Source organism: Microcoleus sp. D3_18a_C4 (genome assembly GCF_036702415.1).
In the GTDB taxonomy this organism is placed as follows: Bacteria; Cyanobacteriota; Cyanobacteriia; order Cyanobacteriales; family Microcoleaceae; genus Microcoleus.
In genome coordinates this window covers 58,996-104,071 of sequence record NZ_JAUBTI010000016.1, presented here as the reverse complement: position 1 = coordinate 104,071, position 45,076 = coordinate 58,996, and the positions used below count along the sequence as shown (strand labels likewise).

Here is a 45,076-nt window from a genome sequence, read left to right as displayed (position 1 = left end):
GTCTGACCAATTCTTTTTTAAGAACTCTCCGAAAGCCTCTTGACAAAAGACTTACAGCCTTAACTTGTCACCAATGGGTATAAATGGTAATGGGTTTGGAATTTTCATTACCCATTACCCATTACCAGAAGGATTAAAGGGGTTTACGATACCGATTTGGTATGATTAGGTTTCTTGCACAAAAAGGGGAAAGTTCTATTAACTTTCCCCTTTTGCTATTGGGTAGAGACTTTTGACTAATGCCAGCTATCTTATTACAAAAATTTGCTCGTTGTATTTGTTATTAGAAAAAAATCTGGCGATCGCTTCGCATACAAAAGTTCTAGAATTCGGAAATGGCCAAAGTTTTCGGAGAGTGAGAGAAGATAGATATCTACAAAGGACAGCAGTTTCAGAATTTCCTTGTTCGCGAATCATTGAGGGCTGCTATAACCTTTTTCTGTTACGCTAAGCAGAGGAAAATAGCCCCCTTTGTCAATCTCAGAATAATATCCTTCACTAAAATAATTTCGGCTATTCTTTTTCCGAGATTGAGACAAGAGGGATAGTCTAAACTCAGTTGGCTTCTTCGCCCATATTACCTATCCCCATATACTTCATCATCGAACTTTTTGAGCTTTTCAATATCGTATGCTCGATCGGCTTGAGAGCGTGTCCTCAAGAACAGATCGGATAAATGCTCAACCCCTTTCGGGCGTGCTTCGGCGGGCGAACTACGTAAGACACCGGGCGCGGGCAAACTACGTAAGACATCGGGCGCGGACGAATCTTGAACTTCGGAACCTGACAAATCTGGGAGTTCAGGAAGGGGTCTATTCTTTGTGGGTTTTCGGTCTATATCTGGTGCATTGTGCGCTAAAGCACTACTAACATTGAATTGAGCTAGGAAAACACTCAAGACAACAACCAGGATGACTTTCACAAAAATTGGTTTCCACATAGCAATTGTGTATGCTTCTTCAGCAAAATTATATCTTACTATGCTAGCAGCTTGCTCATGCTATACTCTGGTAAAAATTTTTATAAATAAATATTCTACAGGCAAAACTGTTTATCAAATCAAGCATGGCTTACTATCAAATTACCTGATTCAACAACAAAAACGCCCAGCCTTCGCTAAAACCTTGGCGCAAGACGGGCGGGCGATCGCTGTGACAGTTGCGTAAGTCCTGACAATTTCATTTGGGTGTGGTCATAAATAGTTGGTTGAGACTGACACGGGGACGCGGGGGCGCAGAGAAATTGTCTATACATCACCAACTGGTTTTGACCGCACCGCTTTCATTTTTTACTTTATATCAGGGGGACGCTTCAAGGTACTCATATCTACATCTTGAACGTGCTGAGCAAACTTCCAACGGTGCCCCTCTGGATCTTCGCACTCATAAACACGATCGCCATAGAAGTGGGTAACGGGTTCGTAGACGAACTTGGCTCCTGCTTTGCGAGCACGCTCAGCGTGGGCATCGACATTATCCACATAAATGTAGAGTCGTTGGCTGATCAGTCCATTCAGGGTTCGCGGACTTTCCCAAGCCGCGTTCTCGGCGGCAAGACCTAGCATGACGAGGCTATTCTTATCCTCAACTTCCAGTTCACCATGGACAACTAGGCCGTTATCATCAGTCATTCTCACACGAATTACAAAGCCAAACGCTTCAACCAGCCAGTCAATAGCAGCACCCACGTCATCGTAGAACAGGTGTGGGGCAATGCGGGGCATATCTTCAGGGGGATTGGCAACCATTGAAAAACCTACTTATAGATTTGACTAACAAGACGCGATGGCGATCGTAAGACAGCCTGACAACTCTGTCAATCTTTGCTGTGCAACTCCTACAGGACCTTCTCCATCTTTTGGGTCAACCAGGATTGCTCTCGGCATCGTAACTGCTCGATCACCTCTACAGCCCAGATCCCTGAGTAGCTATCCCGCAGCATAGCAAAATTACCGACTAAGTTTCCCTCAGTGGGAATGCCAATCACGGCAATATCTTCGTTGGTAACCCCCTCTCTATTGACAACAAATTGGGTCTGCTCAGTCATATCGATCGCGCCCGAGTAATACCCTTGCTGATTTTGGACCATCGACTTATTTTCGTAAAGCCCGATCGTGCCACGTTGGAAAAGATTCTGGTAGAGAGGAGTTACATCTCGAGAGATATCTATATCTGGATACCGAGCATCAATCAGAGTATCAACTTGCACCACAGCTTTAGGAATTTCATCACACAGAAGTTCAAAACACTCATTGACCTCATCGAGCCGTAGGCGAGGGCTACGTGCCACTGAACAATCCAAAAATCCAGCCTTTAGGAGAGCCAGGAGCTTTTCAATATTAAGAATGGGAGGGCCAAAGGAAACTCGTTTGAACCTGGGGAAGTAGTACTCTACTAACTTTTTGTGTGACTCTGGGGTGAGCCCCCCAAACTGTAGAACTAAACCCAACGTTTTGCGGACTTCATACCAAATATCGATAGCAGCCCGGATACCGCACTGCGTGGGGCCTCGGTAAGCGCGGGCAATTTCTTGCTCCATGTAGCGTCCGATAAAGTGGGTTAACTCTTCTCCAGTCGCAAAACGACGGTCACCAATTGGCTCCAGCACCTGCCAATAGTCAAATCGAGCCTGCTCTGGATGGGCCAACAGGTAGGCATCAATGACCTGGCGTACCGCCTCCGCATCATTCCCGCAAGCTACCAGTCGGTCTCGATCCTCATCAGTCTTCATCTCCACTCGGTAGTAGCAAAGCTGCATCTCCAACTCCACAAGAGGCCATAGATCCCTCTCCAGGTCAAGTTTGCCCCCAGGTGCCTGCAGCCTCAGGTTAGCCAACGCATTGTCAGTCAAAAAAGTGAGCGGTGGTAAATCAATCACCCTATCAACTTTAGGCACCATCGGCAGACCACTACGACAAAAGGGGAAGATCGATCGGGGTTCTTTGCCACAGGCTATGTAAGACAGTGTCCCGTCCGTTGAGCGCTCAAAACGACCACCGCGACCTTCAGTTAATTCAAGAACCGCATCGATAAACGTCAATCCCATGCCCTTCATAGCGACTTTGGCACCTGCTGAAACCCGGCCCATAACCTCTACTACGGGATACACAAACGGGATGAATGTTGCGCTCTTATGCTGTTGAGTAAAGTCGTGATAGCGCTTTTCCTCATAGCCCGCTGTGAGGGAAGAATGACCAGTAGCAAGCAGGATCTTGTCAACTTTAATAGTTTCCGTATATCCCTTCTGGGCCACAAACTCTAGTTCATATCCCTGTTGTTGGGGTCGAATATCAACCACCTCTGCCACATGACAGAAAACTGTTACATTCAAGGGAAGCTGTTTGAGGAGATGACGAAATCCCTCCATGAGATAGCGGCCTATAACGCTCCTGGAGAGATACTCTTCCCCCGTCAACGGCTGAGGTGGCTGAACCGTCTCATGGTACCAGTCCACAAAGTTGGTTCCTCTCCCGGCTACGATCGGTGGATCGGGTGCATCCCACAAATCAATCACCGCAGCGTTAATGTTGGCCTTGATGTATTCAGGCTGATCCGGATCGTAAATAGGGCTAGCCCCAAAATGAGGGGAACGATTAAAAACATGAATATGAAGAGGAGTGTTCAAAGGGCGAGCATTGAACTGGGCCAAGAGCCTTTCAAAGCAATAGAACCCCTTAGGTCCGAGTCCCACAATGGCTACTGTATGAACCTGTTGCTCCTCAATCTCTCGGGTCGATTCTCCGCTGCTTGCAACTACTCTTCTCGACATTAGTCCAGACATGGGTTCGTTCTGATACATTTACGCGACACAATACAGAAAACTCCCGGACAATGCAGCGATAGCAACACCATCATTAATCCTCAGTTGTCTTCTTTTGAAGATTTTTTCCACTCGGAAAAGCTTCCCCAAAACCTTACAAATCCTGACTAGCCAGACAATAATTAGTTTGAGCGATTTCTTCCTGTTTCACACGAGCAGTAATCCCAAACAACTGTCCTGAGACAACTAGCTTAGGCGGATTTCCCTGGAGATACTGCAACCATGCTATATAGCGATCCTCGCATCATTTGTGAATTTCTTACTCCCGGACCGCGAGTTCGGGGAGGGCTGGGGTGGGGTAAAAAATTTACGACTCCTGCAAGGATTGCTATAGTTTTTTATTTTTATAAGTTATGTTATCAGAAATGTTGTGCTTTTTTTAGCCTCTGAATAAACTCACAACTCTAGTTATCCTCTAAAATGTTAACTATTGGCTAACCTTGGAGGCTCCACATAGTTGCTAGAGTTCTATCGTTCCTTTAACGAGATCAGAGTGTTTTTCTTGGTTTGGATCGGCCAATGTGTCTCCCTCATTGGCTCTCGCCTATCGGCGTTTGGTCTCAACCTCTGGATCTATCAACAAACAGGATCGGTCACCGAGTTTGGGTTGCTCATTCTGTGTAGCAGCGTGCCGGGCCTACTAATCTCTCCAGTGACGGGGGTCTTCGTTGACCGTTGGAGCCGACGTTGGACGATGATCGTTGCAGACTCCTGTGTAGGGCTATGTACCCTGACTGTTGCTTGGCTATTTGTTAGCGATCGTCTTTCAATCTGGACTCTTTATGGCATTACTGCCCTCAGTTCCTGCTTTGAGGCATTTCAATCTACGGCTTATCTGTCTGCGACAACATTGCTTGTTCCGAAAGACCAGTTGATCCGCGCCAGTGGCCTGACAAGATTGGGAGGCGCTGTCGCTAAAATCATTGCGCCTTTTGTCGCCGGGATCCTTCTGGAAGCGATCGACCTTGAAGGCATTATTCTAATTGACTTTGCCACTTTAGTTATTGCGCTTGTCCCCCTTGTTCTCCTGCGATTCCCTGAGATTGGCGATGATGGAGAACCCACTCAACCTCAACCCTTTTTCGAGGCAGTGGTCTATGGTTGGCAGTACTTAATCACGAGACCTGGACTTTTAGGACTGATGATTTTCTTAGCGACCACCAACATTGTCATCGGAGCCTTTAGTGTATTATCAACCCCTCTGATTTTGACGCTGACATCGCCAACGGGATTGGGAACTGTGCTCTCTATCAGTAGTTGTGGTCTAGTGGTTGGAAGCTTGTTGATGGGGATTTGGAAATCACAAGCACACCACATCAAAACCTTATTTGGATGTATGGTAGCTGCTGGGCTGTTTATCGTAGTGTCAGGATTACGCCCCTCCATCTATCTATTTACGATCGCTGATTTTTTCTTGTGTATGATGTTTCCCATTATCACAGGCTTGGTACAAGTGATTTTCCAGAAAAAAGTTGCACCTGAGGTCCAAGGTCGCGTGTTTAGTCTACAGGAGCCACTGGCTACTGCTGGTATAACCCTGGGGTATGCCATAGCTGGTCCTCTGGACGAGCTTGTTTTTGAACCCTTGATGACCTCAGATGGGTTGTTGGCAAACACCTTTGTTCAGATGATTGGGATCGGTCCAGGTCGTGGCATTGCTCTTTTAGATATAGTCATGGGGGGGTTGCTTGTCATCGCAACCCTCTGTGTTTATCAGTACCCTCGTCTGCAGCAACTAGAGGATGAGCTCCCCGATCAAACAAATGTCACCGTAGAGCTGTCTGCCTGATCGCAGAGACTTCAAGCTGACGGGGTTGTCACCCCGTCAGAACCTCAACCACTCGAGTCAATCCCTAATGAGCTACGTCCATCTGTCGTTTGTTGACCAAAGCCTCGGTATACCAAAGCAGTGCATTGATAAAATCATCGAGTTCTGCATTGAGCCTTACATCGCGCACATCTCCCTGCTCATCAAACATCTCGCGGACTTGACCAATGGGGAATGGCTCGGGGATCGGTAAGCCCCCCAAAGCCAGACTGAGGAGGCGTAATTGAGCGAGACAATTGATCCCACCAAATTGGCTTGCGGATACTGTACAGATGCCAACAGGTTTGTGTTTCCATGCCTGAGGCGGTATGTAATCCAGAGCATTTTTGAGAATACCGGGATAGCTGCCTTTATATTCCGGTGCCACAATCAACACCCCATCAGCCTGACTGAGCCTTTCGCAAAACTGTTGCAGATTGGAGGGAGGTTTTTCCATGTGAGGATCGTATCGCTCTTCCATGATCGGAAGTTGATAGGTCTCTAGGTCAATGAGCTCTGTTTTCAGTCGATCACGATCTTGCATGCGTGCAAGAATCCACTCGGCTACCTTGAGGCTCTGCCGCCCCTTTCTATAGGTACCGAGCAGGATGGGAATATAAGGTTTCATTAGTTGATCTCCAGTTTGTGTTATGGAAGTGATTGAGGCTGAATGGACTTACTCCCCAGGGGTGTTCGTCTCCGATTGATAATAATTCAAAAACGGTAACGCCTTCTCGTTGTATTCTGGTGAAACATATTCCATATATCTAGGGAAAATCAATGCCAACTATGGTTGAGCCGATGCGAGTTCTGATTTGTGGCGCTGGTAGTGGTTCCCATGCTCTAGCGGGAATTATTTCGATGCATCCGGGTGTGGAAGTTCGGGTTTTCATCGACAAGGCTGATAAAGTTTGTAGATGGCGAGAGCAGATGAACAGTCACGGATTGACGGTCACTGTTTGGAATGAAAACGACGATCGGGTTAACTTCGTAGCCAATCCGTTTCTGGTCACTGATAACCCAGAAGAGGCAGCCCGCCACTGTGACCTCATTATCTTGGCTCTTCCGGCTTTTCTACATTGGCAGTACCTGAACTTACTGGCCCGCTACATTGAGGAAAGAGCCATTATCGTCGGTCTCCCTGGCCAAAGTGGATTTGAATTTGATGTAAGGAAAGCATTAGGGCCAAAGGTCAATACCTGTGTGGTGATGAATTTTGAATCCCTACCCTGGATCTGCCGCCTAGTGGAGTTGGGTAAGGATGTGAATATTTTGGGTACCAAAAAACAACTGGCTGGTGCGCTACAGGGCGATGTCACTCAGGTGAGGATCGCAGATCCAGTTGGGTGTCTGCAAAGCCTTTTGGGAGATCTGCCAAAACTCGTTGTCTCAGGACACTTACTTGGGATGACGCTTATGTCACCGAACTATTGCCATCCTCCAATGATGTATGGGCGCTGGAAAAATTGGAATGGCAGTCCCCTTGAAGAACCGCCCCTGTTGTATCATGGGATTGATGAATCTACATCAGAACTGGTTGACAAGATCAGTGATGAGGTTCTGAAGATTAGCTACTCGATCGCAACAGAATTTCCCGATGTCGATCTTTCTCATGTGATTCCTTTGTACGAGTGGGATATCATCCATTACGGAAATTACATTAAAGATCGAACGAACTTAATGACAACCACTACGACCAACTCTAGATATGAAGGCATTACTCATCCAATGCTCCCAACGATAGATGGCAAGTATATGCCAAACTTCAATCAGCGTTTTCTCACAGAAGATGTGCCGTTTAATCTGGTTGTTATTCGTGGCATTGCCGAGCTAGCTGGCGTCCAAACCCCTTACATGGATACAGTCCTATCGTGGTGCCAGAATAAAATGGAAAAAGAGTATTTAGTGGGTTCTAGATTGGTGGGGAAAGACCTGGCGACTACCCGGTGTCCCCAGAGATACGGCTTTAAAACTCTGGCTGATATTCTAACGAACAATCTCTAGTAAAATAGACGAAACTAGAGATTCTCTCCTAGCTGTTTCATTACTCAAACTGCTCCGAGGCAATAGCTCGTCGATATTTTGAGGTAGTTGGGGAAATTTCTCCAATTGTCTTGTTGTTTGCCCAAGAGATATTAGACCTCTTGCAAAAGTCGTCCCTGGGGTACTATAAGGTCAAAAAGCCGTCGCTCCAAAAGTAGAGCCTACAGGTTTGGTAATTGCCTATGTCTTGAAATACGCTGGCTCTGGTGTTTAGCTGGCGTCTATCTCAATGCAAACAAAAATACCATAATGCGATCGCGTTGGGACTAAGGACATACTCTTTACAGTCCTAGGTTGGGTCAAACTGGGATGAGTTTCCAGTACATTTCTATGGAATTTCTAGCGGAATTAATAAAAATAAATAACAATAAGCTTCATTACTATTAACGAGGTCTAAAGGCTATGAAACTGATCGACTTTATTTTTTAGTTGATGTCGTCGCCCCTCAGACTTTTCCGACTTTTTTCTTAGTTAAAAATTCCCCAACAATCTGTTATTATGATGGACGGAAACCCAAGAGAGATCGCACAAGATGGCAAGCAATTTACCATTAAGAACGGCTGCAAGTGTAATTTCTGACAGAAAACTCCCTGTGGTTAACAGCTACAATGAATGGGATACTCTCCAAGAAGTAATTGTCGGTCGCGTTGAAGGCTCTGTAGTACCACAATTTGAAGCGAATGTTAAGGTGGATGCCCCACCCCGATACTGGAATTTTTTTCAAGAGTATGGGGGTCAACCTTTCCCTGAAGACCTAGTTGAGACAGCATCAAAGGAACTCAATGAGTTCTGCAAGATTTTAGAAGCCGAAGGTGTAACCGTGCGGCGACCCGATATAGTTGACTTTTCTAACTCGTATAAAACTCCAGATTTTGAAGCTTCGGGGTTGTATGCTGCCATGCCTCGCGATGTCCTGATTGTTATCGGCAATGAAATTATCGAGGCTCCAATGGCGTGGCGATCGCGTTTCTTTGAATATCGTGCATATCGTTCTTTAATGAAAGAGTACCTCAAACGAGGAGCCAAGTGGACAACAGCTCCGAAACCTTTAATGTCAGAGGAGCTCTACGATTTTGAATTCGCTGCCAAATCGCCAGAAGAGCAAGAAGCATTAGTTGAAATTGGGCAGTATGTGACAACAGAGTTTGAACCCTGCTTTGATGCTGCTGATATTGTGCGCTGTGGGCGCGACCTATTTGTGCAGCGCTCTCACGTCACTAACGAAATCGGGATTACTTGGCTTAAGCAGCACCTCGGCGACAAGTTTAGGGTTCATACACTCAAGTTCAAGGATTTCAATCCAATGCACATTGATGCCAGCTTTGTACCCCTAAAGCCTGGATTAGCGCTAGTTAACCCGGAAAGACCGTGTTATCAGAGCGAAATCTTCAAGAAAGCTGGCTGGGATCTGGTCGAAGCAGCCCAACCCACCACGCCAGACTCTTGGAAACTTCCCATTGCTAGCAAGTGGATCAGTATGAATCTTCTGTCCTTGGATACAAAACGGATTGTTGTGGAAAAGCAGGAAGAACCGATGCAGAAACTCCTGAAAGATTTGGGCTTTAAAGTAATTCCTGTTGATTTCCGACACTTTTACACCTTTGGAGGTTCATTCCACTGTGCAACCTGTGATGTTCGACGAGATGGAAAACTTGAAGAGTACGGATTTTCTGAGCCTTGTGACGAGAACTCACTGAATAGACATCTCCAATAACTGCCAAACCTTTTCTCCGCTTGGTTTCTTGTCCGAAGCTGGCTTCGAGCTTCGGACAAGAAACTAACAGTTAAATAAGGGTTTGAAGACTATATTAATCATAAATAGCAATTTTTATGACATTATTATTACTATTTTTTTCCGGTTTCTATCGATTTTATTGACATATAACCATTGCACCAATCCGCCATCTTATTAATCCACATACGACCATAATTACTGCTTCGTAATTGCCAGATTTTAAGCGAAATCTCTCTGCTACTCTATAAATCTTCACAACTTAATCATAGGCTTTAGTATTATTCTTTTTCTAGCCTTTTGTTTGTTGGCTTTTTTTTGAACATCTGTAATATTTATACTTGAAGTTTTTTTGTGAGGAGTATCAATTAATAGTTACCCTACATAAGGTTTGTCCCCTTGAAATTTTTGCTCTAAATTCCATTCTTTTCGTCGGGAACTCAAAATTTTTATGTCCGCAGTTGGGCCAGTTTCTCCAACTACTACATCAACAATTTATTTCCAGTTCGGCATTACAACTATTTGCTTTTTTAAGGTATGTTTTTTTCTGACCTGAATAGTATTTTTTCTGCTCTTTATAGTAGAGTCTGTAGCTCTTTCTCTTGGCTGTTCCTAGCTATTTACAATTCACTCAAATTCACTCAATATTTCAAGAAGCCATTGCCATTCGGAATCATTTTTTTTTACCTGTTCTAACCACAGTTCTCTAAAAAATTTTATCATTTGTGAAAGATATAATTAGCTGCTGACTCGCTGATTCCAAATTAAACTCCTAACATTTGAAATGTGGGAAGATGGTGTAAATATACCAAAATTAGGATAATTGGATCGGCAATATCTAATTTCGGTGGGCGACCACCTCCGCATTTGATGATGCGAATTTTAGAATTATCTTGAACTTTTTTCTGCTGGTTATACAGATTTTCTGCGTGAGTAATTAGCCCTATAAGTTTGTCAGAGTTTAGACCCAATAGCCGAGTAGTTTCTGAGGGATGTCTTTCTATGTGTTCGCGAAGTTGACTCATTTTTTTTACATAAATGTCCATTAGACTCATACCAATTCACTATGAAGGTACACTAAAATATAGGGTAAAAGTAGAGGAAATCCAATATGGCGAACAAACTTCAGGTACAAATCCAGGAAACCGTTGAGGAACTAGAGCATCGACTCGAACGGAGTGCGACCGCCGTAAATAAAGAAAAATTACTGGTATTATACTGGCTGGCCACCAAAAAAATCCCAAAAAGAGCAGAATTAGCCACGATGTTGAAACGAGACTCTTCAACAATATATCGTTGGTTAAGAGCTTACAAACAAGGTGGAATTAATGAATTACTTAGCATAAAAAAAGCTCCCGGAAAGACTCCACATATTCCACCCTCAGTCCGAGAAAAATTAATCAAAAAATTGCCAGAACCACAGGGAGAAACAAGTTAGGGCAAATTACAGACCGGGCTCGAAAAAGAATGCGGAATCAAAGTGAGCTATAAAGTGGTACATGACCTAGTTCATTATAAATTGAAAGCTGACCTGAAAGTCCCAAGACCCCAAAGTGACAAAGCGAACGAAGAGGTGCAGGCAAGCTTCAAAAAAAAACTATGTGAACTCATCAAAGTAATGATTAAATATTTCGGAAACTCCAAGCCTGTAAGGATATGGTGTCAGGACGAGAGTAGATTTGGATTGATTACTATGCCCGGCAGAATGATTACATTAAAGGGGGTAAAACCCATTGGCAAAAAGCAATGGAAACGAGGAAAGTTTTATATTTATGGAGTCGTAGAGCCAGCAACAGGTGAACAATATTATCAAGAATTTGCTCAGGTCAATTACAACTGTTTTCAAGAGTTTTTAAAGGAATTTGGTCAAAAATACTCAGAGAGTTTTCATCTAATTATCATGTATAATGGTAGCTTCCATAAAGCTCTATTATTAGACGGGGCTGACCATGTAATGCCAATATATTTACCTGCCTATAGTCCTGAATTAAATCCGATTGAAAGATTGTGGGAGCCTACAAAAAAAGACCTCAAGTGGGAAAAATATTCGAGTTTAGATAAACTCAAAGAACAGGTAAATACAATTATCCAATCTCTCACGAATGAAGAAGTTTTATCTCTCTGTGGTTGGGACTATATCCTTGAAGCTATATTAAGTGCAACTTCATAGTAAATTGGTATCAGATGATAATTTATAAATTTGAAATTTTCTGGCGGTGTCATTTGTGCCGAGAGAGTAGTGAAATCGCGGATGTCAGAAAACAAAACCGACATTTCCAACTCCACCGCTTTTGGCAATTTAATATCAACAATACTGTCACATCCCAAAAAAGCTAAAAACTCATTGGAAAGCGACAAGTCGCCTCCGCAATTTCTAATTCTGCCTCAGGGTGAAAGTTCTAAACTGCAATTGACCTCAAAGAGCTCCTCAATGAACTTTTAGCGTTCTGTCTCAGCTTTTTGGCGTTCCGTGATATCTTGAAGAGTGTTGATAGCATAAACAATATTTCCTTGTCGATCGTAGATGGGAGTAGGGAAGATTTCTAGGGGAATAATCTTGTCGCCTTGATGAACTTCTGCATCGTCAGCCGTAGCACTTTCCCCCTTGAACGGGCGCAGGATGGGCAAATTTTCCGTAGGATACTTTTGATTTGTGCCTGCTTGATATACTTAATAAACCTGTGACAATTGCTTGGAACTCGTATAGCAATCGTTGCAGGATTCGTAAATTTTTTACCCCACCCCAACCCTCCCCGAACCCGCTCGGGAGTATGAAATTCACAAATGATTTAGGATTGCTATGGTTGTAAGCTCAAGCTTTAGTAAATGCTGAGTATTTCCTACAACTAACTATTTTCGGCAAGGACTAAAGGACAGCCGGTGAAAGACAGATACACCGCAACGTTCCAAAGCTAACTTATGTTTAGCAGTACCATATCCTTTGTTATTTGTCAAGTCGTATTCAGGATACTTAACAGCCAAACGTACTATTAATTCATCGCGCCAAACTTTCGCCACAATACTAGCAGCAGCAATCTGAATCGATCGCGCATCACCCTTAATCATCGTCTCTTGCTCGATCGCCAAATTGGGAATCCTTTGATTCCCATCAACCAAACACAAATCCGGCGTCACCTTCAACTTCAAAATCGCCCGTTTCATCGCCAACAAAGAAGCCTGCAAAATATTGAGGCGATCGATCTCCCGCACCGAAGCCGCACCAATTTGACAGTCAACAGCCACAGCCCGGATTTTCACAGCTAAGCGACTCCGGGCTGCGGCACTCAACTGCTTGCTATCTCGCACCCCGCAACTTGCTAATTCATCGAGAACTTCGTCGGGCAAAATGCAGGCGGCAGCCACCACCGGCCCGAACAAAGCGCCTCGTCCGACTTCATCCACACCCGCAATTAGTAGAGTGTTCGAGCCAGAGGGGGAAAGGGGAAGATGGAAAGATGGGAAGAGAGTAAAAATTTCTACTTCTTCCTTCTTTCCTCTTCCCTCTGACTTCTTCCTTCTTCCCTCTGACTTCATATCACTCATCCACAACGGCTGACGAGCGGCGGCGGCGGCGACGGTTGATAGCCGGCTCCTCGGGTTCGCTGGGTTCGCTGGGTTGGCTGGGTTCGATCGGCTCATTGAGTTCGATCGGCTCATTGAGTTCGATCGTCGGCTCATAGGATTCGATCGGCTCATAGGATTCGATCGGCTCATAGGATTCGATCGGCTCATAGGATTCGATCGGCTCATAGGATTCGATCGGCTCATAGGATTCGCCCATCACATCGCTGGGTTCCTCCATCGGATCAAAACCATCAGTTTGGTCGATCGAACTCTCGCCGTAAATTTGAGCCTCATCATCCTCAGAAAATACAGGCTCAACTACCGACCTTTCTGGATAATAATCCCGTTCCTGTGCATTTTGTGCAGGCGCCGTCGGTTCAAATTCAAATTCGAGCTGCTCGAAAGGCGGCTTGTTCGGGGCCGCTCCGGGGAGAGTCACCGAAACGATCGCATTCTTAGGATTTTTCACGCTGCGATCCGTAAGCACCAAAGGAGAAACCCCCATCAGGGCATAAACATCCTGCTCCTCCGCCGTCATTTCCACCGAAATCACCTCTGGAGGCTCCACCATCGGCTTCATCAACTCAGACTTAGCGGGACGCACGCGATCGAAATCCTCGCGCCTGCCCACAGTCGCCATATTCACCAGCCCGAAGCCCTCCGACGCGGCCCGGATACCGGGGGGTGCGAGATACTCAGAGCGCGTATCCGCGACGGGCGCGCTCGAAGTATTCGGCAGCCGCAACTTGCTGCGTACAGGTTCCTCCTCCGCCGGGAGAGCAAAAGGCTCTTCGCCAATCCGGCGGCGGCGGCGCCGTCTAGTTCCGTTCCCCAAATCCTGATAGCTGGGATGGTTGAGCAAGTCCAAAGGCGAGGCGTTACTGCCGGTCTCAAAATCCAAACTTTCGCTCTGACTCGGAGGTTCCCAAGCAGCCCGAGCAGGTTCGGGGGGGCGTTCTTCCCGCACTGGTGCAGGAGTTGCAGCCGCCACAGGCGTCAAGCTGCGGCGTTCCAATCCTTCGGGCAAATTCAACAAAACGCGGTTCGATGTAGCAACAGTGCGATCGGCCGATTCCCGCACCGCTGCGGCGAAGTCTTCTTCCCCTGGCAAGCGCACCAGATGACCCAACCCGCTGCAAGTAGGACAACTGTGGCCGAACAACTCGTAAATATTTTGACCTTGGCGCTTGCGAGTGAGTTCTACCAGTCCCAATTCCGACAGTTGAGCGATTTGCGGTCGAGCTTTGTCAGCTTTGAGAGCTTTATTGAAATGTTCCAGCACCTGCAACTGATCGCGGCGGGATTCCATGTCAATAAAGTCAACAATAATCACCCCGGCAATATTGCGTAACCGCAGTTGTCTAGCAATTTCCGTGGCTGCTTCGCAATTTGTCCAGAGTACCGTTTCCCTAGCCGTCGCCGATCGAGTAAACGAGCCAGAGTTGACATCTATCACCGTCAGCGCCTCAGTCGGCTCGATAATCACATAACCACCCGAAGGCAAATCAACCCTTGGTCTGAGGGCTTCTCGAATCGCAGCGTTAACCCGGAAAAATTCTAAAATCGAGGCGCGCTCTCGGTGGTGGTCGATCAAAACTCCCGCAGGAAGTTTACCACCGTTCCAGCTCATCAACTGCTGCTTCACCCGCTTAATTCCATTTTGCGAGTCCACCACAATCCGATTCACGTCACCGCTGAACATATCTCGCAGCACCCGCTGGATAAAATCGTCATCCCGGTTGAGCAGTGCCGGCGCCCGCGAAGTACCGCCTTCAAGTTGAACGGCTTCCCACTGTTTTTGCAGGACTTCCAAATCTTCCATGATCGCTTCTTCAGTCATCCCTTCAGCTTCGGTGCGTACCAGCAGCCCCATCCCGGCCGGTTTCACCAAAATAGCCAGGGCTCTGAGGCGGTTGCGCTCGGCTTCCGACTTAATCCGCCGCGAGAGATTGACTCCCCTGCCGTAGGGCATCAGTACCAAATAGCGGCCTGGCAGGGTAATGTTGCCTGTCAGCCGGGGGCCTTTGCTGCCCGTCGGTTCTTTCATTACCTGTACCACCACTTTCTGCTGGGGGGTCAGGAGTTCTGTAATTGCTCCTGCCGAGCGTTTAAGGCGCAGCGGGCCGAGGTCTGTGACGTGCATAAACCCGTTACGTTCTGGATCGCCAATATTGACGAACGCCGCATCTATCCCAGGGAGTACATTTTCAACAATTCCCAAGTAAATGTCACTGACTTGGTGGCTGCCTGTGGCTACCACAAGTTCTTGGATTTGATCTTCTGAAAAGACGGCAGCAATGCGATGCTGCTCTGCTATAACTATCTGCTTTGTCATTCAATTTCCTCAAAAAACTGGCAGCAAGTTAGAGACACTTACGCACTCATAGTGCCTCTGACTTAGACTGTAATTAGTAGTAGCTTGAAGAGTTATTAGCTGTGAGTTGGTGCAGGGTGGAAGGAAAGTTAACTGTTGACCGTTCACTGTTAACTGTTGACTATTCACTGTTAACTGTTACAGATAAAGTAGTTAAACCCGCCCGTACAGAGTTATGAGTTATGCTCAGCAGATAAATCTGAGAGATAGAAATAAGGAGGCTTTTATCGAGTTAGCAATATTGAGATTTGAGTTGAGAATTGCGACATCAATACTCAAAATTCAACACTTACAACTCTTCCTTTGAACGAGCGCGAATAAATTCATTGACACCGTACCAATTTCTTAACACACAACTTAACACTACGAACTGATAACTCCGCTTGCGTGGTGGTAGAGGGCTGGTTTTGAGCGAAAGTAGGTAGGAGTGAAAGCGTAAGGACTTTTGTTGAATTCTTGCGCGATCGCACTCAACATACCCCAGCTTGGCATTCGACTGCAACCTCCGCCCCTGCCAACCCTAAAACCTCGTCAGTCGATTTTAGATTTTAGATTTTAGATTTTAGATTTACTCCACAGATGAATCTGGGAGATTGAAATTTAGTCTAAAATCTAAAATTTGGATTCTGCACGAATTAAGTCGGGGGCTTATTTCCGTTTTTTGACGGGTCAGTCGATTTTAGATTTTAGATTTTAGATTTTAGATTTTAGATCTACTCCACAGATGAATCTGGGAGATTGAAATTTAGTCTAAAATCTAAAATTTGGATTCTTCACGACTTAAGTCGGGGGCTTATCTCCGTTTTTTGACGGGTCAGTCGATTTTAGATTTTAGATTTTAGATTTTAGATTTTAGATCTACTCCACAGATGAATCTGGGAGATTGAAATTTAGTCTAAAATCTAAAATTTGGATTCTTCACGACTTAAGTCGGGGGCTTATCTCCGTTTTTTGACGGGTCAGTCGATTTTAGATTTTAGATTTTAGATTTTAGATTTACTCGACAGACGAATCTGGGAGCTGGAACTTTAATCTAAAATCTAAAATTTTTGGTTCTCCACGACTTAAGTCGGGGGCTTATCTCCGTTTTTTGACCCGTCAAAAACATCTATTGTTGAATATCCGCTCTGCGGTTTGAACCGTGAGATTTTTGAATAAGCCGACCACCGACAACCAGTCGATCGATCGAAATTAATCGCTAAATTTGGTTCAGGCCCCGCTCCGGCGGGTTTGGCGCTAGATTTAGCCCGTGAATGTACAACAAAAAGGCTTGAAGTCTTGAACAGAAGCAAATTGCACCCAGCCCGCGTTGCTGGTTGACGAGGGCGGCGAGCGACTAAAGCGCTCGAGCCGCCGCGGCTTCCATAACAAGCGATTATAGCGTGAAAGGACACATCCCGATCGAGAGCCGAAGGTGAAATATTCCACCACGGCTTCCCTATCTTAACCATAACCCAGGATTAGCTGACTACGCTCAACCTGTAGAAGCTGAATTTCCTGCTGGCTGACTTGTTCGAGCATGAAAACAATATGTTCTGGCTTTAGCAAGTTGCCATCGCTGCGACAACTGCCAGTAAAGCGCAAGACGGCTCTACCTTCGGATGTACCACTCCTAGCAGAGGTGCTGCTGTCTTGTTTCTGCTCTACAAGTTCTAGTTTGTGCAGTCGATCGCGCAAATTGACATTGTGCGTCTTTCCCGACTTAGTAGTATGCACCCGCCAAAAAGCCTCGGTTTCGGCGATCGTCTTGACCCAAGCTTCCCAGTTGGCATCAGGAGCCACAGAGACAGGAGCAGAATTTTCATGGTCTAATTCGCCATTTTCTGTCAACGAACCCCCTAAAGCCACAGTAATCACGTACTCCGCTGCTTCTAACAACTGGTTAGCAGAAGGAGCCTTAAGATCGATCGACTCAACCTTGTAAATCGGAATATTTTCCGGCAGCTTAGCGGCCAACTTTTCCCGAAAACTCTCAATATCGATCGGCTCAGTGAGCTCAAAGTCGGCAATTTCCCCAGTGCTGGTAACACCCAGAGGCAGAGCATTAGCCAGAGAAATCCGAGGGTTCGGGTGAAACCCGCCCGTAAAAGAAATCGGCAAATCGGCTCTGCGGACTACTCGATCGAACAATCGGATCAAATCCAAATGACCCACCAAAGCCATATCGCCCACCTTCCCAAACCAAACCCGAACACGCTGTTTCCGCTCCGTATTCGGCACGAACTCCCCAGCAAACTCAGGAATTGGCAGCGCATCCACAACCACATTGTGTCCGAAATCGGTGCCGCAAACCCCACAGCGCGAACACCCTTCAAAGGAACAGTCGGGAACAGTCGCTGCTTCCAAAGCCTTTTGCAAGTCAATTTTCAGCCAGTTTTTGTCGATTCCCGTATCTAAATGATCCCAAGGCAAAGGTTGATCCAGTAGGGGCGGTGTCCCCGTGCCCGCCCCCGCTGGTAGGGGCGGTGTCCCCGTGCCCGCCCCCGCTGGTAGGGGCGGTGTCCCCGTGCCCGCCCCCGCTGGTAGGGGCGGTGCCCCCGTGCCCGCGCCCGCTGGTAGGGGCGGTGTCCTCGTGCCCGCCCCCGCCGGTAGGGGCGGTGTCCCCGTGCCCGCCCCCGCTGGTAGGGGCGGTGTCCCCGTGCCCGCCCCCGCCGTTAAATTCATCCGTGTATCCGTGTCCGCATCCGTGTCGTGCTCCTCTTCCTTCTCAAAAAGATTCCACTCGCCGCTTTCGACTTGGCGGTATTTCCAGGTAAGGCCCGATTCATCTATCGCCTGAGTCCAAGCTTTGTAAGCCTGATCCAAGCTTTCCCACCACGCATCCATACCCGCGCCAAGTTCCCAAGCGCGGCGGACTACTGCAGCCAAACGTCGATCGCCCCGTCCGACAAAATCCTCCATTGCCGAAATCCGCACATCAGTGTAATTCACCTTGACGCCCCGCATCCCCCGAAACTCTCCCTTCAGGAGTTTTTGCTTGCGGGAAAACTCAGCAGTAGAAACCGAGTGCCACTGAAAAGGAGTGTGAGGCTTAGGCGTAAAATTAGAAATTGTCAAGTTAAAAGTCAGTCCCCGCCGGCCATCCAGCCTGCATTCCCTGTGCAGCCAGCGGACTGTTTCGGCGATGCCCACAACATCTTCATCGGTTTCTCCGGGCAAACCGATCATAAAATACAGCTTGATTTTATCCCAGCCGCGATCGACCGCAGTTTTGACACCCCGAAGCAATTCTTCGTTGGTCAAACCTTTGTTAACGATGTCGCGCATCCGCTGAGTACCAGCTTCCGGCGCAAAAGTCAAACCGCCTTGCCGCGTCCCGCCGAGAATGTCGGCAATATTATCGTCAAATCTGTCAACCCGCTGGCTGGGTAGAGACAGAGAAATATTTTTATCTTTCAGGCGATTTTTGATTTCCATCCCGACTGCTGGGAGTGCCAGATAGTCGGAACAACTCAGGGAAAGCAGGGAAAACTCGCTGTGCCCGGTGGCTTGCATCCCCTGTTCGATCGCCTCTACGACTTGCTGAGGTTCGACATCGCGCGCGGGGCGAGTCAGCATTCCCGGCTGACAGAAGCGACAGCCGCGGGTGCATCCCCGGCGGATTTCTACTGTCAGTCTGTCGTGTACTGTCTGGACGTAGGGAACCAGGCCGATCGAATAAGCTGGTATCGGAGTTGCGACGCGGCGCAGAATTCGTTCTGGAACTTGCGGGCGGTTGGGATGAACAGAACCGTCGGCCGCCATATCGTAGAATTGCGGGACGTAGACGCCTGGAATTTGCGCTAAATCCAGCAGCAATGCTTCTCGGCTCAAATTATTTGTTTTGCCTTCTGCCAAAATCAAGCCAATTTCTGGCAGCAACTCTTCTCCATCTCCCAAAGCGATGAAGTCAAAAAAGTCCGCGTAGGGTTCGGGGTTGGAAGTTGCCGTTTGCCCGCCAGCAAAAATCAGCGGCATTTGACCGTTTTGGCGATTTGTCGCTCTTTCTTGCCAAGTTAGTGGAATGCCGGCTAAATCCAGCATTTCCAGAATGTTTGTTGCTCCGAGTTCGTAGCTGAGGCTGAAGCCCAGAATATCAAATTCTGTGAGCGATCGCCTCGATTCTACGGCAAACAGCGGAGTTTTGGTCGTTAGCGCAGCCCTCGGAGAGGATCGCAGTTTTGCTGCCAAGTCGGCGGCGGGCAAATAAGCCCGATCGCACAACTGCCTCGGCAAAGCATTCAAAATGTTGTAAAGGATGATGTGCCCCAGATTGGAAGCACCAACTTCATACACTTCTGGGTAAGTGAGAACCCAGCGCACAGACGCCGCGTCCCAAGGCTTGTGCGTAGCCCCCAATTCGTTTCCCAGATAACGAGCAGGCTGATTAATCTCTGCTGTAAGTAATTCTTCGACTTTTACTGCCACGGCTCGACTCGCTAAATAGTTGCGACTCTTAAGCAGCCTACCTTAAAATCTGCCAACACGCCAACGACAGTCGTCTGTCTTTTCGGCCATTTAACCGAATTTGCTGTGTTTTGTTGCCTGTTCTCGTCGATGAGGAGGCTTTATCAGTGTTGTTTTACGCAGGAGTTTTCGGCCTCAAAGCTATCGACATTTTCAAATATCTCAAAAACTCGATCGAGTTGGCTGAGTTCCAGAATCATCTTAATCCCAGGGGATACCGAGCAAAGACTAAACCGGCGCCCAATTTTTTTCGCCTGCTTGAGGCCGGAAACCAATGTCATTAAACCGGCACTGTCAATAAATTTTACTTCGGCCAAATCTACGAGTACCGCTACCACTCCGGGGGCTGCAATTGCTGTCGTTAGTTGTACGTCGAATTCTCCGCAGGTGGCTGCATTCAGGTAGTCTAGGGGTCGAATCACCGTAATTGGTTTATGGGCAAGAAGTGTCTGCATATGTCAAACCTATGATTGCTACGTATTTTCAACTACTGCGCTGGACGGATGTAAGCCTAAACCTACTTGATTACTCTGAGCCTAACTTAATTTGAGGCAAACTGACCAGTTGTTGTCAGTAGTTTTACTGAATCTTTATTTATTGACTCTTTTTTATGAAGTTTTGCGTAAGATTTGGGGAGGAAACGTAAGCTACTATACTATTTTTTATTGATACCTGCAGGTTGAGTCTTGGTAACTATAAAAATTGCGATCGACTTTGCCCTAGCTGTTAGATAAAACTGAACAATGTAATTTAAATCACTTATGAGTTCTGATCTAGATCACCTGTTTGCTCGACAGTTTAGAGGAGAATAAAACTGTACGGAGTTCTCCGACTTACTATGCAAGCAACTCATGCTATTCGTCAACTTGTAGAAAAAGCCCTCTACATTAAGCAGTTGACGCCTGACATTGAAAACGAAATCAATTACGAGCTCACCCGTTTGGGGTACATCTCGGATATTGATTATGAGGCTTTAGAGTTATTAATGGATGAAATGGATGCCGGTCGGGTGCAATTGGTATCTAGCCGTCGATAGTGGGAATCGGGCGGCGAGTCCACATCCAAGAATCAAAAAATCCTTGCACGGCGGGCAATAGAGGAGTGTTATAAGCATTTACGCCGACCGAATATTTTTCTAATGAAGCATCTCGTTGCTGAACTTGATATTTGAGGAGATACTGTTAAGGGCGATCGTCCCTGCACCTCTGATCAAAAGCTAAAAACTTTGACTTAAATTAAATCTATAACTTTTGGGGTATGACAAATTAGGTTAATTGTAACTAAGAGTCATGCTTAATAAAGCAGCTAATTGCTGAACTTGATATTTGAGGAGAGACTGTTAAGGGCGATCGTCCATGAACCTCATACAATTTTAGATTTTAGATTTTAGATTTTAGATTTTACAAATAGTAATACTGATGATTATCGGGGTTTGGAACTTGTCTACAGTTGCATTCCTTTTAGAAACTGCTATCAGTATCAAAAACTACACACTGCCAGCTAAATTAAATTTATTACTTTTGGGGCTTGACAAATTAGCTCTAAGTCTAATTAATACTAAAAAAAGTTTTTCGGCAGGATTAGGACTAAGGGCAACTCTCACAAAGTAAAGCTTAAATTTTAAGTATGTAGTGCCAGTTGGCCTTAGTCCTAAGAATTATTATCCGATCGCTCGAATGCCAGAAAATTGATGTGTAGTTACAACATCCGTCATCCCGGAGTCAATCTAAAATCTAAAATCTAAAATCTAAAATCGTTCGATCGCGCCGCCAAACTTGCCACCACTGCCACCAACTCAGCAGGGTCGATCGGCTTGGGCACGTAAATTTGAAAACCTTGCTGCAGGGCCCGTACCCGTTCCTCTACCCTACCAACCGCCGTGAACGCCAACGCCGGAATTTCTCTGTCCGCCATCCGCGATCGCACTTGCCGCAGCAAAGCCTCTCCATCAGGGGTCTGCATCTCGATATCGATCGCCAACACATCTGGATTCAGCCTTTCAATCGCCTCCAAGGCTTCGATTCCCGACCTAGCGGTCTCCACCAAGGCCCCGCAATCTTCGAGCACTGTACAGGTAAAATCGAGGGAATCCGCGTCGATATCGACCACCAACACCCGCACTCCCGAAAGATTGCTGCTGACAAAAGACTCCTTTACAGCGGCTGGCGCCTGGCTTTGAGGAGCCCCAAACACCCCCGACCCGGAAACAGAAAATCCGCCGTCGCCACGCGGCTGTTTAATTGGCAATCTCACCAAAAAGCTCGCTCCCTGTCCCTTCCCAGCCGATGCCGCTTGCACCGTCCCCCCGTGCATTTCCACAAAATGACGCACTAGCGCCAAACCCAAACCCAATCCGTTGTACGATCGCCTTATAGAGCTGTCAGCTTGGCTGAACCGCTCGAAAACATGGGGCAAAAACTCTTCTGAAATCCCTTGTCCCGTGTCGCTGACCTCAATTTCCACACTAGCGGGCGACAAATTCTTACAGCAAGCGGATTCCTCACGGGCCATCGTCCCCTCCACCTTCCGCAGCGCCACCCTCACCTGTCCGCCATCGGGAGTAAACTTAATCGCATTCGACAGCAAATTCCACGCCACCTGTTGCAAGCGGCCGGCATCGCCACAAATCCGCCCCACAGTTGGGTCGAAATCCGTCACAATTTCAATATTTTTTGCCCCAATCGCGGCCGCGAGAGTCTTTATCGCAGCCTCAACAGTCGAAATCACATCCACCCACCGCAAATTCAGCGACAGTTTCCCGGTAATAATCTGCGACACGTCCAGCAAATCGTCGATCAGAGTTGCCAGCGAGCGCGTATTGCGGTCGATCGTTTCCAGAGCCCGAACAGTCGTTTTTTCGTCAAACTTGCGGTTTCGCAACAGTTGTGCCCATCCCAGCATCGCATTCAGCGGCGTCCGCAATTCGTGGGACAAAGTTCCTAGAAACTCGTCTTTAATCCGGTTCGCCCGCGCCAATTCCTCGGCTCGATCGTGCAGTTCTCTTTCCAACTGCTTGCCAACCGTCAAATCGAGAATAAAAGCCACAGATTCTTGTCGCTTTTGCGCCAGCAAAACATATCCGATCAGCACCGGAATCCGGCTGCCGTCTCTCCTCCAGAATTCCTTTTCGTAGGGAGTGCAAACTCCCGTTTCTTGTGCCTCTGCAATCCCCTTCTCGTCAAGAGACCGGTACTCCGGCGGCGCGATCTCAATCCAGTTTAATTCCCCGCGCTGCAACTGTTCCCGCGTGTAACCCACTATCCGCAAAAATTCATCGTTTGCCTCCATGATACGGCCGTTAACATCCCCGAACATAATGCCTATTAAGTTAGCTTCGACCAACATTCTCAGCTTTTCTTCGCTAGCTTTGAATGCAGCTTCTGCTTGCTTGCGATCGCTAACGTCTTGGATGTAAGCCGACAAACCAGAATCGGAAGGATAAAAACGCACCTTCAACCACTTATTCCATAGCGGCACGAATTCTTCATACTCGATTGTTACCTTTTCTGCTACTGCTTGGGTAGCCATTTTGTAACCCTGTAAATCGACCGCCCAGGGAAATATCTCCCAAACCTTTTTACCGATCAGTTCTACTTTTGGTCTGCCTAAAAGCTCAATAGCTTGGTGGTTGACATAGGTATAGTTCCAATTTAAATCTACTGCGATAAAAGCATCGGTAATGCTTTCGAGAATGTTAGTAATTTGATCGTTTGCCGATTGCAGCGCTTTAGCTGTTTCTTCTGCTTGCTTGCGGGCTGCTTGTTCGCGGGACAAAGCAGCAGCGCGTTCTTGTTCTGCCTGTTTTCGATCGCTAATATCGATGTAAGAACCGATGAAACCTGCAAAAGTGCGATCGGGCCTGTACCGGGGTACGCCCGTACCCAAAACCCAGCGGTATTCCCCGTCATAGCGTCTCAGGCGGCATTCGAGCCGGTACTCGCTGCCAGCGTCGAAGGCTTTTTGGTAAATATCCAGACATTCTGGCAAGTCCTCTGGGTGCAAGCTTTCCATCCAACCCGTGCCCCTTTCTTGCGCTAAAGTTCTACCGGTAAACTCCAGCCAAACTTTGTTAAAGTAATCGCCAAGTTGGTCAGTGTCCGACATCCAAATCATCACCGGCGCGGTATCTGCCATAATCCGAAATCGAGCTTCGCTTTCCTGCTGCTGTGCTTCGGCTTGCTTGCGCTCGTTCCGTTCTTGAACTTCCCGCAGGGCCCGCTGAATCGACGGCACCAAGCGTATCAAACGGCGTTTGAGAACATAATCAGTAGCGCCGCTTTTCAAAGTTTCGATCGCCACTTCCTCGCCCAAAGTAGCCGAAACAAAAATAAACGGCACTCCCGGACAAGTAGTGTGGGCGATTTCCAGTGCAGCTATCCCGTTAAAACAAGGCAGCATATAATCTGCCAAAATAATGTCAAAACGTTGTTTTTCCAGCGCCGTGGCAAAGTCTTCTCGATTTTCCACACACACCAGAGAAAATTGGAGCCCGCCATCCACTAGATATGCCTCAATCAGTTCGGCATCTAGGGGACTGTCTTCTACTAAGAGGATATTGAGCGTTTTCACAAAAATTCCTTTTACTTAAATATTAATTCCCGGATACAAAATTTGATCTGGCTGCGGCTTTAAGTGAAGCCCAAAAAAGTCTTGCGTTTTCAATGGCATAAAAAAATGTAAAAATCAATTGGTTTCATCAGAAAAATGGGTAGAAACCCCGTCCTTCTAGGACGGCTTTACAATTTAATTTGTAATGCGCCACGAGTTGTAAGACAAAAATTTACAATCTGCGGGCGATGCGTTTTGAGTTAGACGCTTGCCAGTTTTTAAATCGTGCAAGCTAATTGTTTTCCGGTACGGGTCTTTCTTTGTTGGAGATTCTTGCCAACCGCCAACGTAACAAAATCCGTATTTAGGGTGTTTAACAATTGAACCGCGCTTAAACCCGATACTAATTGTGCCACCATAACGAGGGCGAATATGACCTGTGGAATGTTGCAAGCGATGGAGCTGTCTGCGATGACACTCAAGGGGGATTACTTCTGTTAGCTTGGTGTTGTCGGGTCGAATGTGTCCTCCCGTGTACCAATTAGCCAACACCCAAGAATCAACGCAGTGAGCCTCAAACTTGTTTGATAGTTTCTGTTTTGACTTTTGGAGTCCTAAATTTTGACGCAGTTCGTAAGTATCGTTTCCCGATCTAATCTCAAGATGGGCAATCTTTATGAGTTCAGAATAGAACCAGTGTTTGCCTACTTCTAAGGGGCTAAACGATACGTTCCACACGGGCGAGCCGTTTTTCCAAGTACGGGCTTTGATGTCCTCTACAACAAAAGCTGATACGGGAAACATAGAGGTTAACCAATTAACTATCCTTAACTTCCACTGCCACCTTGACTTAGTAGATGGGGGTATGCGATTTTTGTTAACTAATCTGTTAGCTCGGTTTTGACGGCATGGAGTATTCCGAAATCGCCTCGCACGTCGCATATTGCGCCTGACCTCAACATGGTCTTTTACCCAATCGATCGCATGGGTTTGGATGTTTAAGTAGGTATGGGATTTGGATTTAACGGTAAATCCTTCACGCTTGCTGCCTGGATCGATGCCAACTGCTATTGGTTGATAATTGTGGCTTGAAGGTTCTACATTCAATCGAACACAAAATACCCCCTTTTTCCAGAATGGTGCAGCCTTACCTGACTTAATCCAACGCTTTGCACGGCTTGGGGTAGTCGGCATTAGGGGTCTATTTTCACTGTTGACAACGGGTACAAACATTTACGGTAAGTCCTATTTCTAGGTATATATTTCCCTTCGCCACTAGCACATCCGAGCGGTTAAAAACTAGGGAGGCATTCTTAACGTCTGGTGGGATACCACTCCCAGATGGCTCAGTTTGTCTTAAAGACGCAGGCTAGACACTGTTTTAGTCTTGAATTAAGAAGGTGGTAAGCCTTCCTCTTTCAAGCCCCATGCCTTTAGGCTGGGGTTAGTGACATCTCAATCCTAACTTGTAACCAAGTCTATTGCTGCTTGCCGCGAGGTGAATTCCCGCTCTGACTTGATTGGCTAGTACGCTTGTTTTTCCTTAACTTTCGTCTGCTTCCAAGGAATCGGCACCGCTGGAGTCTTGCTTCTATGCAGCAGTTTAGCTATACCCTGTTGAACAAATAGTTTCGCGCTTCTGGCTAGAAACAACTAGCTATGTAGTAATTTATCTCGCTTGCTACTAACTACTGCTACCTCGTTTGGCAGATTATTTTTTTTTGTAGTGATGCACGAGTTAATTCTATATTGCTTTGCCACTCCTCTCAAACTCGAATTCCCTTGAATTCTCCCCTTATTTCCTGAATATCGAGCAATCGTGTCAAAAAAAGTCAAAGTTGCTGGTATGTCTGCTTTACTTTTTGCCGGATTTGCCTACCATGCAAGTGTTTCATGGTAGGCAACTGTTGCCTTGTTTATCGTAGTTGCCCCTCAAAAATTACCCTTACTTTAATAGCGACTGGTTACATTGCATCTACCCAAAGATATATTTTTCCAGACACACTGCACTCAACCTGCAGAGATTGCCCTGAATTAGGTAAAACTCATATGTTGCACCTTTTTCGAGAACAGGCAAGATGCCTGTTCCACAAAGAGTGAATTTGATTGTGGGATGGGCAGGAGAGCCCGTCCATAAAAAGCTTATGGAAAATGGTGCAAGATATAAGTAAAACGAAGTGCCACCCCACCGAAAATCTGAGAAAGTTCGATCGACCAATTAATTTCCGATACCAATCACAGAAAATTTTATTTGGACTCGCTACACTTCGACTCCCCGGCTGTCTCAGACCACGAATTTCAAAGGTGGTACCCGCCACGTGATTTATCCGTGGAATCCATCCAAAATCGAAAATCTAAAATCCTCAAGCCCCCCCATTTATCCGTGGGGTCGCCTCTAAAATCTAAAATCTAAAATCTAAAATCTAAAATCGCTTGACCGATCGGCTTATTGATTGAACCGACCCAAAATGTCTTAAAATATACAATACGGTGATCTGCTGCACAGCCCGCATATATTAAAATCAAGCGCCAACTTGCAATAATTCTTTAAAATAAAGGTACAGCACCGGCGATCCCTAACTCTTCCCCCTTAGAAAGGGTAGGGTTTAGCAGAATTGAAGACGATCGTCTATGGTGACATCCAGTAAAGCCCGTGCAGTTGCTTTAGTCTCAGCTTTATTCAGGTTATTGGGAACCAGTTACGAGGAGATTTGACCCGCCGTGCTCCAACGCATCAAACAAGACTTAAAAAACGACCTGATCGCAGGACTATTGGTAGTGATACCCTTAGCTACCACCATCTGGCTGACAATTACCGTCGCCAGTTGGGTGATCAATTTTCTCACCAAAATTCCCAAGCAGATCAACCCTTTTGACGGACTCCACCCGATTTTGGTGAATCTGCTAAATCTTTTAGTAGGGCTGGCTGTACCCCTGCTGAGCATCTTAGTCATCGGCTTAATGGCCCGCAACATTTTCGGTAAGTGGCTGCTAGACTTTGGCGAACGGGTGTTGCAGGCAATTCCCCTAGCCGGTTCGGTTTACAAAACCCTCAAACAACTGCTGGGAACCCTCCTCAAATCAAACGACAAATTTCGCCGCGTGGTGTTAGTGGAATATCCCCGGCGGGGAATCTGGACTTTAGCATTTGTGACCGGTACGATCGAGAGTAACGACATCCCACCTCACCTTTCCGGTGAAACCCCGATCGGCATTTTCATCCCCACCACTCCCAACCCCACCACCGGATGGTACGCTATAGTCCCGGAAGCAGATTTAGTCAATTTGTCAATGTCGATCGAAGATGCCTTTAAAGTCATCATCTCCGGCGGCATCGTCAACCCCAGCAACTCAGTTCCAGTAAACCCCGAAAACATCAAGGGCAAAACACTCGAACCCTTGGTATCCGAATCAAGATACCAGGCTGTCCCAGTCGAAGAAGATTGAACCAAGACATCTTTAGTGGCCCTTCAGTTGACAGTTGACAGTTGACAGTTGACAGTTGACCGCAAAAGGGCGACCTCTAGCTGGAAGGAAGAGGATTGGAGTAATGAATAGTCTTCTTTTAATTTCTCCCGATCAGGCTTGGGGCTTTAAACCAATTCTTTCTGGTAAGGCCGTGTAAACTTTCCCCATAGCAGATAATATTTCGACAAAACCAGCCCAAACCGAGAAAGGCTATACTCAGAAACCCGGTTTCGAGCATAAATCTTGGGTTTGACAGCGAAGTATCTGTAAACTACCCGCCGCTGGCGAGTCAGACGGCTGGTTTTGTACCGCTTTTAGTCGAGTTTTCTGCTAAAGTTCAAGTCCGCGCGCGATCGAAAAACTTCCTAAATTCTCAATCCCTATCTAAAAACTATGAAAAAAGCCCGCGAAACAGCACGCGAACTCGCACTCCTCGGCATCAGCCAACTGCCGGCGAACCCAGAACTCTTAGAAGCCAAGAAACTGCAAGATGTTCTCCTCGCCGCCATCCGCACCCTGACAACAGAAGTTCAAGAATCCCTAGAAGCAGCAGCATCCGAAGTGCAGCGGAGTAGCGACAAACTGCTTGCCAGCGAAATCCGCGCCGCCGATATACAAAGTGCTAGAGCAATGGTGCGGGAAGCAGTCGAACTCACCCAAACCGCCATCAACCGTCTCGGTTCAGCAATGGAGTTTCCAGAACTGATCCAGCTAGCCAACCAGCAAGATGTCCGCACCTACGCTTTGCAAATCCTGACCAAAGTCAGCGCCAACCGTGTTCAAATTGATGAATTGCTCTCGGAAGCCCTTGTAGACTGGCAAATAGAACGGTTGGCCCGGATCGATCGAGATATCATGAGAATCGCGATCGCCGAAATGCTATATCTCGGCTTACCCGAACAAGTCAGCGTCAACGAAGCCGTCCAACTCGCAAAACGCTACAGCGGCGACGAAGGACATCGCTTCATCAACGGAGTCCTCCGCCGAGTAGTCGATAAAATCAACGCAGAAGTTGTTAGTCCCTAGTCCTTACTCATAAGTCCTCCGGGTGCTGGGCGGGCACCTTACCCGGAGGGTGCAGGCCGGGGCGCAACCTTACCCGGAGTCATTAGCAATCCGCAATCCGCAATCGGCAATCCGCTCTAAACTAAGGACTAATAACTATATTCCCAATTTCCTATGGTATTTAATTGGTTTCGTCGCCAGTACAGCGAAAATAAATCTTCTGAAACAGAAGCAACCCCCGAACAGCCGCAAGATGAGCCGGCAAAATCCGCACCGGTTGAGCCTCAAACAGATACAACAGAGCAAGGTTCTCCTGCTGTAGCCGAAGATTATCTCAATTGGGCAAAAGCTGCTTACAAAAATATTCAAAAACAGCAAAAACCCGAAACAGAAGTTTCCGAGACAGCAGCGCCCGATGTTCCAGCAGCCGAAGCAGAAATCGCGACAGTTGCAGAAGTTGCAGAACCGGCGACTATTGAAGCAATCGAGCCGATCGAACTTGAACCCGCACCCACCGCACCAACTGTTGCAGAAGTTCCAGAAGTTGCAGCACCCGCAACAGTTGAAGCTACCGAGGATCTCGAACTCGATGCAGCAACGCCCGCAGAAATTCCAGAAACTCTGCAACCCACAGCCGGGGCGATCGACATTGCACCTATAGCTCAACAATTAGAAGTTACAGCAGAAAATATAGAAATTGCCGAACCTGCAACTGAGGTTGTAGAAACCGAATCACTCGCATCCGACGGCCAAGCAGGGGAAGCCCTGCCGTTTTGGGCCAGAGCTCAGGCCGATCGCATGGAGCGCATCGAACGCCTCAAAGAAACCGCCCTTGAAGAACCAGAGGTAATTGCAGCCGCCGCCGAGAGAGCCGCAATTATCGAAGAAATTCCCGGTTTCGCCTTTGACGAAGGCTTCCTGTGGTCTTCAGAAATCTTAGCCAGTCAAGGCCGCCGCCCAGACCAAGTATCCGTTGAAGAAATCACTTGGCTGCAAAAACTGCGGAAAGGCTTAGAAAGAACTCGCCGCAGCTTAATTAATCGACTAAAGGCGATCGTCGGTCAAGGGCCGCTCAATCAAGACGCGGTAGCGGAAATTGAGACTTTGCTGCTGCAAGCCGATGTCGGAGTCGCAGCCACCGACATCATTATCAGTCGCCTCCAAGAAAGACTCAGACAAGAAGTGCTGCCCCCAGAACAGGCTCTAGCCTACCTGAAAACCATTCTGCGCGACATTCTCGACGCTCCCTGTGCCGAAACCGCCGCCGGTAATCCCCTCTACAGCCTGACATTTGCCCCGGAAAAAGAGACTTTTAACATCTGGTTAATCGTAGGAGTCAACGGTGCGGGCAAAACTACGACGATCGGCAAACTTGCCCATATTGCCCAAAAATCCGGCTACAAAACCCTCATTGCCGCCGCCGACACTTTCCGCGCCGCCGCCGTCGAACAGGTAAAAGTTTGGGGCTCCCGCAGTGGGGTCGAAATTATTGCCAACCCAGGGAAAAATACCGATCCGGCTGCTGTCGTGTTTGATGCGATCGCCGCCGCCAGCGCCCGCGGCACAGAACTCCTGATCGTAGACACCGCAGGCCGCCTGCAAAACAAAAAAAATCTGATGGACGAATTAAGTAAAATCCGTCGCATTGTAGATAAGAAAGCCCCAGGCGCTACCGTAGAATCTCTACTGGTCTTGGATGCCACACTAGGTCAAAATGGTTTGCGACAGGCAGAAGTGTTCGCAGAATCGGCAAAATTAAGCGGAGTAGTATTGACAAAACTCGACGGTTCTGCTAAAGGTGGTGTTGCCCTAGCCGTAGTGCAGCAGCTTGGTCTGCCCATCCGCTTTATTGGAGTCGGGGAAAGCATCGAAGACTTGCGCCCGTTTTCTAGTTACGAATTTGTGGAAGCCCTACTCGATTTTAGATTTTAGATTTTAGATTTTAGATTGATGAGCTATCTGTGGTCGTCCCAATTTTTGGAGGCGGATACAGAGGTTCAAAATCTCAAATCCTTAACCTCAAACTACCATCGCAGGACTTGCGCCGATCGCCACCCGGTGGCGAGTAAAAACTAAATATCTAGAAACAATACCTTCGTTCTGTTATTACTTGGTTGGGATCGAAGCGCGAGGCAAAGCAAGGGCGTCAAATTAAGCTCAAATGTAGTATCAGTCTGCTGTCTGATTGCACAGTCTTCCCGATCCCCCTGGCGCCCCCCTAATAGTCGGGGGGGACAGGAAAGGGTCAAAGTCCCCCTTCTTGTTAAGGAAATTTAGGGCCTATCTAGACTCAGCTATAAACGAGATTTCTTCAGAATTTCCGACTTAAGTTGATACCAATGTCCTAGTGTCCAACTTACTTCCTCAAACAAAACTGCTTGCTCGAAAAAAAACGGGTTTCTGTTCAAGGGGCCCGTAATATCAACTCCGCTAGCATCGGAATTGTAAAATCGAATCAACAGTCAATACTCAACTATCATTCAGTTCTTCGACTGACAGTTAACAGTTAACAGTTAACAGTCAACAGTCAACAATAATTCCGGTGCAACCGGAATTGATATAACTCCTCAATCATTACTCCGTCTAAGATCGAAAATCACAAATTTAAAATGACTGCTGTGCCTTTGCCTCGCCCCTCACCTCAACCTGCTGACCGCCCTTCGGGTCGCAATTCCACCGACGCGACGCCAGTATTTGCCCTCAAAGAACTGGTGGCGCGTTTGCACCGATATCAGCACAACGTTCAAGATATGTTGGGTTCGCTGGGATTTGCCCTGCGAAGTTTTAACAATCTCAACCAATTTTTGGAGTTGGTGCCTTTGGTGGCGACTCGCGTTACGGACGCCGACGGGGGAGCTTTAGTGCTGTTCAAACCCAACGGTCAAGTCAGGTTCCAGCAGTTGCACTGTCAGGAAGGACGGCAGTGCCAAGATATGCGAAAAGCGCTGGAAATAGCCACCAGGCAAGCTACAGCAGGTGCGGGCGCTACTGCTGGAACGTTTTCGGAAACCTCTGGGCAAACTTCTAGTCTAGACTTGCAAGTCGGTCGTTATTTGGGCCCGGACGTTCATTTGTTTGGGGCGCCAATTTTAGTCAACAATTTGGAACGCGGACGGCTTTATGTTTTTAGCAGCGATCCGCAATATCTCTGGACTCCTAGCAGACAGAAATTAGTTCGGTTGGTGGCGGATCAAACCGCCGTGGCTATTTGCAAAGACGAACTTACTGTTAAGTTGGCGGAAAAAGACCGCTTAGACAGAGAGTTAGAAATCGGGGCGGAAATTCAATTGCGGCTGCAACCCCGCAGTTGTCCGAAAATTCCCGGCCTTGACGTGGCCGCCCGCTGCCAAACTGCTAGCAGAGTCGGCGGAGATTATTATGATTTTATTCCCGCTGACTATGACCCGATCGGCAAGGAGAATGAGGGGGAACACCCCCCATCCCTAATTAAAAATCTCAAGTCCAAAATCGACAAGGGCCGCTGGAGCATTGTCATCGGCGACGTGATGGGCAAAGGAGTACCAGCGGGCCTGTTGATGACGATGACACGGGGTATGCTGCGGGCGGAGGTTTTGAACCGCCACTCGCCGTCGAGAATTTTGCAACATTTAAACCGGGTTATGCACGCGGATTTGGAAAATTCCCACCGTTTTGTGACTCTGTTTTATTCGGAGTATGACCCGAAAACTCGCGTTTTGTCTTACAGCAATGCTGCTCACCACCCGCCTTTGCTGTGGCAAGCTGCAACTAATTCGATTCTTCAGCTTGATACTTTGGAGGGAATGTTAATTGGGCTGGATGCTGATTCGCATTACCAAGAAGCAAGCGTGCAATTGCAGCCCGGAGATACTATTATTTATTACACAGACGGATTTACCGATGCTGCTAATCAAAGGGGCGATCGGTTTGATGAGGATAACTTGACCTCGGCTTTTCAGTGGGCCTGTCAAAATTACCAGCAGTCTGAAGAAATTTTGGATTATTTGTTCGATCGCGTACACCAGTTTATCGGCATCGGCAATCGTAACGAAGATGACATGACACTGGTTGTACTGAGGGTAACACCTTTAGCCGGAGAAAATCACCATGATAGTTAATTTAATGCCGGAAATTACTGCGGGATTAACCAGTTCGATTAATTGGAACGATGTCGATCCCGTGTTAGTTTTGAAATCTCATTTGAGTTCGACGGTGGTTTTGGCTCAAAGTTACGAAATTTTTACGAATTTCCAGAAAGCTTGGAACAATTTTGTTTCGACTGGTCAAATAGGAGCTTTTTTTATAGGTATTTTTGTGGGCTGGTTCTTGAAAGGGATTTTTCGTTAGAGTTATTGTCGCCGAAGGTATCTGGAACGGATTTAAAAGGTTTGTAGCCCAAAGTTCACTTCTTTCTGATGCAGCAAAACTTTCACAATTTTGTAGTCCAGACTTCAGTTTTTTCGGGTCAAAAGATGTATAAAAAGTTTGTAGTCGGGACTTGAGTTTTTTCTTACAAAATTTGGGAGGGAGGACTAAAGGGCCGACTACAAACCGGAAGAAGGACTAAAGTCTTTGCTACAAACCGGTTTTTAGAGACTTCTGCAACAGAGATATAATCTAGTTTTAGCTTCAGCAATGACAACACAACAAAAAACTTGGAGTCAAAGATTTGAATCGGCGCTGCACCCGGCGATCGCCCGATTTAATGCTAGTATTGGCTTCGATATTGAATTGATTGAGTATGACTTGACGGGTTCTGTCGCTCACGCTAAAATGCTGGCCAAAACGGGGATTATTTCCGCAGCAGAAGGCGAACAGTTAGTCAATGGTTTGGAACAGATCCGCCGGGAATACCGCCAAGGACTTTTTGTTCCGGGAGTTGATGCCGAAGACGTTCACTTCGCTGTAGAGAAGCGGCTGACGGAGATTGTGGGGGATGCTGGGAAAAAGTTGCACACTGCCCGCTCGCGCAACGATCAAGCCGGCACTGATACTCGTTTGTATTTGCGCGATCGCATCGCCGAAATTCGATCGCAATTGCGGGAATTTCAAGGGGTTTTGCTCGATCTTGCCGATCGTAACGTGGAAACTTTAATTCCCGGTTACACTCATTTGCAGCGCGCTCAGCCGATCAGTTTGGCTCATTACCTGTTAGCTTATTTTGAAATGACCGATCGCGATTGGGAACGTCTCGGCGATATCTGCAAGCGGGTGAATGTTTCGCCTTTGGGTTGTGGCGCGCTGGCGGGGACAACTTTCCCGATCGACCGACATTATACTGCCGAACTCTTGCAATTTGACAAGGTTTATGCTAATAGCTTAGATGGAGTGAGCGATCGAGATTTTGCGATCGAATTTCTCGCTGCCGCCAGCTTGATTCTGGTACACCTGAGCCGCTTGTCAGAAGAAATGATTTTGTGGTCTTCTCACGAATTTGGATTTATTACGCTCAAAGATAGCTGCGCTACTGGTTCTAGCATCATGCCCCAGAAAAAAAATCCCGACGTGCCGGAGTTGGTGCGGGGCAAAGCGGGGCGGGTGTTCGGTAACTTACAAGCTTTGTTGGTAGTAGTGAAGGGACTTCCTTTGGCCTACAACAAAGATTTGCAAGAAGATAAAGAGGCTTTGTTTGATACCGTAAGAACGGTACAGGGTTGCTTGGAAGCAATGACCATTTTGTTGCGCGAAGGCATCGAGTTTAATGGCGAGATCCTCGCTGCTGCTGTTACGGAAGACTTTTCTAATGCTACAGACGTAGCCGACTACTTGGCCGCCAAAGGCGTTCCCTTCCGGGAAGCTTACAACCTTGTCGGCAAAGTCGTAAAAACTTGCCTTTCGGGGGGCAAACTCCTCAAAGATTTGACACTTGAGGAGTGGAAAGACTTGCACCCAGCCTTTGAGACAGACATTTACAGCGCGATCGCGCCTCAGCAAGTGGTGGCGGCTCGCAATAGTTACGGGGGTACCGGGTTTGAACAAGTGAGAAAATCACTTATCGCTGCGCGCGATCGAATCGCCTAAACATCTCGCCTAAACATCGTGGAATTATTTGACAAATTCCGGCTGGCTATCTCTCCTTAGAACGATCGTGTTTTCCACTCTGGTTCTAAGTTCGGCAGATAGCCTGACTGCTACACAAAACTTGGCTAAACTTATTTAAGTCTCACCATTCAATCAGGATTTCTCCTGAAGGGTCAGCTTCGGAGTTTCACCCAAGGGAGTCGGCTCGCAACTTGTCCACAGGCGTTAATTCGGGTGGAGCATCGCCCTAATTGAGTTAATTTTAGTTGAAGCTTTTAGCCATGAGTCATCCAATATTTTCAACCAATTTAATTAACGAAACGCGGACTCCCGTTCGACCTTGTAATAGGCTGGTCAGTTTTGACTTGCACGCTCGGTTTACTACCCCAGATAATTAAGCCTTTGTTTTTGGCACTGATGTAATCATACCGCCCCGAATGTTAACCATTCAAGTTAAGTATGACTAATTTTAGTAAACTTTTTGGCTATGCAAGTCCAACTCAATTAATCTTCAGCAGCAGCCATGTCTTTGTCTCTGCCGCCACCGCTCATGGCGCCCATGCCACCGCCGTTACCGCCGTCAAATCGTCTTCTCTTGTTGGAGAACATATCTTGATTTCTCCGCTTGCGAAACTTGCGAGCGTATGCTTGATTTCGTTGTGCCTTTTCTTTCTTGAGATTGCGGCGCTTAGCCATTCTGACCTCACTAATAAACATTGACAGTCCCCGGGCTTTCACGCACGGGGATTCTTAAGTTTGACACTCTGTGCACTCTTGGTGACTGAGATTCTTGGTTCAGCGAATTCACTTGCTTGTGACAGGATTTCTCCCGCCCAAATATAGGTGTCTTCTCCCCAAGCGTAAATTCCGGTATGTCCTACCGTACTCGATCTGTTCTCTTTCTGTAGCTAGGTTTTGTTCAAATTTAGCTTTCGTGACGCGGCCACAACAATCGCAAGCGATATGGTTTAGGCTTCTGAGTCCTGTTAAGGAGATCGAGAACTTCCTTCAAGGTACTCCAATCGTTTCCCTCTAAGGCGTTTTAAAGTGAGGAACACGTCCAGCCCCACTGATATTATCAAAAGGAATTGGTTCGTCTCGTTGTCCACCCCTCCACAATCTCATAAGCATAGCTTATGAGATTGTGGAGGGGTGGAATCAGGAGTCTCACGCGCCTTTTATCCCACACTAACCTTCGATCGGTATAGTGTGGGGATTCCTGTCTGCCTAGCTAAACCGCAACACCGTTAGGTGAGACTACGCACTCAACTAATGCAGTTAAGTTTTTACGTTGGCTAGTTATACTCAATTTTAGACCGATGACGATCATAGCACACCCGGTACAAGACCCAGAAAAAAGAACACCGGGATTCAAGTCGCTGGGAATCTGGGTGCGATGGGACGCAATGTTGTCAATCTTCCAGAATATTTCTATAAACTCTTGACAAAATACGACCAATGACGATTTATCCCGGTGACCGAAAATTTGGGTGCAAGCCCCGTCCTTTTAGGACGGCTTTAAGTAGACTTCTTGAAAAAGCGTTTCAACGTTTGCTCAGGATTGTGGTATAATCAGGTAGGAGGATAGAGCAAATGTTTCATTTAGTCTACGAATTCAAACTCAAACCAACGGCAGGACAAATAGCAATCTTTGAAGATTGGCTAGAACAATGCCGTCGCGTATACAACTACGCATTGGCAGAGCGTAAACATTGGTTTGAGTCTCGTAGTTGTCGAATTAACGCTTGCTCTATCCGATCTGAGTTCATCATTCGGGCCGAAACAAAACGACCAACTTATGCAAGCCAGTGCAAAAGTTTAACTACGGCTAGGGCAAACATACCCACTCTGGCTGCCGTCCAAGTACACGTCCTACAGCAAACACTGAAAAGGCTTGAAAAAGCGTTTGTGAGTATGTGGGAACAAAAACACGGTTTCCCCCGCTTTAAGAAAGCAGGAACAATGCGATCGTTTGTATTCCCACAATTGGGGGTTAACCCCGTCCAAAATCAAGCAGTGAAGCTTCCTAAGATTGGTTTGGTTAAGTTTCATCAATCACGGACTATCCCTGATGGTGCAACGATTAAGCAAGCAAGGATAGTCCGTAGGGTTAGCGGTTGGTACGTGATGTTAACCCTACAATGGGACGTTTCAGCGCCAAATCCAATGCCCCACGGTGAAGGTATCGGAATTGATGTTGGATTAACTAATTTCATAGCAACTTCTAACGGTCTTTTAGTCAAGCGCCAAAGATTTTTTAAAGACGCAGAACGCAAGCTTAAATTGCTGCAACAACGTGTCTGTCGTAAAAAACTAGGTTCTAACAATTGGCGTAAAGCTCAAAAGAAAGTCGCAAAACTGCATGAATACGTTGCTAATAGTCGGAAAGATTGGCATCGTAAATTATCTCATCAAATCTGCCAAAATGTGGGAATGATTTTCGTTGAGGATCTGAATCTGATTGGGCTGTCTAGGGCGATGCTGGGGAAACACTGCTTAGACGCAAGCTGGGGTCAGTTCTTCACAATCCTAGAGCAAACTTGTTTGAAATATGGCGTGTACTTTCAGAAGGTAAGCGCTCATAAAACGAGTCAAGTTTGCCCCAATTGTCTAGCAGAAACAGGAAAAAAACAGCTTGATGAGCGTACTCATTCATGCTCGAACTGTGGCTATACAACAGACAGAGATGTTGCAGCCGCTCAAGTAGTTCTAATTAGAGGACTTGCAGCCGTAGGGCATACGGTCAAGATGCTTGCCGAGGGTAAATTCATTGGAATCCCTGCGAATCAAGAATCCCCTCGCCTTTAGGCAGGGGTATGTCAAGTAGCTCCTCTCTTCAGCCTGCCCGACGCACAAGGCAATGTTTTCAATCTTGCAGATTTTCGAGGGCGGCGAGTTGTACTGTATTTTTACCCTAGGGACAATACCCCTGGCTGTACCAAAGAAGCTTGTGGCTTTCGCGATATTTACTTACAGTACCAGTCGCGCAATATAGCAGTCCTCGGCGTCAGTACAGACGGGGCGGGGGCCCACGCCAAGTTTGCAGCTAAATATCAACTGCCTTTTCCCTTGCTGTGCGACTTAAACGCCGAAGTTGCTACCGTCTACGGCTGTTACGGACTAAAAAAATTTATGGGAAAAGAATTTATGGGGATTACTCGATCGACCTTCGCGATCGACCCTGATGGTAGGATTGAAAAGGTTTACCGCAAAGTCAAACCAGAATCTCACGCAGCGGAGATATTAGCAGATTTGCCAGACCTCTGGCTTGAATGAAAAATTAAAAATTAAGACTCCGGAGCTGCGAGCTAGGAGCCCTGAAATTACTATCTCCTAAACAAGCTTTTGAGTTTATGCGTCGATTGTGGCAAATTGTACAAACTGTGCTGGGACTGATTTTTCGACATCCCGTCACTGGTACTGCGGTGATTCCCGTATTGCCTGACGGGCGAATTGTGTTAATTCGCCGCCGCGACAACGGTCGCTGGGGACTGCCGGGAGGTATGGTGGATTGGGGAGAGGATATTCCCACAACTGTGCGCCGGGAATTAGCGGAGGAAACAGGACTCGAGTTAGTCAAAATCCATCGCTTGGTGGGCGTTTATTCGGCTGCCGATAGAGACCCTCGCCTGCACTCGATTTGTATCGTGGTGGCGGCAGAGGTGCAGGGCAAGATGCAAGTTCAGGATACGCTTGAAGTCAGCGAGGTTGAGGCTTTTTTCCCCGCATCGCTGCCGGAGGGCCAGCTCAGCCACGATAACGACCAACACTTACAGGACTATTTTCAAGGCCTGACAACTTTGGCGTAAATCGGCGGGTATCCAAATTTGAGAAAAGTCGGAAATTACCTCGCCGTTAAAAGTTGTCTGTTATGAATGTGGAATTAATTTTCAATGTTTTCCTACTTTTATGCACAATCTCTGGACATTAAATTAATCATCTTTTTATTACTAAATATTTAACCGGATGTACTCACCGCTACGAAATTCTAGGGTCAAACTCTCTGTAGGGCAAGTCTTTTGGCACGAAGTCGGTCAAGGCCCGAATTTAGTATTTTTGCACGGTTCTTGGCACGACAGCAGTCAGTGGCTGAGGACGATCGAACATTTGAGCCCCTACTACCACTGCTTCGCACCGGATTTGCTGGGGTTTGGCGACTCGGAACACCCCAATCTTCATTATTCGATCGACCTGGAAGTAGAATGTCTCGCCCAATACCTCGATACTTTGAAGCTGCGACAGGTTTATTTAATCGCTCACTCTCTGGGCGGCTGGGTGGCCACCAGCTACGCTATCAAATATCCCGATCGAGTTCAGGGTTTGGTGTTGTTGGCCCCAGAAGGCGTCAAGGTTGGCAACCGGCGGGGGCGGTGGCAGACGGCTAGCTGGCTGATCGGTCAACCTCCGTTCGCTTTCTGGTTGCTGCGATCGATCTATCCAATTGCTAAGTTGCTGGGTAGCCAAAACAAGATTGACGGATTGCTAAAGTTCAGACAGCAGTTGATGCAGTCCCCAGTTGCCGTGCAGTTGCTGTTCGGGCGGCGGCGGGCTGAAATTACAGCGGAATTAGTTGAGGAGAATTTGCCTTTGCTGAAAGCGCCTGTTTTGCTGTTGCACGGTTCTGAAGATACTCCCGCAGCTTCGTCTTTGTGTCAATCCTATGCTGCTCTGGCTCCTAATGCCGAACTGCAATTGGTAAGTCCGGGGGAAAGCAATTTGCCGCAGGAAGTCCCGGATGTTGTTGCTAAATATATTCGCCAGTTTGCTAAGTGAATTGGGAATTGGTCATTGGGAATTGGTCATTGGGCATTGATCATTGATAAAATGACAACAGTCAACAGTTAACAGTCAACACTCAACAGTTAACAGTCAACACTCAACAGTTAACAGGCTAATTCCCCAAAAAATAGCCTCTGGTGCGTCAATTAAGCCTGCAGCTGTATCAGGAAAGGCTGCTGTGAGGTATTTTAAAAGCATAGTGCGATCGCCCCCCGTGACCGCAATTTTGCTATCAGGAAACAAACCCCGCCAATCTTCAATAAAATCCCTAACTCCTGCCACCGCCGCATACACAACTCCGCTTTGAATTGCCCCAGCAGTGTCTTTCGCCCAGCGGTGCGGCAGATTTTGTGGTAAACTGATTAAAGGTAATGCAGCGGTTTTTTTACCTAGCGACGATAACTGCAAACCCAAACCTGGTAAGATTGCGCCCCCAACTAAATACCTATTGACATCAGCCCCAGTAAATGTTAAAGCTGTACCAGCATCTATAAGTAAAACAGGCCAACCAAATTGGTTGCCAGCACCCAGTACAGCCAAAGCTCTGTCAATTCCCAGGCTAGGATAGAGTCCCCCGATCGGTAACTGGTCTAAAGTAATAATCCCGACATCTGGATAACTGTGCCAAATTGCTGTTTGCTGGGGAACAACGGAGGCTAAAACTAGAGGCAGGGGAACTAAAGAAAGTGTGTGAGGACTAGAAAATGCGGGAGTAGCAGGAAGACAAAGGAGATTTTGAGCAGATATTTCCTCGATCGACCTCATTACTATTTGCACCAAATATTCGGCCTTTTCCTTCTCGGAGAGCCGGGAAACCGCATCAGCATTGAGATGCTCTGTATCCCACGTTTTCTCCAGGGTTTGGCCCACCAATAATCCCCAGTGCAGCCGGGAATTGCCGATCGCCAAAGCTATTTTAATCTGGGCTTTACCTGTCGATCCAGAAGTAATGTTGTCGGTGGTTGCTGGCGAACCAAAATTGTCGGGAAGTGAATTTTCCATGTTAAGCGGGCCGGCGCAAACATTGAACTAAAGATAGATTTTAGATTAATTTTATTTGCTTAACCGGGCGGTTAACTCTATTTGACATCTAACCAAGTTCTATGCCGCGCACCAATTAGTATTGTCGCCTGCAGAGCGCATACTTGCTAAATATAAATATTTGTAAAGCAAATAATTGCTTTGCTCAGGCGGCCTCCTTTATAATGTCTTAAGATATTCCAAAGTCCTGGTAGCTGCGATGGGGCTGTTGGCGGGGTAAGCACAGGTTTAAAAAACCCGACTCAATCAAAATACTGTACAACTGCTGAGTAAATATGTCTTTAAAAATACAAGAACACGAAAACCCCTGGTACAGAGTAACTTCGCGGTTGCCTGAATCGGAAAACTGGATGCAGCAAGAAAGTCTTTCGCTGCCGGAAGTAGACCAACAAAAAGCCCTAATTGTGCAGATGCAGCAGCAAGTTCAGTTATCAAACTTGCTGAACCAAATTAATAACGAAATTCGCAGTACACTTGACATAGAAGAAATTTTGACATCAGCCTGCAGATTGCTGGGACAAGCGCTACAGGCAAGTCGCGTGAGCATTTTGGTCAAAGAATCAAATACAGAAAAAACTTTAGTTACGCGCGGAGAGTACAACGCGGGGGACTATCCGATTCAACTGGGAATGAAAGTACCGATGAGTGACAACCCGCATTTGGCTGCCGTCGTGTCTCAGCAAGAGTCCCTAGCCCTGACGAAGTTTCTCGATTTTCCGGGATTGAATCCACAAACCCGAAAAATTGCCGAAGCTTTGGAGATTAAGTCAATGCTGGCAATAGCTACTCGCTATCAAGGTGAAGTGAATGGCATCATTGGTTTGCATCAGTGCGATCGCGAACGGGAATGGACTGATTGGGAAAGGCAGCTTTTAGAAGGGGTAGGATCGCAATTGGCGATCGCGATCAATCAAGCCAAACTCTATAGCAAAACCAGGCGCCAAGCGGAACAAGAATCGCTGCTGCGGCTGATCGGCAACCAAATTCGCAGTACGCTGGATCTGGAAACTATCCTGGAAACAGCGGTGAGGGAAGTCCGCCAACTGTTGCAGTGCGATCGAGTAATTATCTATCAGTTTCAAGACAACTGGCAAGGAAAAGTTGTTGTTGAAAACATGACGGTTCCTTGGCCTTCAATTTTAGGAGATATGGGGGCGGATAAGTGTTTCCGGGGAGATTACGCCGATCTTTACCAACAAGGGCGCGTCAAAGCAATTAATGATATTTTTAATGCTGGTTTAGAGCCTTGTCATGTCGATTTCTTAGATAGTTTGCAGGTAAAAGCTAATCTGATTGTGCCGATTGTTACATCCAGAACTGAAGAAAATACCTCCGACACAGCCGGAAGCTATAATCATAAATTTCCCGGTAGGCTGTGGGGTTTGCTGATTGCTCACGAGTGCGGGGATACCCGCAATTGGCAGCGGCAAGAGATGGAGTTGCTATCCCAAATAGCCAACCAAATGGCGATCGCAATTCAGCAAGCAGAACTTTACAGCCAAGTCCAAGACGCTGCGGTAAAATCTCAAGCTCAAACCCAGCAGTTGCAGGTTGCGTTGGAAGAATTGCGATCGACACAGCAGCAATTGATTCAAAGCGAAAAAATGTCAGGTTTGGGACAAATGGTAGCGGGGATTGCTCATGAAATTAACAACGCCAACAATTTCATCCACGCTAACTTGTTTCACGCTCAAGAATATTTTAAAGCCTTGAACGAAGCTCTAGAAGTGGCTGGAACTGCCTGCCCGGAAGCAGCGGCAGCAATTGTCAGAATCAATGAAGAACTAGAACTCGATTACATTCGAGAAGACTTTGGTAAACTGCTCAATTCTATGCGGGAAGGAAGCGGGAGGATTCGCTCGATCGTGATGACGCTGCGAAATTTTTCTCGTTTAGACCACGCTGAATTAAAACCAGTAGATTTGAATGAAGGTTTAGAAAGCAGTTTCTTAATGCTGCAAAATAAGCTAAAAACCCATATCAAAATAGACAAGCAATACGGCAGTTTGCCACCCGTCCAATGTCATGCCAGTCAAATTAACCAAGTATTTTATAATTTGATTGACAATGCTTTAGATGCGCTTCAGTCAACGAGCAAACCGGGGGAATTAACCATCCGCAGTTGGCAAAGCGAGCCGGACTGGGTAACAATCTCTATCCGCGACACGGGAAGTGGCATTCCTGCAGAAATTCAAGACAAGATTTTTGACCCATTTTTTACTACTAAACCTGTGGGTAAAGGCACTGGTTTGGGACTTTCAGTGTGCTATCAGGTAATTGTCCAAGCTCACGGTGGCAAGATCCGTTGCGTCAGTCAGGTTGGTGAAGGAAGTGAGTTTATTGTAGAGTTGCCGCTGACAAATCAGAGGAGGGTAAGTGCATAATTCCTGCTTTAGTCAGATTAACTCTGTTTTGTCACTTTGGCAGTAGTATAGAACCCATTTGACATCTTGGCGTTGCTTAATCAGGCTATGAAAAAAATAACTTTAAAATCCAAAAGCTTTGTGGATACTGGTTTCTATGACGGGCATATTTAGCGTTTCATACCGTAAATCAGCAACGCCGACATCTTGAGGGCGATCGTCAATCACATTACGGATCAGCAATAAACTTGGTTTTTTAGCGATGCCTACGGCCAGCTTCGCTAACGCATTTTTAATGAAATCAGATTTAACTTACGCCCGAACCCCAATTTTCAGAAATTCCCAACTGGGTGATGCTTAGACATATAAAATCATAAGTATTTTTACTCATAATTGTCTCTGCGGATTCACTTCTGTCCGCTGAAGCAGTGAACGCTGCCTCTGGGGGACCCGGAATGTGGGATTTAAGCTCTCCTTTACAGATGTGGAAAACCCGCTTTTTATAGGGCTGAAAAAAAGCTCGCAATTGTTCCGGATAAAACTTATTGATGATGAAAGTTAGACATATCTATGTAAATAGGTATAAGTAGGTGTAATTATTTACACTCAGCATTTGATCGGGGGCAATAATACCTTCAGATGCTTATTGGGCAAGCATTTTTACTTGATTTACCTGAATCTATGAGGAAATTTTTCTTGCAGTGACCGATCGCTACAAGAAAGCCCAACCTCTGGTTTTCAGTCACTTCTAATCCTTAATTACTCATCATTAACACAGAAGCTATGGCTACTTCAATCACTGGTTCTTTGGGTCAAACCAATAATTACAGCAGTGTCACTGACCTAATTACACAATGGCCTACTGCCGCCCAGAATCAAGGCATCCAACTGTCTGGGATAGCTTTTGATGGCGTGGAAACGAACTACACTAACCCTACTGCCATCAGCAACCTCACCTTAGCAACGAACGAAAACCCTAAAAGCTGGTTGAGCTACGGCGGTCCCGGTGGTATTGGTGTCCCATCTGATTATCCTGGTTGGTTTACCGATGTCAATAAACTTCGGGCGGAAATCAACTATGACCCCAACACCAATAAATCTCAGGTGCTGAAGGTGAAATGGGCAGATAACAAAAACATCACTAGCGCCACGATCGGCCTGAGTGGATTACTTCCCAAATCAACTTCTACTACAGTGAACGATCAAGGCAATGAAGCTGGTTTGCTGCAACTCTTTAATAATGGGGCGCCGGTATCGGCCAGCAATTTTACGATCTCTCGCGTCAACGCTCCGACGAGCGGTCAAAAACCGATCGCTGTGTCTTCCGATGGAGTGACTTTCATTGGCGATCGTGACGATGGCAATTTCACATTCCAGATACAAGCAAATTCCACTAGCGTTGCTTTTGACGAACTGCGGTTCAAGGCCACAGCCTACGATAACCCCACCGCTGCCTACCTCGCTACCTCCACCAGAACCGATAGTTCCGACTACCTAGTGCGGAGTATTCAATATCAAGGCATTGATGTGACGCCGACTCCGACTCCGACGCCGACTCCGACGCCGACGCCGACATCTCCAAGTCTCTTCCAGTTCGCCCAACCAAATTACACGGTGGCTGAAGGCAACGTGGCGACGATTAACGTTACTCGCACCGGTGGCACGGCGGCTGCATCGATTAACTACGCTACTCTTGACGGTTCGGCAAGTTCCACAGGCAGTGCCCCGGATTACACTGGAACGGCGGCGGGGGTGTTGAATTTTGCTGCGGGGCAAACAACCGCTAGTTTCACCGTGACGGCTTTGACTGATTTGACATTGGAATCCTCGCCGGAAACGGTGAATTTGGTGCTCTTCGGTGGCAATGTCGCCAGTAATCCGTCAATTTTGACGATTAATGATGTGCCGCCGACTCCGACTCCGACGCCAACTCCGACGCCGACGCCTACTTCTCCAAGTCTGTTCCAGTTCGCCCAACCAAATTACACGGTGGCTGAAGGCAACGTGGCGACGATTAACGTTACTCGCACCGGTGGCACGGCGGCTGCATCGATTAACTACGCTACTCTTGACGGTTCGGCAAGTTC

General features: G+C 47.0%; 32 protein-coding genes and 2 pseudogenes. 19 read left to right on the top strand and 15 right to left on the bottom strand.

The annotated features are described in order from the left end of the window. Positions 1-577 precede the first annotated feature (577 nt). The gene (locus QUB16_RS10815; protein WP_333315939.1) at positions 578-922 is read right to left on the bottom strand and encodes a hypothetical protein; all 345 of its coding nucleotides are present in this window, start codon (positions 920-922) and stop codon (positions 578-580) included. Here QUB16_RS10815 and QUB16_RS10810 point away from each other — a divergent pair. Then, positions 912-1,166: a hypothetical protein gene (locus QUB16_RS10810; protein WP_333315938.1), complete on the top strand. Its 255-nt coding sequence runs from the start codon at positions 912-914 to the stop codon at positions 1,164-1,166. The genes QUB16_RS10815 and QUB16_RS10810 overlap by 11 nt on opposite strands. A 122-nt stretch (positions 1,167-1,288) precedes the next feature. On the opposite strand, the gene QUB16_RS10805 is transcribed toward QUB16_RS10810, so the two are convergent. Together QUB16_RS10805 and QUB16_RS10800 are read right to left on the bottom strand one after the other, a co-directional pair. Next, a complete protein-coding gene (locus QUB16_RS10805) occupies positions 1,289-1,747 on the bottom strand; it encodes a VOC family protein (protein ID WP_333315937.1) in 459 nt (152 codons plus the stop codon). A gap of 89 nt (positions 1,748-1,836) precedes the next feature. Beyond that, positions 1,837-3,780: an FAD/NAD(P)-binding protein gene (locus QUB16_RS10800; protein ID WP_333315936.1), complete on the bottom strand. Its 1,944-nt coding sequence runs from the start codon at positions 3,778-3,780 to the stop codon at positions 1,837-1,839. Between the two features lie 532 nt (positions 3,781-4,312). On the opposite strand from QUB16_RS10800, the gene QUB16_RS10795 reads away from it, so the two are divergent. Further along, entirely contained in the window at positions 4,313-5,608 is a 1,296-nt protein-coding gene (locus tag QUB16_RS10795) for an MFS transporter (protein ID WP_333315942.1), read from the top strand. A 64-nt stretch (positions 5,609-5,672) separates the two neighbouring features. Here QUB16_RS10795 and QUB16_RS10790 read toward each other — a convergent pair whose 3' ends face one another. After that, positions 5,673-6,254, bottom strand: coding sequence for an NADPH-dependent FMN reductase (locus QUB16_RS10790; protein ID WP_333315935.1), 582 nt, complete (start codon positions 6,252-6,254; stop codon positions 5,673-5,675). Positions 6,255-6,406: 152 nt separating this feature from the next. On the opposite strand from QUB16_RS10790, the gene QUB16_RS10785 reads away from it, so the two are divergent. Together QUB16_RS10785 and QUB16_RS10780 are read left to right on the top strand one after the other, a co-directional pair. Further along, positions 6,407-7,630: an NAD/NADP octopine/nopaline dehydrogenase family protein gene (locus tag QUB16_RS10785; protein WP_333315934.1), complete on the top strand. Its 1,224-nt coding sequence runs from the start codon at positions 6,407-6,409 to the stop codon at positions 7,628-7,630. Positions 7,631-8,201: 571 nt separating this feature from the next. Continuing rightward, the gene (locus tag QUB16_RS10780) at positions 8,202-9,383 is read left to right on the top strand and encodes a NarL family transcriptional regulator (RefSeq protein ID WP_333315933.1); all 1,182 of its coding nucleotides are present in this window, start codon (positions 8,202-8,204) and stop codon (positions 9,381-9,383) included. A 782-nt stretch (positions 9,384-10,165) separates the two neighbouring features. Here QUB16_RS10780 and QUB16_RS10775 read toward each other — a convergent pair. Next, positions 10,166-10,426 carry a hypothetical protein gene (locus QUB16_RS10775; protein ID WP_333315932.1) on the bottom strand — a complete coding sequence of 87 codons (261 nt, stop codon included), beginning with the start codon at positions 10,424-10,426 and terminating at the stop codon, positions 10,166-10,168. Between the two features lie 86 nt (positions 10,427-10,512). Between QUB16_RS10775 and QUB16_RS10770 the strand changes: the two genes are divergently transcribed. Both QUB16_RS10770 and QUB16_RS10765 read left to right on the top strand, forming a co-directional pair. Next, positions 10,513-10,839, top strand: coding sequence for a helix-turn-helix domain-containing protein (locus tag QUB16_RS10770; RefSeq protein ID WP_333315931.1), 327 nt, complete (start codon positions 10,513-10,515; stop codon positions 10,837-10,839). Positions 10,840-10,857: 18 nt separating this feature from the next. Then, positions 10,858-11,571 (top strand): annotated as a pseudogene (locus QUB16_RS10765) (IS630 family transposase); the annotation flags it as partial. Positions 11,572-11,840: 269 nt separating this feature from the next. Here the strand turns inward: QUB16_RS10765 and QUB16_RS10760 are convergent. From QUB16_RS10760 to QUB16_RS10735, 6 genes are all read right to left on the bottom strand, one after another. Next, positions 11,841-12,029, bottom strand: coding sequence for a PAS domain S-box protein (locus QUB16_RS10760; protein ID WP_333315930.1), 189 nt, complete (start codon positions 12,027-12,029; stop codon positions 11,841-11,843). Between the two features lie 222 nt (positions 12,030-12,251). After that, a complete protein-coding gene (locus QUB16_RS10755; protein WP_333315941.1) occupies positions 12,252-12,935 on the bottom strand; it encodes a ribonuclease HII in 684 nt (227 codons plus the stop codon). Between the two features lies 1 nt (position 12,936). After that, a complete protein-coding gene (locus QUB16_RS10750) occupies positions 12,937-15,300 on the bottom strand; it encodes an Rne/Rng family ribonuclease (protein ID WP_333315929.1) in 2,364 nt (787 codons plus the stop codon). Between the two features lie 402 nt (positions 15,301-15,702). After that, entirely contained in the window at positions 15,703-15,831 is a 129-nt protein-coding gene (locus QUB16_RS10745; RefSeq protein WP_333102987.1) for a hypothetical protein, read from the bottom strand. 951 nt (positions 15,832-16,782) lie between these two features. Further along, the gene (locus tag QUB16_RS10740; RefSeq protein ID WP_333315928.1) at positions 16,783-19,746 is read right to left on the bottom strand and encodes a TIGR03960 family B12-binding radical SAM protein; all 2,964 of its coding nucleotides are present in this window, start codon (positions 19,744-19,746) and stop codon (positions 16,783-16,785) included. Between the two features lie 143 nt (positions 19,747-19,889). Further along, a complete protein-coding gene (locus QUB16_RS10735; RefSeq protein WP_333315927.1) occupies positions 19,890-20,240 on the bottom strand; it encodes an STAS domain-containing protein in 351 nt (116 codons plus the stop codon). A gap of 383 nt (positions 20,241-20,623) precedes the next feature. Here QUB16_RS10735 and QUB16_RS10730 point away from each other — a divergent pair, with 383 nt between their 5' ends. After that, positions 20,624-20,821 (top strand): hypothetical protein, encoded by a 198-nt coding sequence (locus tag QUB16_RS10730; protein WP_015176637.1) that lies wholly within the window; start codon positions 20,624-20,626, stop codon positions 20,819-20,821. Between the two features lie 704 nt (positions 20,822-21,525). Here QUB16_RS10730 and QUB16_RS10725 read toward each other — a convergent pair. Together QUB16_RS10725 and QUB16_RS10720 are read right to left on the bottom strand one after the other, a co-directional pair. Beyond that, the gene (locus QUB16_RS10725; RefSeq protein ID WP_333315926.1) at positions 21,526-24,354 is read right to left on the bottom strand and encodes a PAS domain S-box protein; all 2,829 of its coding nucleotides are present in this window, start codon (positions 24,352-24,354) and stop codon (positions 21,526-21,528) included. Between the two features lie 174 nt (positions 24,355-24,528). After that, positions 24,529-25,566, bottom strand: coding sequence for an RRXRR domain-containing protein (locus QUB16_RS10720; protein WP_333315925.1), 1,038 nt, complete (start codon positions 25,564-25,566; stop codon positions 24,529-24,531). A 1,488-nt stretch (positions 25,567-27,054) separates the two neighbouring features. Here QUB16_RS10720 and QUB16_RS10715 point away from each other — a divergent pair. The 6 genes from QUB16_RS10715 to argH all read left to right on the top strand — a co-directional run bounded on the left by QUB16_RS10715 (position 27,055) and on the right by argH (position 34,806). After that, positions 27,055-27,780 (top strand): DUF502 domain-containing protein, encoded by a 726-nt coding sequence (locus tag QUB16_RS10715; protein WP_333290526.1) that lies wholly within the window; start codon positions 27,055-27,057, stop codon positions 27,778-27,780. Positions 27,781-28,194: 414 nt separating this feature from the next. After that, positions 28,195-28,827, top strand: coding sequence for a transcription antitermination factor NusB (gene nusB, locus QUB16_RS10710; protein ID WP_333058881.1), 633 nt, complete (start codon positions 28,195-28,197; stop codon positions 28,825-28,827). Between the two features lie 153 nt (positions 28,828-28,980). Then, a complete protein-coding gene (gene ftsY / locus QUB16_RS10705) occupies positions 28,981-30,738 on the top strand; it encodes a signal recognition particle-docking protein FtsY (protein WP_333315924.1) in 1,758 nt (585 codons plus the stop codon). Positions 30,739-31,415: 677 nt separating this feature from the next. Further along, positions 31,416-32,903, top strand: coding sequence for a PP2C family protein-serine/threonine phosphatase (locus QUB16_RS10700; protein WP_333315923.1), 1,488 nt, complete (start codon positions 31,416-31,418; stop codon positions 32,901-32,903). After that, positions 32,893-33,132 (top strand): hypothetical protein, encoded by a 240-nt coding sequence (locus QUB16_RS10695; RefSeq protein WP_333315922.1) that lies wholly within the window; start codon positions 32,893-32,895, stop codon positions 33,130-33,132. Before QUB16_RS10700 ends, QUB16_RS10695 begins: the two co-directional genes overlap by 11 nt. A gap of 288 nt (positions 33,133-33,420) precedes the next feature. Beyond that, positions 33,421-34,806: an argininosuccinate lyase gene (gene argH, locus QUB16_RS10690; RefSeq protein WP_333315921.1), complete on the top strand. Its 1,386-nt coding sequence runs from the start codon at positions 33,421-33,423 to the stop codon at positions 34,804-34,806. Between the two features lie 504 nt (positions 34,807-35,310). Here argH and QUB16_RS10685 read toward each other — a convergent pair. Next, positions 35,311-35,502 (bottom strand): hypothetical protein, encoded by a 192-nt coding sequence (locus QUB16_RS10685; RefSeq protein WP_190738786.1) that lies wholly within the window; start codon positions 35,500-35,502, stop codon positions 35,311-35,313. Between the two features lie 897 nt (positions 35,503-36,399). Between QUB16_RS10685 and QUB16_RS10680 the strand changes: the two genes are divergently transcribed. The 4 genes and pseudogenes from QUB16_RS10680 (at position 36,400) to QUB16_RS10665 (ending at position 39,579) form a co-directional block, all read left to right on the top strand. Next, entirely contained in the window at positions 36,400-37,614 is a 1,215-nt protein-coding gene (locus QUB16_RS10680; RefSeq protein ID WP_333315920.1) for a transposase, read from the top strand. A gap of 15 nt (positions 37,615-37,629) precedes the next feature. Beyond that, positions 37,630-38,082 (top strand): annotated as a pseudogene (bcp, locus tag QUB16_RS10675) (thioredoxin-dependent thiol peroxidase); the annotation flags it as partial. Between the two features lie 77 nt (positions 38,083-38,159). Further along, the gene (locus QUB16_RS10670) at positions 38,160-38,615 is read left to right on the top strand and encodes an NUDIX hydrolase (RefSeq protein WP_333315919.1); all 456 of its coding nucleotides are present in this window, start codon (positions 38,160-38,162) and stop codon (positions 38,613-38,615) included. A 157-nt stretch (positions 38,616-38,772) separates the two neighbouring features. Then, positions 38,773-39,579, top strand: a complete 807-nt coding sequence (locus QUB16_RS10665; RefSeq protein WP_333315918.1) for an alpha/beta hydrolase — start codon at positions 38,773-38,775, stop codon at positions 39,577-39,579. Between the two features lie 96 nt (positions 39,580-39,675). Here QUB16_RS10665 and QUB16_RS10660 read toward each other — a convergent pair whose 3' ends face one another. Next, positions 39,676-40,587: a pantothenate kinase gene (locus QUB16_RS10660; protein ID WP_333315917.1), complete on the bottom strand. Its 912-nt coding sequence runs from the start codon at positions 40,585-40,587 to the stop codon at positions 39,676-39,678. Positions 40,588-40,901: 314 nt separating this feature from the next. On the opposite strand from QUB16_RS10660, the gene QUB16_RS10655 reads away from it, so the two are divergent. Both QUB16_RS10655 and QUB16_RS10650 read left to right on the top strand, forming a co-directional pair. Beyond that, positions 40,902-43,010 carry a GAF domain-containing protein gene (locus QUB16_RS10655; protein ID WP_333315916.1) on the top strand — a complete coding sequence of 703 codons (2,109 nt, stop codon included), beginning with the start codon at positions 40,902-40,904 and terminating at the stop codon, positions 43,008-43,010. 762 nt (positions 43,011-43,772) lie between these two features. Then, positions 43,773-45,076, top strand: a 1,304-nt coding sequence (locus QUB16_RS10650; RefSeq protein ID WP_333315915.1) for a Calx-beta domain-containing protein, incomplete at its 3' end; no start/stop codon positions are given.

Bases quoted from the DNA above. Each gene is read 5' to 3' on its own strand.
- QUB16_RS10695 (WP_333315922.1), top strand. From the start codon at position 32,893: ATGATAGTTAATTTAATGCCGGAAATTACTGCGGGATTAACCAGTTCG.
- QUB16_RS10685 (WP_190738786.1), bottom strand. From the start codon at position 35,502: ATGGCTAAGCGCCGCAATCTCAAGAAAGAAAAGGCACAACGAAATCAA.
- QUB16_RS10785 (WP_333315934.1), top strand. From the start codon at position 6,407: ATGCCAACTATGGTTGAGCCGATGCGAGTTCTGATTTGTGGCGCTGGT.
- QUB16_RS10800 (WP_333315936.1), bottom strand. From the start codon at position 3,780: ATGTCTGGACTAATGTCGAGAAGAGTAGTTGCAAGCAGCGGAGAATCG.
- QUB16_RS10680 (WP_333315920.1), top strand. From the start codon at position 36,400: ATGTTTCATTTAGTCTACGAATTCAAACTCAAACCAACGGCAGGACAA.
- QUB16_RS10745 (WP_333102987.1), bottom strand. From the start codon at position 15,831: ATGCCAAGCTGGGGTATGTTGAGTGCGATCGCGCAAGAATTCAACAAA.
- QUB16_RS10805 (WP_333315937.1), bottom strand. From the start codon at position 1,747: ATGGTTGCCAATCCCCCTGAAGATATGCCCCGCATTGCCCCACACCTG.
- QUB16_RS10750 (WP_333315929.1), bottom strand. From the start codon at position 15,300: ATGACAAAGCAGATAGTTATAGCAGAGCAGCATCGCATTGCTGCCGTC.
- QUB16_RS10780 (WP_333315933.1), top strand. From the start codon at position 8,202: ATGGCAAGCAATTTACCATTAAGAACGGCTGCAAGTGTAATTTCTGAC.
- QUB16_RS10655 (WP_333315916.1), top strand. From the start codon at position 40,902: ATGTCTTTAAAAATACAAGAACACGAAAACCCCTGGTACAGAGTAACT.
- QUB16_RS10665 (WP_333315918.1), top strand. From the start codon at position 38,773: ATGTACTCACCGCTACGAAATTCTAGGGTCAAACTCTCTGTAGGGCAA.
- QUB16_RS10810 (WP_333315938.1), top strand. From the start codon at position 912: ATGACTTTCACAAAAATTGGTTTCCACATAGCAATTGTGTATGCTTCT.
- QUB16_RS10670 (WP_333315919.1), top strand. From the start codon at position 38,160: ATGCGTCGATTGTGGCAAATTGTACAAACTGTGCTGGGACTGATTTTT.
- ftsY (WP_333315924.1), top strand. From the start codon at position 28,981: ATGGTATTTAATTGGTTTCGTCGCCAGTACAGCGAAAATAAATCTTCT.
- QUB16_RS10700 (WP_333315923.1), top strand. From the start codon at position 31,416: ATGACTGCTGTGCCTTTGCCTCGCCCCTCACCTCAACCTGCTGACCGC.
- QUB16_RS10720 (WP_333315925.1), bottom strand. From the start codon at position 25,566: ATGTTTGTACCCGTTGTCAACAGTGAAAATAGACCCCTAATGCCGACT.
- nusB (WP_333058881.1), top strand. From the start codon at position 28,195: ATGAAAAAAGCCCGCGAAACAGCACGCGAACTCGCACTCCTCGGCATC.
- QUB16_RS10755 (WP_333315941.1), bottom strand. From the start codon at position 12,935: ATGAAGTCAGAGGGAAGAAGGAAGAAGTCAGAGGGAAGAGGAAAGAAG.
- QUB16_RS10735 (WP_333315927.1), bottom strand. From the start codon at position 20,240: ATGCAGACACTTCTTGCCCATAAACCAATTACGGTGATTCGACCCCTA.
- QUB16_RS10790 (WP_333315935.1), bottom strand. From the start codon at position 6,254: ATGAAACCTTATATTCCCATCCTGCTCGGTACCTATAGAAAGGGGCGG.
- QUB16_RS10660 (WP_333315917.1), bottom strand. From the start codon at position 40,587: ATGGAAAATTCACTTCCCGACAATTTTGGTTCGCCAGCAACCACCGAC.
- QUB16_RS10770 (WP_333315931.1), top strand. From the start codon at position 10,513: ATGGCGAACAAACTTCAGGTACAAATCCAGGAAACCGTTGAGGAACTA.
- QUB16_RS10730 (WP_015176637.1), top strand. From the start codon at position 20,624: ATGCAAGCAACTCATGCTATTCGTCAACTTGTAGAAAAAGCCCTCTAC.
- QUB16_RS10775 (WP_333315932.1), bottom strand. From the start codon at position 10,426: ATGAGTCAACTTCGCGAACACATAGAAAGACATCCCTCAGAAACTACT.
- argH (WP_333315921.1), top strand. From the start codon at position 33,421: ATGACAACACAACAAAAAACTTGGAGTCAAAGATTTGAATCGGCGCTG.